Origin of the sequence: Mariniflexile soesokkakense, assembly GCF_039650365.1 — a bacterium.
GTDB lineage: Bacteria > Bacteroidota > Bacteroidia > Flavobacteriales > Flavobacteriaceae > Mariniflexile > Mariniflexile soesokkakense.
The window spans coordinates 115,343-173,013 of the sequence record NZ_JAZHYP010000007.1; the positions used below are offsets into that span (position 1 = coordinate 115,343).

A 57,671-nucleotide genomic window follows, 5' to 3' on the forward strand; every position below is an offset into this window, starting at 1 on the left:
AATGTTATTTGGGAACTGGTCTGTATCCCATCCGTTTTGGTAATCACCTCTATTAGCATCTAAACTTCCTAACATACCTGCTTTTGCAGCCACCTCAATTTCGTGTTGGAACGTGTGTTGCGCCAAAGTGGCGTGATTTACTTCAATGTTTATTTTGAAATCTTTATCTAAACCGTATTCTTTTAAGAAACCGATAGCAGTAGCTGAATCGAAATCGTATTGATGTTTTGATGGTTCCATTGGTTTTGGTTCGATGAAGAAGTTTCCTTTAAAACCTTGAGCACGGGCATAATCTCTACACATGGTTAAAAACTGACCCATGTGATCTAACTCACGACCCATATCGGTGTTTAAAAGCGTCATGTAACCTTCACGACCACCCCAGAACACATAATTTTCTCCGTTTAGAGCCATAGTAGCATCCAACGCCAATTTTATTTGTCCTCCAGCACGTGCTACCACGTTAAAATCTGGATTGGTAGAAGCACCATTCATGTAACGAGGGTTTGAAAAACAGTTGGCTGTTCCCCAAAGCAATTTCACGCCAGAATCGGCTTGTTTTTGTTTTAAATAATCGGTGATGGTTGCTAATCTATTTTCAGATTCTGCAAATGTTGCGCCTTCTTGAATTAAATCGTAATCGTGAAAACAGTAGTAACCAAATCCCATTTTTGTTGTGAATTCGAAAGCGGCATCGGCTTTATCTTTTGCTGCTTGAACAGCATCTGAAGACTTATCCCACTCGAAACTTTGTGTTCCAGGACCAAATGGATCAGACCCTTGCCCGCAGAATGTGTGCCAGTAAGCTACCGAAAATTTAAACCATTCACGCATGGTTTTACCTGCAACCATCTGGTCTGGGTTATAGTATTTAAATGCTAATGGGTTGTCTGATTCTTTTCCTTCAAATTTGATTTCTCCAATACCTTTGTAGTATTCTTTGTTTCCTATTAATGCCATTGTTTTGTGTTTTTGTGTTTATGTGTTTATGTGGTGTTACTGTTTGCGTTAGGGATTGTAGTGAAAATCCTTTTGCTTTTTTTAGCAAAAGATTGCAACGTAAAGCCCGACCCTTGTGGTAACGCCCAAATGTTTATTTTTTATTTATTATGATTTCTAATTCGGTTTTCCAGTTTTGATATGCTTCTTGATACGACGTTTTATCCTTAAAAGGCATGAAGGTCATCACGTGGTCGTTATCGATGATGGCTTTTCCAAAACTTTCGAAATCGCCTTTATGCAAATTAGCCGCACGTGCTGCACCAATGGCTCCTGTGGTATTGTAAATTTCTATTTCTTGCTCGATAAGTGTTGCCACGGTGTTCGCGAAAATTTCTGAACGAAACAAATTATCATTTCCTGCACGGATAACAGTTGGTTTGATACCATCGGATTTTAGAATTTCCATACCGTAAACGAACGAAAAGGCGATGCCTTCTAAAGCTGCACGACACATATGCCCTTTGTGGTGGTTATTTAAATTTAAATTAACAATTCTAGTCCCAATTTCCTTATTGTTCAACATGCGTTCGGCACCATTACCAAATGGGATTAAGCACACGCCATCAGACCCAACAGGAATTTCGGAAGCTAAGTTGTTCATCTCTTCATAAGAACTAACATCTAAATTATTTAACAACCAACGGTATTGGATACCGGCACCGTTGATACATAATAGTTTCCCTATTCTGGCATCGGCTCCTTTATTATAATTTACATGAGCAAAATTGTTTACTCTTGAACTTTCTTTGGCAGATAAACTATTGGTTACCGCATAAAAAACACCCGACGTACCACCTGTTGCTGCTACTTCGCCTGGGTTAAACACATTTAATGACAATGCGTTGTTTGGTTGGTCGCCTGCTCTGTAATAAATAGGTGTTCCTGCTGCAATACCGCTTTCGGCTTCGCCTTTAGCATCAACTACAGATTGTACGCCGAAAGTCTCGACAATATCTGGTATTAACGCTTTATCAATACCATAATGTTCTAAAAGGAAATCTGCTATGTTATCTTTGTTAAAATCCCAAAAAACACCTTCAGACAATCCTGAAATAGTCGTATTTATTATGTTTGAAAATTTATAAGCAATATAATCACCCGGAAGCATGAACTTATAAATGTTTTTATAAATTTCTGGCTCGTTTTCTTTCACCCACTTTAATTTCGATGCTGTAAAATTAGAGGGCGAGTTTAGCAGGTTTGCTGAACATGTTTCTTCACCAATAGCTTCAAAAGCTTTATTTCCTATTTCTACTGCTCTACTATCGCACCAAATAATGCTTTTGCGAAGTGGGTTTCCATCTTTATCAACCACCACCAAGCCATGCATTTGATATGAAATACCAATCCCTTTTATTTGAGTTCTGGTTACATTATGTTGCTTTTTTAATTTAGCAATGGCTTTACATGCATGTTGCCACCAATCGTTTGGTTTTTGTTCTGCCCATCCATTTTTTTGGGCAAACATGCTCATTTCTTGTTCTGGCTCTTGAACTACCCCTAAACTTTTCCCCGAAGCAACCTCAACAAGAGCTGCTTTTATAGATGAGCTCCCAATGTCTAATCCTAAATAGTACATAATTTTATAATGAATCTCTTAATATTAATTTAGTTGGTATGTATGTTTGAATTGAAGCTTCCTGATTAATAAATTCTGCAGCTTTAGCCCCAAGGGCATTAAAATCGGTTGAAACTACTGAAATGCCTTTATATATAAATTTTTTCGTTGGGGTTTCATTGTAAGATAAAAACCCCACATCGGTACCCGGTTCAAAATTATTGACTCTACACTGTTCCAAAAAAGTTCCAAGAATTCTATCACTTACACTTATATAGGCCTCTCCTTTTACAACAATAAAGTCGGACGGATCAGTAACTATTTTAAATTTAAATTTATTGCTTTCACAAAACTGTTTAAAAAAAGTCACCGATTCTGTAGGGTGTTTGGTAAATGTTGGATACACAAAAACCAATTTCTTATACTTTTTAAAAGGAACAACAGCCTCTGCCAAGGCCTCTAAAAATGCGTTTCCAAAATCTTGAAACACATAATTATTTGATGCTTTTGAGTACACATTCCAATCGATTAGCAACAACTTGTCGTTATCAAAATCAGACAATACATGTGGCACTTCTTTGTGATCGAAAGTCATTACCACATATTTAAAATATTTGCCTTTACTATTATTTAAAATAGTTTTAAAATTATTGATGTTATAATGATGAAATTGCACATCTACAATTACTTTTTTAGGTAAATTATTTATAAAAGCGTGGTACAATACTTCTTTATAAGCTTTAAACGTATCTAAAACCAGAAGCACTTTTCTTGTATCGTTTGCTACATAATACCCTTTATTCGGCACAGATTCTACAACCCCATTATCTTTCAAAATAGTGTAAGCTTTAAAAACGGTATCTCGAGATAGTTTATAGTCGTTACAAATAGCGTTTACAGAAGGTAAAGCATCACCACTAGACAGCGTATTATTAGCAAGTGCATCGTTAATGGCATTTACTAATTGCTGATACTTAGGTATGTCGCTATTAAAATTTATATCGAAAGTCATTAACCGTTCTGTTCTGTTCTGGTTTGCAAATATAGAAATTATTTTAATACCGCAAACATCTATTATTTGAAAAACAATAAATTAATATAAAACGAAGACATAAGACTTACTGCTTGCTCCATGAACTTAAACCTGTAATCTATAAACCTCATTTATATTAGAGATTTTTAAATTATTCCCTATTTTTTTTTGCAACTCCAATACTATTAAACTTTAACTATACATCACAAATAAAAATACTTTCGTTTATTTACGGTTTACTTCGTTTGTTTTCTTTTTTTTGTATATTTGAAACATATATGAATAATATTTTATTACCCAAAGCCTTATTCTAATTAAAAATTAAATAAATTTTATCATGATATATTATTTAAAAAAGGCAATCGATTATTTTGCATTGTTGCTTTTTTGTACATTTTTAACTCAATGTGGCATTGCTCAGCAAAAAAATGAAAAACCCAGGATATTAATAAGTAGCGACATAGGTGGAACTGACCCTGATGACTTTCAATCGATGATACATCTATTAATGTATGCTGATCAATTTCAAATTGAAGGATTAGTTTCATCTCCTTTTGGAAATGGAACTAAAGAAAATTTTTTAGACATGATTAATCTTTATGAAAAAGATCTTCCTCAATTATCAAAACATTCAAAAGAGTTCCCCTCTCCAAATTCATTAAGAAGCATCACAAAACAAGGCGCTAAATATGAAGCCCCTTATAAAGGTTTCAACACTACTACAGAAGGTTCAGATTGGATTGTTAAATGCGCTAAAAAGAAGAGTGACAAACCCTTATGGGTTTTAGTATGGGGCGGCATTGAAGATGTGGCCCAAGCTTTACACGATGCGCCTGAAATTAAAGAAAATATTAAAGTATACTGGATTGGTGGCCCTAATAAAAAATGGAGTATTAATGCATATACTTACATTGCTGAAAATCATCCAGATCTTTGGATGATAGAAGCCAATGCTACCTATAGAGGATGGTTTATAGATAATGATTCTCCAAAAAACATTACAGGAGAAGCTTATTATGGTAACTATATAAATGGTCGTGGTTCTATGGGCAAAGATTTTATTAAATACTATGACGGTCATATAAAAATGGGAGACACGCCTTCTTTAGTATATGTAATGAATGGAGACCCAAACGATCCTACTGGAGAAAGTTGGGGAGGTAAATTTACACCAATTAAAAGAAGTTCGAGAACTGTTTTTCAGCATAATTCCACACGAACCGACACTGTTCCTGCTTATGGCATTTTGGAATGGAAATTTAAAGGACCTGAACTAGCTATTCCTAAAGACTCTGTCTGTTTTAAATTAGAAATAGCAAAACAAATTTGGCCTGGTTATTATTTAGGTGATGGCATTTATGCCGTACGCTACTCTTCAAAAAAACCAGAAACAGGCTCTTATGTTACTATAAGCAATATTCCTGAACTAAATGGGCAAACGGGTCAATATACAAGTATTGTGCCCTGGCCTGGTAAACCAGGTCCAAATGATTATTTACTTGGCGATAATTGGTATAGTGATGTTACTGATAATGATTTATTTATAGATGACCAACAAGGAGCTAAAACTATTTCTAAGTACCGCAAAGCCTTTTTACTTGATTGGGCGAAAAGGTGGGAATGGCTTAAAAAATAATTATAATAAAAAACCAGCCTAAAATAAGCCTAAACAATTAATACTAAAAATCATGAAAAAACATTTCTTTACAGTTATTCTAACTGTTTTTGCTGGAATAGTTCTAAATGCTCAAAATATAGCATTCCCAGAGGCTGAAGGTTACGGAAAATATACGGTTGGAGGTCGTGGCGGCACCGTTTATGAAGTCACTAATTTAAATGATTCAGGTACTGGCAGTCTACGTGCAGCAGTTGAAGCAGAAGGGCCAAGAACCGTAGTATTTAGAGTGTCTGGTACAATAATCTTAGAAAGTGCACTAACAATTAAAAATCCATTTATCACTATTGCAGGACAAACAGCTCCTGGTGATGGGATTTGTTTAAGAAAATGGCCTTTAGTTATTGGTGCTGATGAAGTCATTATTCGATACATAAGAGTCCGATTTGGAAATGAGTCAGGTTCTGATGCCGATGCAGTTTCAAGCAGATATACTAAAAATATCATTCTTGACCATGTTTCAGCAAGTTGGAGTGTAGATGAAACCATGTCTATTTATCATTGTGAAAATGTAACGGTGCAATGGTGTATCATTTCAGAAAGTTTGTTTAATTCTAATCATATTAAAGGAATTCATGGATTTGGTGGTATTTGGGGATCTAACTATAGTAGTTACCATCATAACTTAATTGCAAATCATTCAAGTCGAAATGTTCGTTTTGCTTCAGGATCTGGAAATACTGACTATAGAAATAATGTTATATACAATTGGGGATATCAAAGTACTTATGGTGGAGAAAACCAACAAAAGGGTAATGACAAATTTAATTTATCAAACATTAACATGGTCGCTAATTATTATAAACCAGGGCCAGCAACACAATCTGGAAATGTTTCATACCGAATTGTAAATCCCTCTTATCGCGATGTAAAAACAGATTACGGGAAATGGTATGTAGCAGACAATTTTATGGAAGGAAATCCAGATGTGTCTGCAAATAATTGGAATGGTGGTGTGCAACCTCAAGGTGGCGATTCAGACCTCGAAATATTAAAAGCAAATGAACCTTGGCCTGCCATGAAAATCAAACAACATACGCCGCAAGAAGCTTATAAATTAGTACTTCAAAATGCGGGAGCTACGCTACCAAAACGTGATGCCGTTGATATTCGAATAATAAGTGATGCTCAAAGCGGTACAGCGTCTTTTGAAGGAGCTACTTATAAAGAAACTAAAAAAATGAAGGATACATCTAAAAAAAGCGGCATCATTGATACACCTAACGATGTTGGAGGATGGCCAGAATTAAAAAGCACTCCCGCCCCAATAGATACAGATCATGATGGCATACCAGATGCTTGGGAACTTAAAAACAAACTAAATCCAAAAAATGCTGCTGATGGCAACCAAGTTGGTAAAGACGGATATACTATGCTAGAAATTTACTTGAATAGTATTAATTAACAAGATTAATTTTGAACTATGAAAAAAATATACTGTAATATACTGGTCATAACTTGTTTGCTATTTTTAAATAATCTAACATATTCCCAAAAGAAAAGCGAAAGTAAACTTTCACAAATCAGAGTAAAACCAACCGTTAAACTGACCGAAGTACAATGGAACGGTGTAGGTTGTTACAAAATCGAAATGCCAATGGGAACGGTGTATTTCGAAAAAGACAAAGGGGTTTCAGGATTCAAAAGTTTTATAGACCCTGAAGGGAAAGACTGGATAGCTTCCTATATGGAACCGGGTCCTCATGGTGATTACCGCGGTTTTCCAAATAGTATTGGCAACTTTGGACATGCAGGTCGCGACAGTGGCTCAACAACTAAAATTGTTGACGGAATAACCGAAGGAGACCAAGTCATATTAGAATCAACCAATGGAAAATTTACTTTTCAATATTGGTTTTTTGTTGACAGAGTGGCTATCAAAGTACTCAAATCAGAAGGAGAATATAATTTTCTATTGGAATGTGTTTCAGGTGGTTCTGCTAATTCTGATGATTATTTTGTTTCTGCTGACGGAAAAAAACACATTCCAACTGCCGAAGGTGAGTTTTACGACTTTACACCCGAATGGTTTTATATAGGTGATCCAAAAGCTAAAAGCGTTTTATTTCTTGCAAAAACTCCAAACGATGATGCTCCAAATGAAAATCACCGTCAAATTCTTTCAACAGGAGAACACAATATGGATCTTTATAGTTTTGGACGCACAGGAAAAGAAGAAAAATACCAAGTTCGAGGTATGAGTGGTAACGAACACATATGTATCATTGGATTTATTCCTTCAGACAAGGCACATAATGAAATTACAGCAATGGTGGAAAGTTTTCTAGCAGAACCTTTTACTAGTGGTGTAAAACCTGTAAAATTTTGGAGTAGTGATATACTAAACCGCGATAAAAAATGGTATGGTTCAGAAGAGGCTTTAGAAATAGCAAAAAATGTAATTCAGTACCAATCACCACATGGAGGTTTTCCTAAAAGCACCGACCTAACCAGAGCACCACTAACTCCTGGAGATATTCCACCAGAAGGACGAGGACGCGCTAATAGTATTGACAACGATGCTACTTCTGTACCTATGGAGTTTTTAGCCAAAATAATCACAGCAACTAATGACGAAAGTTTGAAAGCATCTTTTGCTCGTGGTCTTGATTATCTATTTGCAGCGCAATATCCAAATGGAGGCTGGCCTCAATTTTGGCCTTTAAGAGGAGATGAATATTACTCTCGAATTACATATAATGATGCTGCAATGATTCAGGTTATGCAACTACTTTCTGGAGTAGCTGGAGGGAAAGCTCCTTATACTTTCGTAGATATTAATCGTAGGTTAAAAGCAATATTAGCAGTAAATAAAGGGCTGGATTGTATTCTAAAAACACAAGTAAAGCAGAAGGAAAAACTTACCGCTTGGTGTGCTCAGTATGATGAGAAAACATTGCTGCCAGCATGGGCTAGAAAATACGAACCACCTTCTTTATCAGGTGGCGAAACTGTTGGGATTATTCAATATTTAATGACTATAGAAAACCCAACACCAGAAATAATTGATGCAGTAAACGGCGGCATTTCTTGGTTACAATCTGTTGCAATCAAAGGAGTACGACTGGATAAAAAACGTAATCCTGACGGAAGAGCAGAACGTATTTTAGTAAAAGATTCGAAAGCACCACTTTTATGGGCTCGTTTTTATGAATTGGAAACAAATAGACCTATTTATTTAGATCGTGATTCGGTGTTTCGCTATAATTTTAACGAAGTGGGTTATGAACGCCGTAGTGGTTACGATTACCACGGTTATTGGGCAGCAGATTTAATTGCCAAAGAATACCCAAGTTGGAGCGCAAAATACAATGCTACTAAAGCCAAAGGAATTGGGCAAGCCAATCAAAATACAAAAAAAAACTGTAATTGTTGAAGCAGAAAACGGTAAATTCTCTGGGATAATAGATCGACACAGTTGTTGGCATAATGTGATGTTGACAGACGCTCCACATTCTACACATTCAGGACGTGGCGTTGTAGATACAGACAATAAAACAGGAAGCTATATTGAAGTAACTTATGATGCAACATGGTCAGGACCACACCTTATTACAGCTAGATATACTCATATAAAAAAGGATCTACGACCAGGAACGATATCGATAAACGGTAATAATGTTGGCACACTTACAATGTTTCAAACAAATGCTTTACCTGCTTGGAAAACAGAATCTATAGTAACCGATTTAAAAAAAGGTAAAAATATAATTCGTTTGAGTGCTATTAATGTTGGAGGATTACCAAATATGGATTATATCAAAGTGGCTGAGGTTCGAAATATTCCAGAAGGAGACCTACCCAACATTCTAATTCTAGAAGCCGAAGATGGAGTTTTTACCGGAAAAGAAGATCACCACAGCTGTTGGAATTTTATTGCACAAATACATGGCAAACATTCTGGTTTTACAGGTGAAGGCTATGTAGATACCGATAACAAAAAAGGCAGTTTTATTGAGGTAGAATACAATGCTTTAAAAGGAGGTGAATACAATTTGGGTGTTCGTTATGTTCACGGAAAAACAGATGTTCGACCTGCCCAAGTGGTAGTTAATAATACCATTGTAAATCCATCTATGGTTTTTGTACCAACTCCTGCTTGGACAGAATGGACAACCATTACAACTCCAATAAAACTAAAATCTGGTAAAAATATTGTGAGATTAAATGCCGTTAGTGAAGAAGGCTTAACCAATATTGATCACTTTAAATTTACTGTTAACTAGTATTAATTAAAACATATCAAATTATCTAATGAAAACAGCATTTATATTTGTAGCAATTATATTTAATTCATTGGGGTATTCCCAAGATCAACTCGCATTCCCAACCGCCGAAGGGTTCGGAGCCTATTCTAAAGGTGGCCGTGGTGGCGAAGTAATTCACGTAACGAATTTAAACGATAATGGAGAAGGCAGTTTACGCTGGGCCATAGAACAAAAAGAGCCTCGAACTATCATTTTCGATGTTTCCGGCACTATCGAACTAGAAAGCAGACTGGATGTAAAAAACCCCTTTATAACAATTGCAGGGCAAACCGCTCCAGGAGATGGTATTTGCTTAAAAGGAGAAACCCTAAAAATATTAACACACGACGTTATAGTTCGATATATACGTGTTCGAGTTGGGGATGCAAAATTTAACGTAGGTGGTACCAACCAAGGTAAAGATGCTATCGACATTTCATTTGGCGAAAATATTATAGTTGACCATTGTTCCGCTAGTTGGAGCTTAGATGAAGCATTATCAACATCATCCTATAAACCAACTCTCACTAAAGTTACCGTCCAATGGTGTTTTATTACAGAAGGCCTAAACCCTGACAATCATGGTTTCGGATCACTAATTCGTGGAACTAAAGGTGCTAAATATAGTTATCTCTACAATCTATATGCCCATAACCGTGGTCGCAATCCGCGTCCAGGAAATTACGATTCTAACCCTTATAATGAAGATCCAGAAGGACTACTACTTGATTTTAGAAACAATGTACTATACAATTGGGGAGGTGGACATGCTGGTTATAACGCAGACAAAAAAAGCGTTACTCGATTAAATTATGTAAATAATTATTTAATTACGGGTTCAGACTCAAAAGAAACAGGAATTGCTTATTCTACTGGTTCTCCTTATAACCGCTCTTATTTTTCAAATAATTATTATAATCACAAACTACCAGAAAACCCTTGGGATTTGGTAAAATATAACGATAGTTGGACGGATGAAAACATTAAAAATCACAAACAAGATAAACCTTTTGAAATTGGACACATAAAAGATATAGATGCTAAATCATCCTATTTACATGTACTAAATAACGGGGGTGCAAGTTTACCAAAAAGAGATAATGCAGATGAACGTATTGTGAACGACGTTAAAAATAGAAGTGGAAAAATCATAAAAAGTCAAGAAGATGTTGGTGGCTGGCCAGAACTAAAAAGCATGGCTACTCCAACTGATACTGACCAAGATGGTATGCCAGATGATTGGGAAATTAAAAACAAACTTAATCCAAAAGATGCTTCTGACAGAAACTTAATTGGAAAAGAAGGATATACGATGCTGGAAATTTACTTAAACAATATAAAGTAATAAAGATTCAACATCTTTTACATTAATAAACAATCTAAAAAAAACTAAATTCATAAAAAATATTAAAGTTTTAAATACTAACCAAAATGAAAAAACCAAATAAAATCTTTGTAAAAACAATAATTCAAGCACTATTTAGTTGCTTGTTTTTTGGTATAACTATTGTTTCTGCTCAAGAAAAACCACGAGTTTTTGTATTAACTGATATTGAAAATGAACCTGATGACGCTATGTCTATGGTTCGATTTTTAGTATATGCTAATAATTATGACATAGAAGGATTGGCAGCCACAACATCTATCCATCAACAAAAAAAGGTAGCTACTTATCGTATCAAGGAAATAGTGGAGGCTTATGGCAAAGTAAGAGACAATCTAGAAAAACATGAAACAGGTTTCCCTACAGGAGATTACTTAAAATCTATAATTACAGAAGGACTTCCAGAATACGGTGTAAAAGCAGTTGGCAAAGGAAAAGATTCCAATGCTTCCGAATTACTGATAAAGTCGGTTGATAAAATCGATTCAAGACCATTATGGGTAACTGTTTGGGGCGGGCCAAATGTTTTAGGGCAAGCGTTATGGAAAGTGAAACAAACACGATCTGCTAAGGAACTTCAAAAATTTGTTTCAAAACTTCGTGTATATACTATTTCAGATCAAGATGATAGTGGCCCATGGATTCGCAAGGAGTTTCCAGAATTATTTTACATTGTAAGCCCAGGCTTTAATCAAGGCGGTGCTTATCATCATGCTACTTGGAGCGGTATTAGTGGTGATTTTTTTCATGCCCGATGTGAAGGAGGCGATTTTAGTACAGTTTCTAATGAATGGCTTGAAAAAAACATAAGAAAAAAAGGCCCTCTAGGTGCTGAATACCCATTATGGGAATACTTAATGGAAGGTGATACCCCTTCGTTTTTATCTCTAATTAATAATGGATTAAACAACGCAGAACATCCTGAATATGGTGGTTGGGGAGGTCGTTACGAATTATATACTCCAAGAATGCAAAAATGGCACCTTTATCCTGAAAGCAGACCGATCTATTCGGATGCTGATGATGAAGTGTTAGGTATTGATGGTCGTTGGCACGATGGGAATCATGAAACAATTTGGAGATGGAGAAATTCGTTTCAAAATGATTTTGCGGCAAGAATGGATTGGACAACTAAAGAATATGATGAAGCTAACCATCCTCCTATTGCTAAACTAGGCCATGATAATAATTTAGTTGCTAAAAAAGGAGACAAAGTTATGCTATCTGCAAAAGGCTCAAGTGACCCTGATGGTGATGCTCTTTCCTATGAGTGGTTTTTATATTCAGAAGCAGGTACATTTCCATTATCAAGTGCTCGTAGTGGTCAACCCTTGGAAATTCAAAATTTTGACCAACAAGAAGCCTTTTTTATAGTGCCTACAAAACGTATTATGGAACCAGGTACTGGAACCATGCATATTATTTTAGCAGTTACCGACCATGGAACGCCACGCTTAACACGTTACCAACGCATCATTGTAACCATTGAATAAAAAAAATGAAAAAAACACTGTTTTTAAGTTTCATAATTCTGTCATCAACATTACAAACTGAGGTAAATAGCCAAAGTAAAAAAACACGGGTCATTGTCACTTCAGATGGGGAAATAGATGATGAATGTTCCATGGTAAGATTCCTATTATATGCCAATGAATGGGATATTGAAGGCATTATTACAAGTAGCTCACAATACCATTGGCAAGGGCATAAATGGGCTGGCGACGATTGGATTGACCCATACCTAAATGCCTATACCAAAGTATATCCTAACTTGATTTTACATGATATGGACTACCCTACTCCTGAACATTTAAAATCTATTAACTTCCTTGGAAATGTAGAAAGCGAAGGTGAAATGGAAAAGGTTACGAATGGCTCTCAACATATTGTAAAAGTTCTTTTGGATGAATCGGATAATCGCCCTATTTGGATTCAAGCATGGGGAGGTACTAATACAATTTCTAGGGCACTAAAAACAATTGAAGAAGAACATCCCGAAAAAATGGAATATGTTGCTAATAAATTGCGCCTTTTCTTTATTTGGGAACAAGATGATACATATCAAAAATATATACGCCCACATTGGGGGAAATATAATATTCAAACCATTATTTGCGACCAATTTTGGGCAATTGCATACCAATGGGATAAAATAATGCCAAAAAACAAAATAAGCTATTTTAGAAAAGAATGGATGAAAGCGAATATTCTGGAAAATCACGGTCCACTTTGCTCATTATACGAAGCCTATAAAGGTGGTGATGACAACGAAGGATTTAGAGCCGAAGAACCTAAAGCAAAAGGAGATTTCAGATCTGAAGGTGACTCACCAGCCTTCATCTATACAATTCCAACAGGGTTACGCTCATTAGAATCCCCAGACTATGGTGGTTGGGGTGGTCGCTACATTAAAGTTCGCGAAAATACTTGGCTCGATCCAGTTCCTGAGTCAGATTACAACTATCCTGAAGGTAGATGGTATACAAGTACTGCTTGGGGTCGAAATTACATGCGCAAAGAATACCCTAAAAATCAAGATTTAATGCATGCCTATTTCAATCCAATTACCCGTTGGGCAGATGTAGTACAGAACGATTTCGCTGCACGAGCCGATTGGTGTGTTAAATCTTATGATGAAGCCAACCACGCTCCCATTGTTAAAATAAAAAATGGCATAGATTTAACAGTAAAACCTGGTGATAAAATAAAACTTAATGCAAAAGGAACTTATGACCCTGATGGCGATACACTTAACTACTCTTGGTGGCACTATGGAGAAGCAGACATTTATGGTGGCAATATTGAGATTTTGAATATAGATGGACAAAAAACCAAGTTAACAGTTCCTAAAGACGCTAAAAAAGGAGATACTATTCACATTATATGTGAAGTATCTGATAATGGCACACCTCAACTTACCAGATACCAACGCATAATCTTTACAATCAAATAATGAATTAACACTATGCACAAAAAATTCAGCATTATAATTATCTTAAGTGGAATATTCCTGCTTTCCTTTAAAGCAAAAGCACAAGCACCTTGGCAAACACATGGTAAACTTGAAGTTTCTTCTAACGGACATTATATTCAACATAAAGACACAACTCCTTTTCTGTGGATTGGAGATACAGGCTGGGGAATGATTCAACAGTTAACTAGAAAAGAAATTGATCAATATTTAGATAGTCGTCTAGCACTTGGATTTACAGTAATTCAAGCTGTAGCACATTGGTCCCCTCATGGTGGAGGCATGGATAGAAGTCCAGACAATGCTGCTAATGCTTATGGCCATCGTCCTTTTACTGGGGATGAAAAATCACCAAACACATCTGACCCTTTAGTAGTTAAAGGTGGTAGCCTTATAACACCAAACGACTATTGGGATCATATGGATTACGCTATTGAAGCAGTAAAAAAACGAGACATGTACTTAGCCCTTTTACCATGTTGGGCTTCACAACTTATTACTGGCACGGCAGAATACACAACAGAAGAAGCCAAAATTTATGGTGCTTTTTTAGGTAATCGTTACAAAAAAGAACCTCATATTATTTGGGTACTTGGTGGTGATACTAAAGCACAATTTGATGGATATGATAAAAATCAAAAACACAGCAAATACGATTATCGTCCCATATACAGAGCTATGGCAGAAGGCATTGTAAAAGGAGTAACAGGCAAAAACCTTTCATGGAACGAGAAAAATCCAGCCTGGGATGCTGTATTTATGACCTATCATCCCAATGGCGATTCGCCTTATGGTTCGTCGCAATGGTTTCATGAAGATGCTTGGCAAGATGTAAATGGTGTAGAAGTTTGGAAGGAAGTAAATGATGTATATAGAACGATGCTGAATGAGTATCAATTAAAAGAACCTGTTAAACCAAGCCTGTTTTTAGAAGGTTCTTATGAATACGGTTCATACCGTCATGAATGTGGCTGGGTTACTCCTGTTAGAGTACGCAGACAATTTTATCAAACATTTTTTGCTGGTGGTGCGGGTCATACATATGGAGCAGGTCCTATTTGGGCTATGCGTGGAAACGATGGCGATTATAACTGTGGTTATACTTGGCAACAAGCTTTAGATTTCCCTGGAGCCATTCAAGTTGCCTCAATTGGCAAGCAATTTTTAACTGAACACAAGTGGAATGAATGGGTGCCAAACGGCGATGTTATTTCTGGTGTTGGTGAAAATGAAAGTTTAAAAACAGCAGTTACTACAAAGTCTGGTGATATGGCATTGGTGTATTTTTCCAATAACTCCCATTGTCGTGTAACCAATATTTTAAATAAAGATGCTGAAGCCTATTGGTTTTATCCTAGAAATGGAGAGAAAGAGAAATTAAATTCTTTTAAAGTTAATGAATCCATAGATATGGTACCTCCATCAAATTGGGAAGATGCTATATTAGTATTGAAAATTCAAAATTAAAACAAACTTAAGTTAAAATGAATAAATTAAAACGCGTACTAATTGTACTTTTAATAGTTCCTCAAGCACTCTTACTAAACGCTCAAGAAAACACTGCTGGTAGAATTCCGCAATATGAAGTTCCATACGAATTTCCTAAAGTTGAAAACATTAAGGAAGTTTTAAACAGAATTCGTGTCTACTATGAATCTACAAGCCCTCAAACCATAGTAGATGGACAAACAGGAAAAGAAATAACTAATTTTAAAACATTCAATCTGAATGCTGAACCATCCAAAGGTTTCTCAAGCGAATATTCATATACGCACGGGGTTGTTCTTTCTGCATTCGATTATATTGATGATGTTACTGGAGATAAATCTTTTTTTACCGACAACATAATATTTTTCGATTATTTAATGAATAATTTACCATATTTTCAGAAGAATTCAGATAAAATAACCAAAGAAAAAATTGGTAGTTGGGGCAGAATTTTAAAATTCCTCGCCTTGGATGATTGTGGTTCTATAGGCGCTTCATTAATTAAAACATATTCGAAAAACAAAAATGAAAAATATCTCGAGTTAATCAATCAAACAGCAGATTTCATTTCCAACAAACAATTCCGCTTAAAAGATGGTACTTTAGCTCGTAATCGTCCGCAGTATGAATCTGTTTGGGCAGACGATTTGTATATGAGTGTGCCATTTCTTGCCAACATGGGCAAACTTACAGGTGATAACAAGTATTACGATGATGCTGTAAAACAGGTTTTACAAATTGCCGATAGACTTTATATTCCGGAAAAAGAATTATTTGACCACGGTTGGAATGTAACTTCTAGTGATTATGACCCACGGTTTTATTGGGGCAGAGCAAATGGTTGGTCATTAATGACTATGGCAGAATTACTAAGTGTTTTGCCAGAAAACCATATCGGTAGAGACAAAATTCTTCACTTATACCGTTCAATGATTAGAAGCTTAGCAAATTTACAAGACGGTGAAGGTTTTTGGCATAATTTGCTTGACAAGTCTGACACCTATCAAGAAACTTCTTGTACAGCCATGTTTACTTTTGCCATTGCCAAAGGCATTAATGAAGGTTGGATTAGTCATGTTTATGGGCCAGTAGCCTTAACAGGTTGGAATGCTACTCAAACACGCGTATTAGAAAATGGTGCTGTAGATGGTACGTGTGAAGGCACAACGTTTGCACACGACAATACTTACTACTATAATAGAGGAAAAAGTATTTATGCAACTCATGGTTATGGCCCTGTACTGTATGCTGGTGCAGAAATGATTAAGCTTTTACAAAACGATAAACTTATAATAGATAGTGTTAAAGACAATTCTATAAACAGCACCTTTCATTTCAAACTAAAAAGTGAATGGCCTAAGAAAGACTAATTTTCAATTTGATTAGTTTAAAAAACCCAACTGAAATTATTAGAAACAAAAAGCACCGAAATTCGGTGCTTTTTGTTTTAATTGGGTTGCAATAATCACTTGGTTTATTCATTTAGCAAAAAAAAAGGGAATACTACAATTTGAAGCATTCCCGATTTTCATTAGACAGAATTGTAATAACATTTCAATCTAATTAACTAAACTAAATTTTAATATCCATTGGTACCAAATTCATCTGCATTAACTATAGCATCAAGGAATGCTTGAGGAATTGGTCTTACTTTATGTTTACTATCATCAAAAGTTGTAATGTCTGGATTTTTTGAACTTAAATAGGCACTGGTAAGTTTTCCAAATCTTTTTAAATCCTCCCAACGTACTTGTTCACCAGTTAACTCACGCGCACGTTCAGCTAAAATAAAATCCAGAGTCACTTCTCCAGCACTAACTGTTAGCTCATTTTCACGACTAGTTATAGCAGCACGTTTACGTAGTGTGTTTATGTAAGCTACAGCTGTTGCTTGGTCGTTGTTTTTGCGAAGAGCAGCTTCTGCAGCAATTAAATAAACATCTCCTAAACGAAGAATAGGAACATCGCCCATCCATCTTTGGTTATTAAAAATCCAATAAATAGATGAAAATTTATTTAATGAAGGATAGCAATTGCTATATTCTGCACCTAGACCTCCAGAAGCAGCCGTTACAGATTTTCCATTTGCTTCAAATTGTTCCTCAGGTGTTACAACAAGAAACGGTAGTGAGCTTTTTTCTATCGCTGTCATTGGGTAATTAGGTGTGAATACAGAAACACCATCTAGGTAACCATCAACATTTGTATCAACCATATTAACAATTCCAGAGGCATTTAAGGTTGGATAATATACGCTTCTACCTGCATGATATGTTTGACCTTTTGTATAAGTGCCAGCGGTATTTTTAATTACACGACCTAATAATGATTGATTTTTACCATATTTAGTTATTATACTTTGATTGATTGTAAAGTCAGACCATCTAGAGTTGTAGTATTCTGTGAAGAATGTGTTATCAAAACGAGTATCTGCTGGGTTTTTTACAGGAGTAAAAATTTCGGTTAACAAATACTTGGTAGGTTTAAAACCTCTATCGTTTGCTCTACCATACCATGCGCAGTTTTTCTCAGTAGTTCCCCATTCGGCGCCTACTGTTTTTAAATCCATTTCGTAATATTGACGGGTACGACCTCTATTTCCTCCATCAGGATTAAAATAGGTATCAGCATCAACAGCTTCAATAAATAGGAATTCTTTATTGACTTTATTATTAATGCCATCCCATAATTGAGCATATCCAGACTTAGTAGCTGTACTTGTGTACAAATCACAGCCATAAGTTAATCTGTTATCAATTAAATCTTTGGCTGTAGCTAATGCTTTTCCAGCATACAAAGCTTCATCACCTAAACGTGTTCTTTGAAGATACGCTTTTGCCAGCATGCCTAAAGCACCTTTTTTAGATATACGCCCACGATCTGTACCTTGGCTAACTGGAAGATTTTGGCTGGCATATTCTAAATCGCTTAGAATTAAATCGTAAATTTTTTCTTCACTACTGCGTACAGGGTAATTATCTTCATCTGTTGATAATGTAGAAGGTCTTGTTGTAAGCACTACATTTCCATATTGTTCTACTATTTGTAAATAGCTCCATCCTCGTAAAAAATGGGCCTCAGCTACTTTTGCTTTTCGTTGTGCATCAGTATAGCCTTCAACTTTATCAGCATAATGAATGGCCAAATTTGCATAATTAATTGCAGCGTAAAACCCTTGCCAAAATACAGTATTCTGACCTTGGTCTGTATTTAAACTACCGTCGTACTGTGTGTACGCTGTGTATTTAGATTCAGACCACCATAAATCTGTTCCCATTTCTTGAGCCCCAATTCCGTCTATTTTTCCGTAGAAATAATATAAGGCGTCATAGCCATAGTTTAATAAACTTTCAAAGCCCTCTGGACTTTTGTAAGCTATTTCAGAATCTGCAGTTGAATAATTAACTTCATCCAGGTTGCAGGAAGCCGTCAGGAATACCAGCAATACTGCTGGTAATGTTGTTTTTAAATTTAGTATTTTTTTCATCTTTTCTTTTTTTAAAATGACATATTTAAACCAAAAACCATTTGTTTGTATAATGGAAATGAATCAGAAGCTCTAGTTTCCGGATCTAATCCATCTAACAAATGACTTTTAGTAATAACTAAAGAATTGTATACAGTACCATAAACTCTAAAGTTTGTTGCTCCAATACTTCTAGCAAAGCTTTCTGGTAATGAGTATCCTAAAGTTATATTTTTAATTTTTATGTAAGAAGCGTCTACATTAGTTAAGCCTAAATTAGGAGCAGATAATGGTGTGCTTCTAGTCGTATAAGGTCTAGGAAAATCGTTAGTTGGGTTTGTAGGTGTCCAATAATCATAATTATCAGGAAGATTTATAACACCTTGTTTAAAATACCCCAGTAATTCACCATCTATCATTTGACCCCAACGTACTGTAGCGTATATACTTAAGTCGAAATTTTTGTATTTAAATGTGTTTTGAAAACCAGCTGTCCATTTTGGTGCTGCTTGACCAATAATTTGTCTGTCATCCGTTGGATTTATTGCATATGGATTGCTTGCTGTGTATTGTTCATCTACAGCATTACCAGAACCGTCAATAATAGTTCTACCCCAAACACCGTCAGATATTTTAGTTAAACTTGTTTCGATTTTTGTATCACCAGGTTGAAGACCAAAAACAGCAGCATCAGCTTCTTCACCTAACTGCCAAATACCAATTTTTTTATAGTTATAAAACACATCTTTGGGAGAGGCTATAAATAATCCTTCAGAAATCAAATCATCAAGCGATACATTATCACCTAAACTAATTGCATTTATTTCTTCCCAGTTTCTGGCAAAAGTTAGTGTTGAATTCCATTGAAAATCTTTTGTTCTAACATTTGTACTCGTTAATGTTAATTCAATACCATGGTTGTTCATTTCTGCTATATTACCATATTGTGCATATTGAGTTTTTGGAGTAACACCACCAATTGTAGAAGGTAGTGCGCGTTCATATATAACATCTTTCGTATCTGTGTTATACCATTCAATAGAACCATCTATTCTATTATGTAATAAACCAAAATCTAAACCTATATTTAAATTATAGGATTTCTCCCAAGATAAATCGCTGTTACCAATAAACTCGGTAGGTATGGTTGTTAATACTTGTCCGCTTCCAAAATTTAAAGCATCTGGACCATTTGTAGTTTCAGACCTTGTAACATAAGGGTCTATATTTGTATTTCCTGAAACACCATAGCCTGCACGTAATTTTAAATTACTTAGCCATTGATTTGTTCCCTGCATGAAATTTTCATCAGAGATTCTCCAAGCTACAGCACCGGCAGGAAACGCGTCCCATCTGTTATTAGCTAATTGTGATACACCATCGTATCTAATAGATCCTGTTAGCAAGTATTTGCCTTTGTAGCTATAGTTTAATCTTCCAGCATAAGACATACGTTTTTTGATATAATAATCAGAAGACACTCTTGGGTTTAAACCAGCATCAATATTATAGAATGAGAAATCATCATATAAAAACCCTTCGCTGTAAGCATAAGATTCTTCATTTTGGTTTTTGGCATATGAGGTTATAAATGTTGCTCCTAAATCATGATCTTCATTAAGTATAACTTTATAATTTAATATATTTTCCCAAGTATATGAATATCCTAAGCTAGTACTATATGCTCCACTTCTAATGGCGTTTTCACTACCAGTTAGCATAAGGTATGTGTGGTCACTTTTAAATTCTCCAGTGCGGCTATTAGATAATGACACTCCCAAAATAGACTTGACAGTTAAGTCTTTTGCAAGCGTAAATTCAGCATAAGGGTTTGCTATTATATTGTAATATTTATTATTGTTCTTGTACGTTCCTGGTATATTATTGGCAAGCACACTAACTAAATCTGTCATACCATCAACAGGAAACTGATTTATGTCTCCATTTTCATTGTAAGCATCACCTAGCGGAATAATTCCAAAAGATTTATTGATACGACTTCTGTTAGATTCTCTATCTCTAAAAATCAAACCTGTTGTAATACCAAATTTAGCCCAATCTGTTGCCTTAATATTCAAATCACCTCGCATGGTATAAACATTGGTGAAGTCATCTTTATAAACACCTTCGGTTTTGTTATATCCCATGGAAAAACTTGCTTGAACTTTATCGGTTCCTCCACGAATAGATAAGGTATTGTTGGTTTGAATACCTGTTTTAAAAGTTTCATCAACCCAATCAATATATTTTGAATTGTTTATATATGGATTAAGAATTGTTGGTGATAAATTCCAAGCAGAAAGTACGGCATCTCTATCATTAGGCGTAGGATTTCCAGATGCGATATATCCTTCTCTTAAATAATTTAACCAAGCATCTCCTGTTAATGGGCTTGGATAAGATGGATTGCCATTTATACTTACGTAAGAATCAAAATCTACTTGTATCTTACCATCCTTAGCCTTTTTAGTAGTAATAATAATTACACCATTTGCACCAGCAGAACCATAGATTGCGGTTGAAGATGCGTCTTTTAAAACATCTATGGATTCAATATCGTTAGGATTTAGGTTATTAATACTCCCTTGTATTCCATCAACAATATAAATAGGTTCGCTACTTGCGGTTAACGAACGGTTACCACGAAGCAATATGTTGAATCCTGAGTTTGAACGACCATCATTTCGGGTAATATCTAAGCCAGCAACTCTACCTTGAATGGCTTCTACCGGACTAATTACTGGTGCCAACTTAATATCATCACTTTTAACTGAAGATACTGCGCCTGTTAAATCGCGTTTTTTTACGGTTCCATAACCAATTACAACAACTTCTTCTAATCCTGAAGCATCTTCATTTAAAACAACCTTTACATTACTTTGCCCATTTACAGCAACTTCAACCGTTGCAAAACCAACATAAGAAACAACAAGTGTTGCATTTTGATTTGAAACTGCAATAGAAAACTTTCCATCAAAATCTGATTGAGCTCCATTGCTAGTTCCCTTTTCAATAATATTGGCACCAGCTAATGGTTGTCCATTAGTATCAGTAACTGTGCCTGCCACAACATGTTTTTGTTTTTTTATATCAATTGATGAATGAATGTTTTCCTGATTTAGAAGTTCATTTTTGTCTTTTAAAACAATTTGAGTGTTTCTTATTTTATAGGAAGTACTTGTGTTGCTGAACAAATCGTATAGAACATTTTCAATTTTAACTTCTTCTGCTTTAATGGAAACTTTGCGTTTTAAATCGACAAATTTTGTGTTGTAAACAAATCTGTACTCCGTTGTAGCCTCAATTTTATCTATGATTTGAGATACGGGTGTGTCCTCAACATCCAATGTTATTGTTTGTGTATAGCCTGTATTGGCTAACATGCTAAAGAATGATACTATTGAAAAAAGAGTGGTTAATTTCATTTTTAAATCAAATTTCAGACAAGGCAGTTTTCTGCCCTTTCTATCATGAATTTTTTTCATATTTTTAATGTGTTTAATTGGTGAATGACTAAATTTTAGTTTTCACTTTATAATTCCCGGGAAATGTTGGCGCATTTTCCGGTTTTTTTATCCAAGTGTTTGGATAACCTAAAGTGGTTTAGTTGTTGGTTTTTGTTTAAGTTTTTTAGTTTTTATTTCATAGGTTGTTTTGGTTTAGATTAGCTAGTTTATATATACAATGTTGTTTTTTATGCTGTATTTAATATTGTAACTATCACTGAAATAGCCCAATATTTTTTCTATAGGCTCTTCATTAAAATTGGCATTGAAAGTTTCGTTTTCTAATAGCTTATTGGTTATAATAACTTTCATGTTATATTGCCGCTCTATTTTTTTAGCAATATTTTTAAATGGCATATTTCTGAAAAACAATCCCCCTTCTCTCCATGAGGTGTAAATTAGGGTGTTAACTTTTGCCGTACCTATGTTTAGATTTACTTTATTAAGCGAGCCTTTTGTGCCTGGCACTAACATTGTGCCTTCTTTCATTGTTTGAGAATCTTTGTACATTCCTACTGAGCCTTCAACCAAAACCACATCTGTGTCAATATCTTCAGGATATGCGGACACGTTAAACTCGGTTCCAAAAACCTCAACATTTAAATTTTCCGCATTAACTATAAAAGGATGTTTAGCATCTTTAGCGACCGAGAAAAATGCTTCTCCATTTAAAAATACTTGACGCTTTTCTCCCTTTAAAAACTTCACGGGATATTTTAAAGAGGTACCTGCATTTAAGTGTACACTGGTACCATCTGATAATTTAATTTCAAAACGCTTTCCGTAGGGCACCGTTAAGGTATTGTAGGACAGGGTTTCTTTTTTAGCCCCATTACTATACACAAGTTGCTTACCGTTTTGTGTACCTAATATTTCGCCTTTTTCATCAACCAGTTGCGTAGAGCCGTCCTCATTAATAATTTGAACAGAGCCATTTTCTAACTGAAGCGTGATGCTTTCAGATGGAATAACTGCATTTTTTGTGCTCGAAAAATATCCTTTTTGATAAGAATACCCGATGGCTAAAAATAAAAATGCAATAGCAGCATATTTGGAAATAGTTGGTATTAATTTTATGTATTTAGATTTTGAAGCCGTTTTTTTGGAAGCTTGGTTTTGAGGAAATGGGTTCTTTAGTTTTGAAATAACATTGTCCCAAGCAATATCTTTATCGAGAATTTCAGCAAACTGAATTCTTCTTACCTTCTTATAAATTTGTAAATGATCAATAAAAAACTGCTTGTTTTTTGAATCTTCATGTATCCACTGCTTTAATTCATGAAATTCCTTTTCAGTTATATTCTTAGAAATATAATTTGAAATAAGCTTTAAAATATGGGGATTAATGTTATCCATTATTGATTATTGATCATGTGTTATTTTAACTTTAATATGTGTTATATTAACTATAATGACAAAAAACCAAAAATGGGTGACAAAAAAACAATGTTTTTTAAACAAAAAACAACAATACAATTATTTCCATAACATTTCGAAGCTGTTTTAGTGCTCGCGAATGATGTGTTTTAACGGTGTTAACGGAAATCCCTAGTTGAGAAGCCACTTCCTTATATTTAAGGTTGTCCAATACAATGGCCTTAAAAACTTCCTTGCATTTTTTAGGTAATGCCTCAATTTCTAAGTATAATTTTTTCTTTTCCTCTTCAATATATTTAACATCTAAATCTTCTTCAAATATTAATTTATTGACTTGTTTTTCTATTTCAACAAATTGGTATCTGGCCTTTCGCTTGGCAGCTTGTAGCGTGTTGTTTTTTACAGACTTAAATAAATAGGGGCCAATTGTTTCATCAAAATTCAAGTATAATTTTTCGTCCCAAATTTTAATGAACAAATCCTGAACAACATCTTCAGCCAAAGAAAAAGAGTCGCAATATTTTAGTGAATATGTACATAACGGGATATAATACAAATCGAATAATTCCTTAAAAGCCTCAGGACTGCCTTGTCTGAGTTTACCAAGAATTTCTAAATCATTCGACTTCATAAGATATAAATATTCATTTATAAATTTCTATTCTGTACTGTTCCCTTTTAACTGCTATAAACATTCAATGTTATATAAAATATTTATTCTATTTTATTAGAAACAATAGTTTGCCAGCCTAAATACGCTTTATCTGCAATATCATTATTATTTGGTGTGTAGCGTTTAATCATTTCACTTGGCAACTTTGGTAGCTCTTCAAAATTTCTCCAAAGTTTCACTCCCAATCCAGCTATTAAAGTTGCCCCCCACGCAGAAACATCGGTAATTCCCATATTGGTAATGGGCGTTTTTAATAAATCTGCTATGAATTGCATCAAAAACTCATTGTCGGTAATACCACCGTTTACTTTTAATTCTTTTAATGAGGATTTGGTTTCCTTTTCAATAGAATGAATCACATCTTTTATTTGAAACGCAATTGACTCTAAACTTGCTCTCACTAAATGTTCTTTGGTTGTTCCGAAAGTTAATCCATGAATGGAGGCTTTCCAATCTTTTTGCCAATATGGCGCTCCCATCCCGCTAAAAGCTGGAATCAAATAAACACCTTCATTTGTTTTCAATGACGTCGCCATCGGCTCAATGTCCTGATAAGAATTAAAAACACTTAATTGATTTTTTAACCATTCAATGGTAGAACCACAACTTACGATGACACCTTCTAAAGCATAATTTACTTGCCCTTCAACACTCCAGCCTATAGTTGTTAACATGCCATTTTCAGTTTGCTTTGAAAGTGTTTCAGCATTCCATAAAATAGATGAACCTGTTCCCAAAGTGGCTTTTGCCATTCCGTTAGTAAAACATTCCTCACCAAAAAAAGCAGCTTGAGAATCGCCTATAATTCCAGTGATTGGAAGTGGCTTTTGAAAAGCATCTTCAAAAGTTGAATCTCCAAAATGGGCTGATGAAAACATTACTTCTGGAAGATTTATATTGTCTATACCAAATGCATTTAAAAGCGTTTTATCCCAATCTAAATTATAGATATTAAAAAATAAAGTTCTTGATGCATTTGTATATTCAGTTTTAAAACTTCTACCCCCAGTAAGTTTGTAAAGTAACCAAGTATCAACCGTTCCAAAAAAAGCATTTCCGTTACTGATTGCGGTTTTAACTTTATCATTATTTTCATTAAGCCACATGACTTTAGTTGCTGAAAAATAAGGATCGATAGTTAAACCAGTACTGGAATTTACAGTGCTTTCTAAACCACCTTCTTTTAAACGCCCACAAACTTCAACAGAACGTTTACACTGCCAAACCACCGCATTATGTAACGGATTTCCATTTTTATCCCACAACACAAACGTTTCTCTTTGATTAGAAATACCACAAGAAACAATGTTCTTTTCTTCATTTGGAAATTGTTTGTTAAATTGATTAATACAATTTTTAACTGCATTTACCACCGATTGATAAATTTCACTAGGATCTTGTTCTACAAAACCAGATTGGGGATAATACGATTTTAAAGGTTCGGTAGTTTTAACAACAACGTTTCCGAATTCATCAAAAATAATGGCTTTAGTACCACTCGTTCCTTGATCGATGGCTAAAATATATGATTTTGACATGTTAATTTTCTCTTTAGTCTTAGTCTTCATTCGGATGATTTAATCTATCCATTATCACAGCTACTAAAATCACCAAACCTTTGATAATTTGTTGCCAAAAAGGCGATACGTTTAGCAGCACCAAACCGCTATTCAACACCCCAATAATAAGTGCTCCTTGAACCGTTCCCATAATCGAACCTCTACCTCCAGATAATGATGTACCACCAATAACTACAGCAGCAATAGAATCCAACTCATAGCTCATACCTGCATTTGGTTGTGCCGAATCTAAACGAGAGGTTAGTATAATACCCCCTACCGCTGCTAAAATACCAGCTATGGCATATACCCAAATTTTCACTTTATTTATATTGATGCCCGATAATCGTGCAGCACTTTCATTACCCCCAATAGCATAAATATGTCTACCAAATTGGGTTTTCTTAGTAACAATTACCGCAACAGCCACCACAACAGCAGTAATCCAAACGGGCATTGGGATACCTAAAAACCAACCAGTTCCTATAAAATCGAAACTATCACCTAAGCCTGTTATAGGAAACCCACCAGTCCATAACATAGTAGCACCTCTTGCAATGGTTAACATAGCCAACGTTGCCACAAATGGAGGTACTTTAAAGCGGGTTATCATCCAACCATTAAAAACTCCTAAAGTGCCACCAATAATTAAACCTGATAATATAGCACCAAATACCGTAAAACCAATATAGGTGTTAAACGCAGGAACTTCTAACCCAAATTTTAAGAGTCCAGCGGCAACAGCGCCACTAAATGCTAAAATAGAGCCAACCGATAAATCGATGCCCTTTGTTAATATAACCAAAGTCATACCAACCGAAATACATACATTTATAGATATTTGTCTGGCAATATTCCACCCATTTTCCATGGTGAAAAATTTATCGGACATGATAGTTAAGACAATACACAGCACCAATAGGGCTATGATAGATTGAAATTTCACTAAAGTATTTTTTACATCAGCCATTTTACAGTCTTATTTGTTTTTATGTGGTTTTAGTTGGTTGGTTTTTATTAAATAATAGCCGCTTTCATAATAGCTTCTTCATTAAAATTTTCTTGGTTGAATTCTCCAGTAATTCTTGAATCACTTAAAACTAAAATTCTATCGGAAATAGCCATAATTTCTGGAAGTTCAGAGGAAACAACAACAATTCCCAATCCGTCTTTAGCTAAATTATTTATTAAATGGTAAATCTCATTTTTGGCATTTACATCAATCCCTCTAGTGGGCTCATCTAAGAACAACACTTTTGGCGCGGTAGCAAGCCATTTAGACAACACCACTTTTTGTTGGTTTCCTCCACTTAAATTTCTAGACAATTGCTTCTCTGAAGGCGTTTTAATTTTTAAAGCTTCGATATACTTTTTAGATAAAAGCACTTCTAGTTTTGAGTTTAAAAATCCGTTTTTTACGACGCCATTTATACTCGCCATACTAATGTTTTTTGATATTTCCATTTGCAATACCAAACCATCTTGTTTTCGGTCTTCGGGCACTAAACCCATACCATTTTTAATGGCGTCCATGATCGATTTTATTTTGACTTCTTTGTTCTCAATAAAAACAGATCCGGACATGATATTGGCATGCAATCCAAAAAGCGTCTCCAGTAATTCTGTTCTTCCTGCTCCCATTAAACCAAACACACCAAGAACTTCTCCTTTTTTAACACTGAAATTGACATCCTTTATTAAATAGGAAGATTTACTGGTGATTTTTGGAAGCGAAATATTTTCTACCCTAAGAACCTCTTCGCCAAACGGAACAGTTTCTTTTTTGTACATGTTTTTAATATCTCTACCAACCATCAATCGAATAAGGTCATCCTTTTTTGCGTCTTGGGCATTTTCTATACTTCCAACAATTTTTCCGTCGCGTAAACCAATAAATCGGTCTGCAATCAAAAAAAGTTCATCTAATTTATGGGAGATATATAAAATGGAAACATGATCTTTTTTAAGCGATGCAATAATTTTAAAAAGTGATTCAACTTCAGTATCTGAAATTGCCGAAGTAGGCTCATCCATAATAACCAATTTAGCTTCTTCCAATAGAGCTTTTGCTATTTCAATAAGTTGCTGTTCACCAACTCTAAGCTCAGAAACCAGTGTTTTAGGATTTAAATTACAATCTAAACGCGTTAGTAGCTCTTTAGTTTTTTTATTCATTTGTTTAGAATCTAAAATTCCAAACGCATTGTGTAGTTCTCTTCCTAAAAATATATTTTCGGTAATACTTAAATAAGGAATTAAATTTAATTCTTGATGAATAATGGCAATCCCTTTTTGCATAGCATCTTTAGGGGTGCTAAAATTCACTTCTTCATTATTTAAAAGAAGCTGACCTTCATAGTCTGGATAAACACCGGATAAAATCTTCATTAAAGTCGATTTTCCCGCGCCATTTTCTCCAACTATCACATTCACTTTTCCTGTATGGACATCAAGGTTTACATCGCTTAATGCAATAACACCACCAAATCGTTTAGTTATATTTTTAGCTTGAAATAGTATATTTTGCTGGTTTTCCACGTTTTTAATTATTGAATTTAATAATAAGTGGAATTACTTTTAAATATTGCAAATCAGGGTACTTGGTATTTACTTTAACAGCCCCTTTAAAGTATAACTTATCGCCTTCTTTTACTTCTTTTTTGAAAGATGGAATAATGGTTTCTCTCACTATATTATTAAGTTCTACTGAAATTGTATTGAAGTCCATGGTGTTTTGAAAATTACCAATATCTGCAACGGCACTAGCATCGCGTATGGCATTTCCAAAAATAAAATCGGTGGCTATTCGTATTTGTTGTTCGCTATTACTTAGAGCTATTAAAACATTTTCATCTTCAATAGCAACAACTTTTGCATTGCTTTCAATAATAAAATTATAATTGTCGCTAATGCCTAATTTTTTACCATTGCTTTTAGCGTAATTATTGACATCTTTAATGATGTTAATTAAAAATTCTGAAGCATCAATAGCAGGAAGTGTTTCTACTTTAGAAGCCATAAAATGAGCAGCTAAAGTTTTAGCATCAAAAACACCCGCATTTTGTTGTTTTTTATGTTCATCTAAAGATTCAAAATATACAGCGTTATAAAGTGAAAGACCTATGACAAGTGCAAAAACAACATATTTAATTATTTTATTCATAGATAATTATTTTTTTGAACCGAATTCGCCAAATTCCTTAATAGTTTCTTGAGTTACAAGGCCTACAGCGAGCGACGTTTTTTTGCTAAAATCACGTTTACCTTTAATATACTCATCCGCTAATTCTGCTGCTGTTTGTGCCATTTTTTTAGGAGATTGCATTACGGTAGCCTTAATTTTCCCATCAGCAATAGCATCCATCACATCATCAGCACCATCAAAGCCAAAAATCATCACGTCTTTTTCTTTTCCAGCAGCTATTAATGCTTGGTATGCTCCCATAGCCATAGAATCATTTCCACAAAAAACAGCATTAATATCTGGGTTTGATTGCATTATAGATTCTAAAACCTCCATAGCTTTACTTCTGTCAAAATCGGCACTTTGCTGTGACACCATTTTTAATTCTGGAAAAAGATCGACAACACTGTGAAATCCTTTAGAACGATTCCAGGTATTATTATCCCCAACTAAACCTAGTAGTTCAACGTATTTCCCTTTTTTATTTAATTGGCGAACAAAGTATTCTCCTAATTCTACACAGCCAGAAAAACTATCTGATATAATTTGTGACGTTGCTGCATCTAATGAATTTACTTCTCTATCCATACAAAAAACAGGGACATCAGCTTGTTTAGCACGTTTAACATTAGACACAGAACCTTCTGAATCGGTTGGATTGAATAATACGGCACTGTAACCAGCGGCTATTAAATTTTCAAAATGCTCAGCTTCTTTTGAAGTGTTATTTTGCGAATCGAAAATAGTAACATGATACCCTAACTCTCTGGCGCGTTCTGCGGCCGATTCACCTAAAACAACAAACCAAGGATTGTTTAATGTTGAAATAACAACAGCTATTTTTTTTGGTCCATCTTCTTTTTTTGAGTTACAGCTAAATAAGCTGAATATGGCTAGTAGTGAAAGTATTAAATATTGTGGTTTGAATGGTTTAGTTGGTATGGTCATGAAATCTGATTTTAAATATCTAACAGTTCTTTACACGCTTTAAACAAACCTTCTTTCGAAATACCGTAATGGTTGAAAATTTCTACCTGAGAACCAGTAACCGTATATTCATCAGGAATTCCAATAATTTTGAATTTGTTTCTTATCCCTTTTTGAAATAAATAGGATGCACATGCCTCACCTAAACCGCCATTAACCATGTGCTCTTCAACAGTTACTATGGGGCTGCCGTTTGCTGCCAATTCTTCTAATAATTTAACATCCAAAGGTTTTATGGTGTGCATACTTACTACGGTTGCTTTAATGCCAAGTTCATCTTCCAATTTTTTTGCAGCTAACCATGCAGGATAAACAGTTTCACCAGTTGCTATTATAGCAATATCGCCACCCTCTTTAACAACACGTCCTTTACCAAATTCAAATGTTCTGTTTTCTTCACTTAAAAAAGGCATCGCTTTTTTACCATAGCGCATGTAAACAGGCTTATTTATTTTAGCAGCTAAACGAACCGCTTGTTCTGTTTCAAAATTATCTGCAGGTGCTACTATGATGAGATTGTTAATAGCGCGAAGCACCGCATAATCGTGTAAACTGTGGTGTGTGGTTCCAAGAGCTCCATAACTAATGCCAGCACTAATACCAACTAAAGTCACAGGGTTATCTGAATAACACACATCATTTTTAATTTGCTCCAAAGCACGAGCACTTAAAAAACATGCAGGCGATACCGCAAATGTTTTTTTACCGGCAGAAGCTAATCCTGCAGCTACACCTACTAAATTTTGCTCTGCAATACCAACTTCAACAATTTGATTTGGGTATTTTTCTCCAAAAGGCACTAATTTTCCTGAACCACGTGAATCACTGGTTACTGCAACAATATCTCTATCGGTTTCAGCTAATGCTTGTAATGTTTCAGAAAAAACATCTTGATTAGCTTTACCCATTTTTAAATCCTTTTCCTCTATTTTATCTAATTCCATGATCTCTAGATTAATGCTTCTGCTTCCGTTAATTCTGAAAGCGCTAATTCATATTGCTCTGGCGATGGCACTCCATGATGCCATTTTGTAACGCCTTCCATATAACTAATTCCTTTTCCTTTAATAGTATGTGCAATTATAAAATTTGGTTTTCCTGCTTCAAAAGAACCATTATTTAAGGCTTCTTCTAATTCTTCAAGATTATGCCCATCGACTTCTTTAACTGCCCAACCAAATGCTTCTAGTTTTTGCCGAACAGAATCTGTATTCATAACATCTTTATTGTAACCCGTAATTTGTTGTTTGTTATTATCTAAAATAGCATACAAATTATCTAATTTATAATGTGACGCAGATAAGAACGCTTCCCAATTAGAACCTTCCGGTAATTCACCATCACCTAAAAGCGTAAAGACTCTATGTGTTTTATTATCTAATTTTGCTGCAATGGCTTCACCTACACAAATGGGTAGGCCATGCCCCAAAGCACCTGTATTTTGTTCAACACCATTTACTTTTTTTGTTGGATGACCTATGTAATGTGATTGGTATTGACAAAGAGTTTCTAAGTCTGATTCCGGGAAAAAGCCACGATCTGCCAAGGTTACAAAAAGCGCTTCAACACAATGCCCTTTACTTTGTATATATCTATCGCGATTTGGATTTTTAAAATTGTTTGGATCTATATTTAAAACCCTATTATAAAGCACATTTAAAGTATCAACACACGATAAACTTCCGCCAGTATGCCCCGCTTTTGCTTTATAAATGTATTTGAGAAGATTTTTTCTTAGAAATACAGATTTTAATTTTAATTCTTTATTCGTCATTTTCTTTAATTTATGAGAAAATTAATCGATTACCCTTTATGATTATAAATATCCCACCCCATGTAGTTTCCTAAAGCTTCTTCAAGAATAGCACCTGTTTTTGAAGCGTTCATAACCACATGATGCTCAAAACCATTTCTACACACATGGTTCATTAAACCTTGCAAGTTTCCAATTTTAGCTACGGCTCTGTTACCAAAGGTTTTTAACGGATCGTCTGTTAATTCCCCTTCACCTATATATGCTTTAATAATACCTTTAGGGTCGTCGGTACTAATTCTTCCGTAGGTAAGCGGCATTGCTGGAGTTCTGCCATCTAGAGCGCCATAGGTGTTTTCAACACCTACACTAGTTCCTAAAATAGGGGCGTTGCTTATTTCGATATCTGGCAAGAATGATTTTGCCCAGTTTCCGCAATGGAACAATACACATTTTTCTGGATCATCAGCATAATTATTATTCCAATCTACCAAGGCACTTGGAGATCCTGAAGCTAATTGCATGGCGTACATGCTTAAAGTTCCAGTAACATCCACCTCACAAGCTGACGGCAGCATGTTTTCAGACATAATACTCATAGTTGTACACACATTACACCCGAAATTTTGTTGTAAAGATGTCCAACATTGAATGGCGGTAGCATCTAAAGCATATTCATCTACATAATCATTTAAAACCACATCTAATTTTGCTATTTGAATCATCGCATCATTAGGTGTTTTTCCTTTTGGAGCATATGCATTTATTTTCTCTAAATGCTGTTTAACTGAAGCGTCATCTTTAGTAAGTTTGTTTGCTTTCCCAAGAATTTCAGATAAATCGGCAGTTACAACGGTAATACCGTTTCTTTGTAATATTTTCTCTGAATAACGAACTGTATTAAATGCCCCTGGTCTTGCTCCAATGGCTCCAATTCTAATATTTCTTAAACCTTTTACCACACGACAAACTGCTAAGAAATCTTTTAAATCTTTTTGAAAAATTGGGTCTGATGGATGCGAAACATGCTGACTGGTTAACGAATATTTAATACCATATTGATATAAATTATTACAAACCGATATTTTACCACACCAAGAATCACGGCGGTTAACCACATTCATTTTAGACAATTCATCTGGGTACGCTTGTACTAAAACCGGAACGTTCAAATTAGCTAGTTTTAAAGTATCAGCAACACCTCTTTCATCTCCAAAATTTGGCAAAAGCACCAAGATTCCGGCTAGCTCATCTCTATGTTTTTTGAAAAGATCTGCACATTTCTGAGAATCTTTATAGGTTTCAACGCCTCCAAGTTTCGTCTCGGCAGTTTCTAATAGAATAGGTTTTAAATTAAGTTTCGCAAAAACATCAATAATTTCTGTTCTTGCTTTTTCAACTAAACTATCTGGAAAAAAATCTCTGTTTCCTATTATTATTCCAATGCTTAATGATTTTTTTGACATTTTATTCTTGTGGATTTTTAATTTATTATTTAGTAAACCAATATTGATATTTTATAAATAAAATAATGCTATTATTAAACGATGGTCAATTTTATAAGATTTCATGGTTTTAATTCTCTGCTAAAATCACTTCAATTTCATGATTTTTAAAAACTTTTTTATCGGTTTCTTTGATTCCTGAATCTGTAATGATAAAATCTATTAAGGACAAAGCTCCCAAACTAGCCAAGGCGCTTTTACCAATTTTGGTACTATCTGCAACCAAATAGGTGATATCAGCAGCTTCTATCATCGCTTTTTTAACAACCAAATCGCTAATACTTGGATATGTTAAACCAGATTTTAATGAAATACCAGCGGTAGCTAAAAATAGTTTTTGCACATTCAAACCTTTAAAAAAATCGGCTGCCTTTTGCCCTGTTAAAGACAGTGTTGGTGGTTTAAATTCTCCTCCAGTCATAATAACTTCAATACCTGGCTCGGTCCCTAACATCAATGCTATATTCAAAGCATTCGTTATAACAGTTAAATTTTTATACCCAATTAACTTTTTTGCTATTTCAGTAGTAGTACTACCAGAATCTAAAATAATGGTATCACCAACTTCAATATACTCAAGACATTTGAGTGCAATAGCCTCCTTTTGTCCTAAATTTTCTTGATGAAATAATACGAAATTTTTAACATGGTCTTCTATGTTTTTCAGAAAAGCCCCACCGTGCTCTCTAATTATTAAACCTTGTTTTTCTAGTTTTTCTAAGTCTTGCCTAATAGTTACTTCCGTAACTTTGAACAACCTTGCTAAGTCAACCACTTTTGCAGAACCATCTTCTTGAAGAAGTTCTACTATTTTTTCTCGTCTTTTGTTTGGTAATAACGCCATGGTACAAATAAACGAAAATAAACGAAAATAAACGAAAATTTTAACTGATTTGTTTACTAACCCTTATAATGGTGATTTTAAAATTAAAGACAGAATTTAAAAATGTTCTAACTATGCTGTAACTGCACAAAAAAAAAGCCTTATCAAAAAATTTGACAAGGCTTTTTTACTGAAGGTTAACTTTTTACCGAACCAAATATTAATATGGATTTATAAACGCCTCTATTTCAGATTGTGATATTTTAGGATTTGCACCTTCACTTTGAGCAACTAAAGCCCCAACAGCACAAGCGAAATCGACAGCTTGTTGCGGATTCACTTTATTAAGTAATTGACTTATCAAAGAACCTAAAAACGAATCGCCAGCACCAACGGTGTCAATCACTTTTATTAAATAACCACTATTATAATAAAACTTGTCATCATACAACAAAACTGCACCATGATGCCCCTTAGTTACACAGATATGCTTAGTGTTTGTTTTTTGAGAAATAAAACGAATATTTTGTTCCATGGAACGGTATTTAGAATCTAAATACGCACTAACTTCATATAACTCATCATCATTAAACTTAATAAAATCTGCTTTATTCATAAGTTGAATTAAGAGTTCTTTTGTATAATATGGAGGTCTTAGGTTTAAATCGAAAATTTTGTATTTAGCAAGTTCTATTAGTTTAAATAAAGTATTTCTGGAACTCTCATCTCTTGCAGCAAGACTTCCAAAAACAAAAGCATCTGAATTTTTAACAGCGCTTTTATTTATTTCTGTTAATCTAATTTTATCCCAAGCCCTTGGGTATTTAATATCGTAGGAAGCAGAACCCTTTTCATTCAACATCACTTTTACTTTCCCGGTTTTATATTCATTATGCACTTGAATGCAACTGGGGTTAATACCAACTTCCTTAATGTATTCAAGCAGTTTAGCCCCGTTTTCACCTTGACCAATAGCACTAACCATAGTCACATCATTACCTAACGCCTGCAATCTGTTTGCAACGTTTAAAGGTGCTCCACCAATTTTTTTATGAGTTGGGAACACATCCCACAATACTTCTCCGAAACATGTGATTTTAGCCATATAATCTTCTTTTAATATTCAACAAGTTATTGAAAAATATCTCAATTCACTTCTTCAATCAATAATATTACACTTGTCCTTTTAGTATCCACTTCAGGATTTACACCTACTGTCATTAAAAAATCCCCAGAATAAACAATCAATTCATTTAATGTGGATTTTACCCCTGGATATAGATTTATTTCTTTAACACTGTATTTTTTATTGGCATCTAACCCTTTCAATTTAATAGGTCGCTTGGTCATTCTTTCCATAAACCTATTAGAGCTGAGATAATTAAACATAATAGCCAGGGATTGATTATTATGGACATACATTAAAGACGCAAACGGGTTTTTATACGGGCTAGACAAACGATATTGTTCGCCATGAAGCACCATATTTTTAAAACGATTGTAATTTTTAATAGCTGTTTTCGTGAACTCCAAATCTTTCTCATTCATATGGCTTACATCCACATCAAATCCTAATTTTCCCATACTAGCTACATCGACCTTCAATTTAATAGGTTGATTTCCCCAATTGGTTACATGGCAATCCATTGTTATTGCAGGAAAAAAATAGGAATAATTCCATTGAATAAAAATACGTTCGATAGGATCGGTATCATCACTTGGCCAGAATTCAGTAAAATATTTTAAAAACTCATAATCCGCTCTACCACCACCACCAGAGCACAGCATCATGGGTACTTTAGGATATTTTTCTCTAATTCTTTCTAGCACTTTATACAGTCCTAATACGTAATCCACGTAAAGATGTGTTTGTGGGATTCCTTTTTGCTGTTGGTAGGCAGAATAAGCATTGTAAATTACCGCGTTACAATCCCACTTTATAAAAGCTATTTCAGGGTTTTGAGTAAACAGGTTATCGACCACATCATATATAAAATCTTGTACTTCCGGATTAGTTACATCCAACACCATTTGGTTGCGATATAACTTTTCAGGACGCTCTGGTTGTTTAATAATCCAATCCGGATGATTTTTAAACAATTCACTTTCCGGATTCGCCATTTCTGGCTCAATCCATATTCCAAATTTCACCTTACTTTTTTTGGCTTCTTTAACTAAATAACCCAATCCATTTGGCAACTTTTTTCGGTTTTCTTCCCAATCCCCCAATCCTGCATCATCATTATTTCTAGGATATTTATTTCCGAACCAACCATCATCAAGTAAAAATAAATCCAACCCTAAATCTTTTGTGTCTTTAATTAATTTTGAAAGTTTAGTTTCATTAAAATCAAAATAAGTAGCTTCCCAATTATTCAAAAGAGTTAATCTATCTCCTTCGCCATTTAAAACTCTGTATTTTTTTGCCCAAGACTGTAATTGTCTGGATGCTAGACCTGTCCCTTTATTAGATATTGAATAAATAAGCGAAGGTGTTTTAAAAGTCTCATCCTTTTTTAAGTAATAATTAGACTCATAAGGATTAATACCTGCAATTAATCTTAAGTTTTTATATGAATCTATTTCAAAATCTATTTTATAATTTCCACTCCAAGCTAATTGACCAAGTAAAACCAAACCTTCATCTTCACTTTGATGGTTTTCAAATGAAACAATGAAATTAGGAGTTCCCAATAACATGGCACGCGTGCCTAATTTAGACTCGATTGTTTTTAAGCCTTGAGTGAGTTTTTCTTCTACAGGCTGCATTTCTTTTAAATACTCACCTTGAAAATGTGTTAAATAAAAATCTTTATTAGTAAAATACAAATTTGCTGAGGCGTACTTATTTAGCTCAATGGCACCATCCTCATTATTGGTGATATCTGTCCATTGCTCAACCACATTCAAGTTTGACCAAACTTTATAATTTAAAACCACTTTTAATTTATAAACTGGATCTGTTAATGTGATTTTTGTAATGGTTTCTTCATTATTTACCTCAGTATTTACATTTACAAAATGTAGTTCGGTAGATAAATTTCCATCAAAATGTTTTACTTGTAAGGCTGGTTCAGATAAATTCCAAGTACCCGATGGGGTATATGCAGCATTATACATACCTGCATTTGAACTAGGAAAATAATACTGTCCATCAATGTCTTTATAATCTGAAATATCACTTAATTTTTTTCCGAAGTAAATATTCCATAACCGATTTTGGTTATCTGTTTTAAAAACCATCGCAAAATCTTTGGTTTCTATAGGAATTATAGTTTGTGCGCTACAATAAGAAATGACAAAAAATAAAATAATCGTTTTATTAAATTTGATTTTCATAATATATGCTTAATTAAATGATTATGTAGGCAGTAACATTTAGGGAGGCAATAAATTTATAAGTTAAGTTTAATAAATATTCTTGAAAATTTCACTTATAACATAAGATTGCAAACCTGTTTATTTTAAATATTCCAGAAGTCTTTAAGTTATAAAGACCTCTGGAATTAAAAAAACTAAACAAATGAATAACACTTTACTTTTAATATCCTGAATTTTGGTCATACAACCCACCAGTAAAATCAATTTCCCTTTGTGGTATTGGATAATATTCATCACGTCCTGCAGTAAACTGTGCATTAGCAAGAAAGTCCTTTCTGGTTTTTTCAACCGCTAAATACGCATTAAGTACTGGCTCAGCCATTCCCCATCTTACTAAATCAAAGAACCTTGGCCCTTCCATACCAAACTCTAATCGTCTTTCAAACATTAACGCTTTTAATGCATTTGCTTTAGACATCCCCATTGGATAGGTTCCTATATTGTAAACGTTTGAAGCACCCGCATCCAGTTGTCTTTGTGTACTTGCTGCTGCACGTGTTCTAATTTGGTTTATGATGGTTACACCCGCATCCACTTGATTTAATTGAATTAAGGCTTCAGCTTTAAATAATAGCACATCGGCATATCGTATAAAATCAATATTTTTAGAAGTTCCAACAAATGGTCCTTCCTTTACGTAGCATGAACAATCTGGAGCTTGTTGCTCTTTCATATTACCAAAATAACCATAAACGCCAGGATCTCTTGCCCAACTAAAGTTGTACAACATATCCCCAGTAGCATTAACTGTATTACGATATTTAAACGGACGACCAGGAATACCAACCGTATGATCTATTCTTGGATCTAAAGTGACACCCGGAGCTAGTGGTGTTTTACCACTACCATCTACTACATTAAAAATATTAGTATTATTAAACGTATCTAATAAAGGCAATCCCGTAACAACATCAGTTTTAAAGGCATTCACCATGTTTTGGCTTGCCAAATGGAAACCACAACAACCGTATAATCCTGTGCCATGCGGTGAGTTTAACCCCGTAACAAAACTTACTCTACTAACAGTTGTACCGTCATTTATTGAAAACTGAGCAGCCCAAATAGATTCTGCACCGTTATCAAATCCATCTAAATAATTATTACCATAATCTGCTTCTAAAGCACCAGTAACATCATCAGCATAATCAATAACTTCTTGTAATCTTGCAGCATTAATATTAGTTACTTGATGTGTGTCATTTTGCTCATAGGCTTGATACAAACGTAGTTTTGCTAAGTATGCAGCCGCTGCATTTTTATCGGCTCTACCAACTTGATCTTGAGCTTGTGGCAAATTATTGTATGCAAACAAGAAATCATCGGCAATAGTATTCCACAAGGCATCGTTATCAGCATCATTCGAAATTTGCAAAAGTTCTTCTTGTGATAAACCTTCGGTGATATATGGAATTTTCTTAAACAATAATTTAAGCATGAAGTGAGAATGAGCTCTTAAAAAACGCAACTCAGCTTGTCTTAAAGTTTTATTTGCATAATCAGCATCTGGAATATCATTAATTACAGATAAAGCAAAATTTGCTCTTGATATGGCTTTGTAATAATTTGTCCATGTTCTTGGTCCCATCCAATCTGAAGGGTCATCGGCAATTGTTAAATTGTATTGTTCATAGCGGTCAATAATATCAACATCACTACGACCACCGCCACCTTTATAAGCATCATCAGAACGGACACTACCAAATACCCACATACTTGTTAAAGGCCCTATCATTTCATCATTTGCAATACCTGCATAGGCAGCAACTACTAAAGCTTCTGCATTTTCTGCTGTAGCAACATTTTCATTAGACAAAACACCTTCGGGTTCGTATTCTAAAAAATCTTTGGAACAGGCTACTATCAAAGATGCAGCTACAATTCCTATTAATAATTTCTTTATATTTTTCATGTTTACCAATTTTTAAAAGTTTATATTAAGACCTACTGAAAGTATTGTAGGGACAGGAATATTTTCTACGGTTGTACGTTCTGGATCTGAACCAATGTAATCGCTAGGTGTTACCCAAAATAAGTTTTCGCCTTGAAAGTAAATTCTTAAACCTGTCATTCCAGCCCATTTACTTATCATTTCTTCTGGCAATGAATAACCAAATTGAAGGTTTCTTAATTTGAAATAGGAATTTTTTCTGAATAAATAATCTGAAATTCTCTGATCATTAAATGCTAATGACAGAGAAGGTATTGAAGCACCTGTATTAGTAGGTGTCCATGCATCTAACACACCTAAACCAGCGTTCTCTCTCCCTTGCACAAAGTTGTTCCAGAAAATATATGGGTCTTGACCAATTCTTCCCGTAACGCCAGATCCGAAGACTGATAGGTCGAAATTTTTATAGTTTAAATCAATTCGCACACCATATTCTAAATCTGGCAATGTGGTACCTAAAAAGTCTCTATCTTCACCGCCAATACTTCCGTTACCATCTAAATCTTGAAATTTTAAACCTCCCGGTCTAGCTCCTACTTGGGTAGGACTAGAGTCTATATCTGCTTGACTTTGAAATAATCCAGCTGTTTTATATCCAAAAATTGAAAATTGTGAGTGCCCTATTATAGAATTCTCTGTAGTTCCAGGATAAGACGACACTACTTCATCTGGTAAATCTGTTATTTCATCTTTAAATGATCCGAAATTTGTTGATACCCCTATAGTCAAACCATTATTTAATTTTTTTGAATATGCAAGCGCTAATTCCCAACCATTTGTTTTGGTAGTTGCTCCATTTAACACGCGCAGTTGCCCTTCACCAATAACCGAAGCGATTGGTGGGGTTGTTAAGATATCACTTGTTTTTCTTGTAAAGTAATCAAACGATCCTGTTATGTTATTACTAAACAAAGTGAAATCGACACCTAAATTTATTTCTTTAGTTGTTTCCCATTTTAAGGCTGGGTTTGATGCTTGTATAGACACAAAACCTGATGGCAACGTACCACCATTACTTCCATTCAAATCGTATGCAGTACCTACGTTATAATAAATATTGAAAAAATCTGGCACAAATTGATTTTGATTTGCCCCATATCTAGATTCAAACAAACCAAAACGAGCCACATCTCCAATAGTCTGGTTACCAACTTCACCATAACCTGCTCTTAATTTTAAAGTATTAACAATATCATTATCCTTCCAAAAATCTTCATTACTTATTCTCCAACCTAAAGTACCTGCTGGAAAAATACCGTATCTATTTTCAACACCAAATCTTGACGACCCATCTCTACGCAATGTAAAAGACGCCAAATATCTGTCTTGAAACGCATAATTTACTTTACCAAATTGCGATAATAATCTGCTTCCTGTTGATGAACCTGTATTGGTACGAGCTCCTGTTGCTGCATTTAGCTGAAAGAATGACTCTGTTTCTACTGCAAACGTATTTGCCGAAGCGCTAACACTGGCAAAATCATCTTTTATTGATTCTGTACCTAACAAAACGCCTATTTTATGATCTTCACCAATTTCCAATTGATAATTCAATGTATTAGTAAATACAACACTTGTGAATTTATTTGTAGATTCTATAAGTCTGTTATCACTTCGAGTTACAAAGCCATTGAAAACTCTTCGTTCAATATCTCTTCTTTTATAATCACCGTAATCAAGACCTAAACTTGTTCTAAATGTTAAATTTTCCATGATATCGAACTCTGCATAAACATTTCCGAACATGGTGGTTCTATCTGTATTATCCCATTTATTCAAATCCTGCATTAAAAGCGGATTATTTCTATCAGAATACCCAGCTCCTAAAGGCCCTGCGTAATCTCCATTAGCATCATATACAGGTAACGTAGGCGCCAAACTAATACCAAGAGTTGGTGTTGGTGCGCTACCAACATCATTGGATGCCAATGTTTCATCTGATGTTGAAAATTGGGTATTAATACCAATACGTAACTTATTGTCGAACAAATTAAAATTAGAATTTAATTTTGCTGAAATTCTTTCATAACCTGTGAATTTTAAAATCCCCGTATTTCTTAAATGTCCAATATTTAATAAATGAAACGAATTATCAGTACCTCCAGAAACTGAGATTTCATTATTATAAACATAACCTGTTTGATAAAGTTCATCTTGCCAATCGGTATCTCCTGCGGGTACAGATGTATCGCCACCTACAAACGGTTGTACCGTAACACTATTCAGCACTGGGTTATTAAAATCGCCGTTCCAATCAAAATTATATAATTCACCGTAGCCTCCATTAGGATCTGCACCATCATTAACAGATGCTTGCCATAATGCTTCACCTCTTTGCTGTGCATTTAACATATCATAACGTTGCTTTTTTTCAGACAACATCGATATATTAGAGTTTATACTTACACTAAATTTTTCTCCTCCTGCTGCCTTAGCACTGTTTTTTGTTGTAACAATAATAACCCCGTTACCTGCTCGTGCTCCATACAAAGAAGATGCAGAAGCATCTTTTAATACTTGAACAGATTCTATTGTACTAGGGTTTAAACTGGCAAAAACTTCTTGCCTTACAGTTGGCACACCGTCTATAACATAAAGTGGATCGTTATTTCCTAATGTTGTTGCGCCACGAATTAAAACATTATTACTAGTTCCTGTTGGATCGCCATTTTTTTCTATAAACAGACCAGGCACTTGCCCCTGCAATCCTTGTATGGCACTACCAGAACTTAAACTTGTTCCTTTTGTTGGTCCAAGATCGACCACAGTAATTGCACCTGTAACATCCACTTTACGCTCTCTAGAGTATCCTGTCACTACTATTTCATCCAGTAGGGCAGCATCAGCAGCTAAAGCAACATTTACTACAGTACGATTATTTACTAGTACTTGTTGGGTTTTATAACCAATATAGCTAATAACCAATGTGGCATCACTAGCTACATTGTCTAGTGTATAATTTCCATCAAAATCCGTAGCTGCCCCTTTCGTGGTACCAGCTACAACTATAGATACACCGGGAAGCGGCATACCATCCGCTTGATCTGTAATCGTTCCGCTAATTTGACCTTGAACAACTATGCTCAAAAGTGCAAAAAGCGTTAATAAAAAGAGTTTTTTACATTTCATAATAAATTAGTTTTAGTTAAAATTTAGTTTGTTAATTTCAATTTTGCCAAGAATAAATTCTTGGTCTTTAGGTTCAATACTTAGTTTATCGAGTGGTGAGTTCGGAAAAAATATTTCTGTCATTACAGTTTCGCCGTTATCAAAAAACAGCTCTATAGATGTTTTATCGAGAATAATTGTGCCCGAAAGGTTTTTATTGGTTGATGTTCTTGAAGCCGTTGAAATTTTATTTGCAAATTTTTCAGAAAAACTTGTTTTGCCAGAATTCTTACGGTTTATAAAAAACTTCTTTTTTATATTATCATAGCCAAATAACAATTCGTCCCCTAGCTTGTTTGATAATTTAAATGTGTATATAGTTTCTTTTAAGTTTGGAATATTAAATTGAATTTCTGCACTAGCCAAATCAATAGCACCAGAATCTATAATTTTTGTATCTTCTTTTATCACTATATTTTCTTTTTTATATTTTGTGCTTCTGTAGTTAGTAAGTTCTTCCACAGGATTAATCAATAATCTATAGCCATTATTGTTTTTTTGAAGCTGTACTTTTCTAGCAATTGTCATGGCACTTCTCCAGGTTTCGGTAGGAACTACTTGAGCATAATCCCAATTAGACATCCAACCTAGCATGAGCTTGCTACCGTCTCTTCTTGTAGCATTAGACCATGAAACGCCAGCATAATTATCTCTACCAAAATCTATCCAGTAATTATGTTCTTTATTTAATGCCGTTTCAAAATCTTTATCCATTGTAAATGTAGTACCATCAAAATCTCCAATAAAATATTGGGTAGCACTTCCTCCATTAGGGCCGCCAGGGTTTATACTTACAAAAAGCACCCATTTAGACTCTTCAGTTCCTAAAACTGGTAGTTTAAACAAATCAGGACATTCCCAAACGCCACCATGTCCGCCAATACCTTGTCCGAAATCTGAAAGTAAATTCCATTTTTTTAAGTCTTTAGAATCATAAAACATAATTCTATCACCAGCAGCAAGTACCATGACCCATTTTTCCCGCTCTTCATCCCAAGTTACTTTAGGGTCTCTAAAATCTTTTATTTCATTGTTATCAATTGCTGGATTATTCTCGTATTTTGTAAACGTTCTACCTTCATCATTGCTATAGGCAATACTTTGTGTTTGTTTCCAGTTATCAGTACCCTCTAGTTGTTTTGAACTTGTATACATCGCCACAATTGGAATAGCATTGCTTACCTCGCCAAAACCAGAACTGTTACTAATATCAACTACTGCACTTCCTGAAAAAATAGTGCCTAATTCATCTGGATAAATGGCTATAGGTAGCTCAGTCCAAGTAATCATATCTGTGCTAATAGCATGGCCCCAATGCATAGGCCCCCAAACATTACTTTCTGGATGGTACTGGAAGTATAGGTGATAATATCCGTTGTAAAAAAACATACCATTAGGATCGTTCATCCATGCTTTTTTAGGAGTAAAATGAAAATTAGGACGATATAACTCTTCTTCCGAATAAGACAGAGCTATCTCTACATCACTTTGTTTCGCTTCAGTTGTTTTTTTACAGCTGATAAATGCCACCAAAAGAAGCATTATAAAAATCAGTTTTTTTAATTTCATATGTTTCATTTTAATTAGTTCGACTTCTGTCTTTTATTAATTTTTTACTTAATTCTTCTAAGGATATGCCTTTGGTTTCTGGCATCATAAATATTACAAACAGCAATTGGAAGCCCATCATGATAGTAAAGAACAAGAAAACCATACCTGCGCCTATTGTAGAAAATAAAACGGGAACCAAAGAAGGTACCACAGCGGCTAGCACCCAATGCACCGAGCTGCCAAACGATTGCCCCGAGCCTCTTAAATGATTAGGGAAAATTTCTGAAATAAACACCCATATAACTGTACCTTGTCCAATGGCGTGTGCGGCAATAAACATGAACAAAAAGATGGGCATAGAACTGCCTTCCCAATGAAAGAAAAATGCTGCCGACACTAATGATAAGGATACAATATAACCAAAAGAGCAGATATACATGAGTTGCTTTCTTCCTAACCTATCAATTAGAAAAATACCTAATAATGTAAATAGCAAGTTTGTAACACCTACACCTATACTACTTAAAAGTGCTGAGCTTTCTGCTAATCCTGCTTCAGTTAAAATTCTAGGCGCATAATAAAGCAAGGCATTAATTCCTGATAATTGATTGAAAAAAGCGATCAAAAATGCCAGAATTAACGGAAACCTATACTTCTTTAAAAATATGTTTTCATTAGGTACAGTATTATCCATCTCGTCCTGAATCTCCATCATGAGTTTTTCTGGATCTTGATCTGGATTAATAATTTTTAGAACACCTATGGCTTCACTATTTCTAAATTTAGTAAGCAGCCATCTCGGGCTTTTGGGTATTGTTAAAGCAAACACCGTGTAAATTGCAGCAGGAAATGCTTCAACACCTACCATCCAACGCCATGCGCTTTCACCTATATCATTTAACAAGTAATTAGATAGAAAAGCAACAAGAATACCAAATACAATATTGAACTGATACAGCCCCACCAACTTGCCTCTATCTTTAGCTGGCGCAATTTCCGATATATAAGCCGGTGCTGCCACAGTGGATGCGCCTACCCCTAAGCCTCCTATAAATCTAAAAAATGCAAATGTATAAGGATCGTTTGCAAAACCAGAACCAATGGCAGATATGGTATATAAAACCCCTATCCATATTAAAGTATTTTTACGTCCTAACTTATTAGTAGGTATACCACCAAAAAAGGCACCTACAACGGTACCCCATAATGCCATACCTATAACAACTACGCCATGAAACATATCGGAAGAACCCCATAATAATTGTAACTTTTTCTCTGCGCCCGATATTACTACCGTGTCAAAGCCAAATAAGAAACCTGCTAGAGCTGCGGTAATGGACCAGATTAGTATCTTTCTGTTCATGTGGTGGTGTATTTAGTTTAGTGTTCACAAAGTACATTGAAAGACTGTTTCCGTATTTTAGAATTGTATCATATAAATTCGAAATTGTTCAAAAGATAAAAATAAACACATAATCAATTGATTATTAGCATTTTAAATTAAAAACATTTTTAACATTTAATTAAGAGATTCAAAAATGTTACATGTTTTGTTTAAAATTGTTACCTACATGGACATGAATCAGATATCAATTTCTCAAAAAAAACTCATAAAATTTAACAATGATCCCGTTTTTCAATCATTATAATAAAAAAATCACAAATAAACACCTGTATTATTACAATAATAACAACACAAAAGAAAGATAAAAGTCTACTAATAATTATTATGCCCTAAAGGATTTTGGGGATTTATCATATTTGTTTTTGAAGCTTGTAGAAAAATAATTAGGAGAAGAAAATCCGGTAGCATAAGCTATTTCAGATATTGTTAATGGCGTATTCAATAGCATGTTTTTTGCTTTTTCCAATCGTATATTTTGAATATAATCACTAACATTTACGCCCATAATGGCCTTCATTTTTCTATAAAGCTGAATTCGAGATATATTTAAATCGTTTGCTAAATTTTCAACAGAAAATTTAGAATTGTCCATATTATTATCTATTATTTTATTCAACATAGAAATAAATTCTTGCTCCATAGACCCAAAATTGCCAGAGGCATCGATATTATGGACATTATTAACAAAATAGTATCTAAGCTTTTCGCGATTATAAATAAGTGTTTTTATAGATTGCGCTAAAATGGAAAAACTAAATGGTTTAGTGAGAAACAAATCTGCACCAGACTCCAATCCTTTAATATAAGATTCTTTATTATTTAATGCTGTTAAAATTATAATAGGAATATGAGACGTTCTTAAATCTTTCTTCAATATTTCACAAATGTCGAAACCACTTTTTTCAGGTAAACTAACATCACACAAAATAATATCTGGTATAAGCTCTAGAGCTTTTTCTACTGCATCGGTACCATCAGATACGTGTACACTATATTCTAAAGATAATTTACCTCTCAAATATTTTACCAAATCGAGGTTATCTTCAATTATTAAAACGGAATAATGATCTTCATCATTCAAAACCAATGATTCGGTGACACTATCGTCTTCGTAATCTAAATGCGAACTTAAAAGCGAACTATCAACAACATCAGCTTCATAAATAATTTCATCGGAATCTAAATGCACATTATCTTTATATAAGGTAATTACAAATTCTGTTCCATGTTTAGAAATAACTTCAATAGAACCTTTATGTAATTCAATAAATTCTTTAGACAAATGCAAGCCAATACCAGAGCTTGTTTTATTGTTATTTGATCCCTGAAAAAAGGCTTGAAAAACCTTATCTATTTCTTTCTTTGGGATTCCTATGCCAGAATCCTTAAAATGTATTTTCACAAAATTACTATCAAAGTCATCTTGAATATCAATAGAAATAACACCGTTATTAGGCGTGAATTTAAAGGCGTTAGACAGTAAGTTAAAATACACCTTGTCCATTAAGTTTCTATCTATAAAAACCGATAAATCTTCATTATTGGTACTAATTGTGAAGTTAATGCTCCGCTTTTGTGCTTCACGTTTAAAATCATTAAAAATTAAATAAGAAAATTGATACAAATTTGTTTTTGAAGCTTTTAAGATAAACTTACGGTCTTCAATCTTTCTAAAATCAAGCAATTGATTTATTAATCGCAATAATCGTTTCGAGTTATTGTATATTAAACCTACTTCGCTTAATAGTTTGTTATCCCTTATTACTTTATTATCTGTTAATGATTCTGTTGAAGATAAAATAAGGGTAATAGGTGTTTTAAATTCATGGGACAATCCTGTGAAAAAATTAACTTTAGCTTCGTTACTAATTTTAACTTCTTCAGCTATCTTTTTAATTTGATTTCGTTGAATGGTGATTTTAGAATTTCGTAATTCTAGTTCTCTTTTTTTCTTTCTAATATTATATCCAGAATATATACTATATGCCCCTAAAATGATACTGATAATTAACAGTGCCAAAAGCAACTGTAATGTTTGTTTTTGTGTTGTATATCTCTTTTCCTGCTTGCCTATTTTAATTCGCTGATAATCTATATCCTGTTGTTGTTGGTATATCTTATCAAATTGTTTGTTCATTATATCGGCATTACGCGAATCTATTACTGTGGTGCTTAAAATATTATTTTTTGCAACACGTTCACCATTTAATATTTTTAAAGCCAACTGAATCGCCTCATCTCCTCCTGTTGGATATAATATGGTAGCTAATAATTTACCTTCTTTCACCAATTGTATACCTCCATTTGGCCCATTTAAACCATCAACTCCTATTATTCTTATATGGTCTTGAAGTTTTTTCTCTCTTACAACTTCCCAAGCACCCAAAGCCATCCGGTCGTTATGTACAAATATGTAATCAATATCTTTTATACTTTCCAATACATCTCGTAAACTATCCTTTATAGAATAACTTTCCCAGTTTCCCTCAATAGCTTTAACAACTTCTAAATTTTTGGTTGCGTTAATAATATCATTAAAACCTAAGCTACGCTCTAGGGCTGGTGAAGAACCTGCAAGCCCTTTAATTTCAATTACTCTTTTATTTTCGTTTGTTAGTGACGCTAAATAGTTGGCAGCATTTGTTCCTACCTCATAATTATCACCTCCTAAAAAAGCGGTATAATTATCTCCTTCGGTTTTCCTATCTACAACTAAAACCGGAATACCACTTTTAAAAGCTTTTTCAACAATTGGGGTTATTGGTTTAGATTTAATTGGCGATACAATTAAGATATCAATCTTTTCAGAAATTAGTTGCTCTATATCTTTTAGTTGATTATCTATATCATCTTCACTATCAAGAATTTTAAGTTCCAATTCCGGATAAAATCCTGCTTGAATTTCCATAGCCTGATTCATGGATTTACGCCATTCATCGCTAATACCTGTTTGTGAAAAGCCAATAGTGTATTTTTCGGTTTCAGAAGTATTTGAACACCCAAAAACAAAAATCAAACTCATTAGAACAATAGACTTTAAGGAAAAGAACATGCAAGTCTTCATCATATCTTATATTATTGGACAGTTTTCTAAATTAGAAATTTTTAATAGATTAATGATTCTTTTCATAGGATATTTATTTAAAAGTCGCTCTTAATACATTTTAAAAAATAATTGAGAAACTGCTTTAATGGGTTACGTTTATTTGATGAAGGTAAATAAAACGGGGTATTTTGATATTCCTTGAAAGATTACAATTTAAAAAACCAAAGTTCGATTTAACTGTAGATATTAACAGATTATCACTATGAAAAGAGAGAATATAATAAATAAAAAAAGCCTTATCAAAATTTTGATAAGGCTTTAGTACTGAGGACGGGACTTGAACCCGTACAGCCTAATGGCCATTGGATTTTAAGTCCAACGTGTCTACCAATTCCACCACCTCAGCGTCTTGGTATATTTTAAAGAAAGTTTCAGAGCGAAAGACGGGATTTGAACCCGCGACCCTCACCTTGGCAAGGTGATGCTCTACCCCTGAGCTACTTTCGCAATTTTTAAGAACGTGCAATATCGCTATTGCGGATGCAAATTTAAAATATTTCTTCTAAAACCAAAGCCTTTTATTAAAATAAATAAAATTATTTTTAAGCACGTTTTTTCTTAACCAACATACGCTTAATCTCATTCAGTTTCATTAAGGCTTCAACAGGCGTAAGTGTATCAATATCAATATGTAATATTTCTTCTTTTATATTTTCCAAAAGCGGATCATCTAAATTAAAAAAACTAAGTTGCATATCGTCTGCCAATGTTTTTACCTTATCGGTAAGTTCTTCACTGGAATGCGACTTTTCTAATTTCTTCAAAATAGCGTTAGCACGATGTAAAACTTGCTGTGGCATACCCGCCATTTTTGCTACATGTATTCCAAAACTATGCGCACTACCACCTTCAACCAGTTTTCTTATAAAAAGCACAGTGTCTTTCAACTCTTTTACCGAAACATTGTAGTTTTTAATGCGACCAAAGGTTTCTGTCATTTCATTAAGCTCGTGATAATGGGTAGCAAATAAGGTTTTTGGTTTTGCAGGATGCTCGTGTAAATACTCACTAATCGCCCAAGCTATGGAAATACCATCATAAGTGCTGGTACCACGACCAATTTCATCTAGTAATACCAAACTTCTATCGGAAATATTATTCAAAATGGAAGCGGTTTCATTCATCTCCACCATAAAAGTCGATTCGCCCATTGAGATATTATCACTCGCGCCTACCCTGGTGAAAATTTTATCAACCAAACCAATTCTAGCCTCTTTTGCTGGCACAAAACTTCCTATTTGAGCCAGTAACACAACTAAAGCCGTTTGACGCAAAATAGCCGATTTACCAGACATATTAGGCCCCGTAATCATGATAATTTGCTGGTTGGTTCTATCTAAAAACACATCGTTTGCTATATAGGCCTCACCTATAGGCAATTGCTTTTCTATAACAGGGTGGCGACCATCCTTTATTTCTAAATCGTACGACTCATCAATAACGGGGTACACATAATTATTATCGGTTGCCAACTGTGCAAAACCACACAAACAATCTAATTGCCCAATTAAAAAAGCATTTTGTTGCACTGGTTTAATATATTGGTTCATCCAACCCACTAACTCTGCAAACAACTGCTGCTCGATGGCTAATATTTTATCTTCAGCGCCTAAAATTTTAGTTTCGTATTCTTTGAGTTCTTCGGTAATATAACGTTCCGCACTTACCAAAGTTTGCTTACGTATCCATTCTTGTGGCACCTTATCTTTATGCGTGTTACGCACTTCAATATAGTATCCAAACACATTATTCGAATCTATTTTTAAAGATGTGATGCCAGTGCGTTCACTTTCACGTTGCAACATCTTATCTAAATAATCTTTCCCAGATTTTGACAAACCACGCAATTCATCTAATTCAGATGAAAAACCTGGAGCGATTGTATGTCCTTTTAACACATTAACAGGCGCATCTTCATTAAGCATTTCTTTTATTTTTGCTCGTAACATGTCGCAACCCTGAAGTGTATCGCCAATAATTTTCAACGATTCGTTATCACAATTACTTGCCAAAGACTTAATAGGAACAATGGCTTCTAACGAATTTTTAAGCTGAATAACCTCGCGTGGGTTAACCTTTGCCGTTGCTACTTTTGAAATTAAGCGTTCCAAATCGCCAATATGTTTAATGTGGTTTTGTACTTTTTGAAGCGTGCCATTTTCATTTTTTAAATAATGAACCACTTCATGGCGCTGTTTTATTTTTTCAATACTTTTTAAAGGCAATGCCAACCAACGTTTCAACAAACGCCCACCCATGGGCGAAATGGTTCTATCAATAATATTCAAAAGCGTTACCGCATTGTTATTGGTAGAATTGTAAAGTTCCAAATTCCTGATAGTGAATTTATCCATCCACACATAAGCGTCTTCAGAAATTCTAGAAATAGCAGTAATATGTTGCAGTTTGTTATGCTGTGTTTCACCCAAATAATGAAGAATGGAACCCGATGCGATGATACCTTCGTACAAATCTTCAACGCCAAAACCTTTAAGTGTTTTTGTGTTGAAATGTTTTATAAGCGTTTCGTAGGCATAATCGGTTTGATATACCCAATCTTCCATATAAAAGGTATGGAAATCTTTCCCAAAAGTTTCATTAAAAAGCGTGCGTTTCTGCTTGGAAACCAACACTTCACTTGGGTTAAAATTTTGCAGTAATTTATCAATGTACTCCGCATTTCCTTGCGATGTTAAAAACTCGCCCGTAGAAATATCTAAAAATGAAATCCCTATATACTTTTTATCAAAATACACCGAACATAAAAAGTTGTTTGATTTCGATACCAACACCTCATCATTAAACGCCACCCCAGGCGTAACCAATTCGGTAACCCCACGTTTTACAATAGTTTTTGTTTGTTTTGGGTCTTCCAACTGATCACAAATGGCGACGCGCTGTCCTGCCTTTACCAATTTGGGCAAATATGTATTTATAGAATGGTGCGGAAAACCTGCCAACTCAATTTCACTCTCGCTACCTGCACCCCGTTTTGTGAGCGTAATACCCAAAATACCCGCAGCTTTAACAGCATCTTCACCAAAGGTTTCATAAAAATCGCCCACACGAAACAACAATAAAGCATCGGGATACTTCGCTTTAATAGCGTTGTACTGTTTCATTAACGGGGTTTCTTTTTTGCTTTTAGATGCCAAAGGATTTTGTTTTTTAGTAAGTTTGCTAATGTAACTATTTTTCTATTTTCTTTGAAGTGGTTGCTTTAGAAGTTATTGATAATTATTCACAACCCATAATCGTCATTACGAAGGAAGCATGACTGAAGTAATCTTTTAATTTGAACCAAAAATAAAGAAATTGCTTCGTACCTCGCAATAACGAAAACTAAAAACAACCCATGCGCAAATTAAAAAACAATGAGTTAGACCGATTAAGCGTTAAAGATTTTAAAGAAGTTAAAAAAACACCCATCATTATTGTATTAGACAATATTAGAAGTCTGAATAACATTGGTTCGGTATTTAGAACCAGTGATGCTTTTTTAATTCAAAAAATTTACCTCTGTGGCATTACGGCAAAACCGCCACACAAAGACATACACAAAACAGCTTTGGGAAGCACCGAAACTGTAGATTGGGAGTATGTAGAAAACACACTTGAACTCGTTGAAAAGTTGAAAGCAAAAAAGGCAAAAGTCTGTGCTATCGAGCAAGCCGAAAACGCCACTATGCTAGACCATTTCAATCCCGAAGCAAATACCACATACGCTTTAATTTTTGGTAATGAAGTAAAAGGCGTTGCTCAAAGCGTGGTTAACGCCAGTGATGTCATATTGGAAATTCCACAATATGGCACCAAACACTCTTTAAACATTTCGGTAAGTTGCGGGGTAGTTGTTTGGGATTTGTTTTGCAAGTTGAAGAACCTCAACTAGTAAAATTGTTTGCATGCTATTTACTAAATAGACCACCGAACAAAACAGCATTTGTAATACCATCTAAAAACATACTTTCGTATTTTAACAGCTATACTAAACTTTCAAAATGAGAACTTTTTTTGCCTTAATTTCTATATCTTTATTTTTTAATTGCAAACAACCAAGCGTTGGCCCAGATTATAGCAAACTAGAAACTATCCCGACCAAAGAACAAGTAGGGCATCTCGTTTTACCAGACACGATTGCTTCTGTTGTTGCTCCTTTTTCGATGCCAACATTTGAAAAACCAACGTTTCCAAATAGAAGCACCAATATCAAAGATAGGCATGCTAAAGAAACCGATTTAATTACAGACATTATACAAAATGCTATTGATGAGTTAAGTGCATTAGGTGGTGGTACTGTAATTATTCCAAAGGGCACATGGAAAACGGGGCGTATTTCATTAAAAAGCAACATAAATCTTCATTTTGAAGATGGTGCCATTATAAAGTTCAGTACCGATGTTAAAGATTACCAACCTGCTGTTTTTACGCGTGTTGAAAGCTTAGAAGTCATGTCGCTCGCTGCATGCATTTACGCCAATAATCAAGAAAATATTGCCATAACAGGAAAAGGCAGACTTATTGGTCCTTATGGAGGCGAAATAAAAGAACGCTCGTACATGACCCCTATAGAAAGTTTAGTGGATTTAACAAAACCCGCCGAAGAACGCATTCATGATGGCACAAAAGAAGATTGGATATTTCCTCCTAAATTCATTTCGCCTATTAATTGCAAAAAGGTCTATATTGAAGGTGTTTCATTAGAAAACACCTCGTTTTGGAACATTGTTCCTGTATATTGTGATCATGTTATTATTCGCGGGGTTTCAGTAAATTCGGTAGGCATTCCTCGTGGCGATGGCATCGATATAGAATCTTCTAAAAATGTACTTATTGAATATTGCACCTTAAGCACAGGCGATGATGCCTTTACTATGAAATCTGGACGCGGTGAAGACGGACTTAATGTAAACAGAGCAACCGAAAATGTAGTGGTGCGCCATTGCTTAGCATTAAAAGGGCATGGTGGTATTACTTGCGGAAGTGAAACTGCTGGTATTATTAGAAACTTATATGTGCACGATTGTGTATTTGATGGTACAGGTGTTGGCATCAGGTTTAAAACCCGTCGCCCAAGAGGTGGCGGTGGCGAAAATTTGCATTACAATCGAATTCGGATGAACCTGGAAGCGACCTGCATAAAATGGGATATGTTAGGAACACCCGCGTATGTGGGCGAATTGGCAAACAGACTTCCTATTAGAGAGGTAAACAGCCTCACGCCTTTTTACCGAAACATCATCATTTCCAATATTATTATTGAAAACGGGACTCATTTCTTAAAAGTTTATGGTATTCCAGAATCGCCACTAACTAATTTAACCATCGATAATGTTGATGCCAATTGCAGCAATCTTATTTTTATTAATGATGCTAAAAACGTTAGCATTAAAAATACAAGCATTAAAACACAAGATACTATAATTGATGTTCTTGGTGGTGAAAACATACGTTTAGACCATGTTCTTTTAAACACAAAACCCAGTGCCTTAACCACACCAAATGAAACTATTGAAACAACAGGCATTCATTTTAGAGATGGCGATTTGTAATAGCTCAAGAAATAAATAACAAGACTCGAACAACCCTTATAGAGACTAAAACAAATATAAATGAATTGGATTTTATTAATAATAGCAGGACTATTTGAAGTAGCATTTGCATCGTGTCTTGGGAAAGCTAAAGAAACAACAGGAATTGCAGCCACCTATTGGTATGTTGGATTTTTGATTTGTTTAGCAATAAGCATGCTTCTTCTGGTAAAAGCCACCCAAAAACTGCCTATAGGAACTGCTTATGCTGTATGGACAGGAATTGGAGCTGTTGGAACCGTACTTGTTGGAATACTGCTATTTAAGGAACCCACCACTTTCTGGAGATTGTTTTTTATATCTACTTTAATTATTTCCATAGTTGGACTAAAAGTAGTTTCGCATTGATTTGAACTTTCAAATGCAAATACATCGCCAATAGTTATCATTACACAGAATTCGCATGAATCTTGAAGCAATTTGCATATTAAAAATACGAATTCAAATAAAATATTTAGAAGGCACTTTAAATAACCTACTACTCATAAATTCTGTTTCATTTTCAGTTTAAAAAATTTAACTTCGCCTTTAAATTATCTTAAAGTGACGCTAAATGTCTCAACATAAAGAATTAATAGAAATAGCAAAACTGTTTTTAAAACTGGGCAGCATTGCATTTGGTGGTCCAGCAGCTCATATTGCCATGATGGAAGATGAAGTTGTAAAAAAAAGAAAGTGGATGACACAAGATCACTTTTTAGATCTTGTTGGAGCTACAAACTTAATTCCAGGACCAAATTCAACCGAAATGACCATGCATTGCGGACACGAGCGTGCTGGCTGGAAAGGCTTAATTGTTGCGGGTTTGTGCTTTATTATTCCTGCGGTACTTATTACCTCTGTTTTTGCATACATGTATCAACAATATGGTGCATTACCAAATGTAAAGCCATTTATCTACGGTATTAAACCTGCTGTTATTGCCATTATTATAGTCGCTTCCGTTCGATTAGGTAAAAAAGCGGTTAAAACCGTAGAACTTGCCATTTTAGGCATACTAACCCTGGCGGCTTGTTTACTAGGTGTTAATGAAATTATAGCACTTTTTGGATGTGGACTGCTAGGTCTTCTTCTTTATATTATAAAAAAAAGACTATCGAATTTAAATAGTTTTATCCCCTTTTTATTTCTTCAAATAGCAAATCCAACAAACGTTGGAAGTCTAAAAATATTTCTTACTTTTTTAAAAGTAGGCGCCATTTTATATGGCAGCGGATACGTTTTGTTTGCATTTCTGGATTCCGAATTGGTTGCCAACGGTTGGTTAACCAGACAAGTGTTAATTGATGCGGTTGCAGTTGGACAAATGACACCAGGTCCAGTTTTATCAACCGCCACATTTATTGGGTGGCAAATGCACGGCGTTTCAGGTGCATTGGTTGCCACTATTGGTATTTTCCTGCCCTCGTTTATATTTGTTTTGGTTTTAAACCCTTTAATACCTAAAATGCGAAAATCTAAAATAATAAGAGCCACGTTAGATGCTGTAAACATAGCTGCTGTAGCTTTAATTGTTGCGGTTTGTTTTGAAATGGGAAAAGACAGCATTACAGATTGGCGCACCATTATCATTGCCATTACCAGTTTAATTCTGGTTTTTGCATTTAAAAAACTAAATAGTGCTTTTATAGTCCTTGGAAGCGCTATTTTTGGATACTTTTTAAATTTAATATAACAACAACTTAACGCTTAGCATAAAAACTATAAATTAGCTAACTATCTAAGTATAATTCTTAAAATACTACATTATGAAAAATTCATTCTTATTTCTGTTTACATCTTTAACTATTTGCTTCTCTTTATCGGCACAAGACAAACCAGAAACAACGCCAACTGAAAAAAAATACAGCATTGAAAATTGTGTTTCCGAACTCACCATGGACAAAACCATACCTACCGAAGTTGGTTACCAATTTTGGTTTGCCGACAAAGATTTTATTGACGGAAGAACACTAAAAATGAGCGTTGTTGCACCAGGTTTATCTACCCACCCACCACATAAACACGTTGAAGATGAATTCTTTTTTGTTGTTGAAGGCACTGCCGAATTTTATTTAGATGGCAAAACCACAGTTGCAGGCGCATATACCAGTTTTTATTGCCCTTCTTGGATGGAACATGGCATTAAAAACGTTGGCGATACCCAGTTAAAATATTTAGTAATTAAGAAATACCAAAAATAGGTTTTACTTAACAACTTAGCTCAAAAACGTGGCAAAAAAAACAAAGACCCCTTGGCCAACCCAAGATGCCATGAACCAGATTTACAACATGCATCTTTGGGGCGGAAAGGAATTTGATTTTTATTCTGGAACAGGTTCTTACGACCCCAAAATTATAAACCCTTATTTAAAAGCCGTAATTGCCTTTTTAGAATCCCACAACAATTCCTTAGTAGTTTGCGATTTGGGTTGTGGCGATTTTAATATTGGAAAACACCTTACCAAATACACAAAAAAGTATATTGCTATCGATATTGTTGAAAACCTAATTGACAGAAACAAAAACACCTACAAAGAAGACAACCTAGAGTTTCACTGTTTGGATATTGCAAAAGATGAACTTCCGAAAGCTGATTGCGTTATATTACGTCAAGTTTTACAGCATGTATCCAACACAGAAATACAGAACGTTGTTCGAAAACTAGAAGCTTATAAATACATTATTTTAACCGAACACCTACCATTAGGCAACTTTATTCCAAACAAAAATATTATTTCTGGGCAAGGTATTCGAATCAAACAAAATAGTGGTGTAAATTTACTTGAAGCTCCTTTTAATTTAAAAATTGAAGACCAAAAACAACTTGGCGAGCATATTTTAGATAATGGAAAAGGACGTATTGTTACAACTTTATATGTTTTAAACCTTTTTAACTCCTTTTATTAAAAAAGCAATATTGTAAAGACTGTTTTTTTGAAAGTTTTTGTACACAATTTAGCTTGATTCTTAACTTAAAAAAATATAACTTCGCTTATCAACCGATATAGTTCATTGAAACGGAACTATATCTTAACGATAAGCGCAACACCCAATTAATCCTCACAAATCTCTCCCAAAAGCCACAAGTAATCATTTCTATTTTCAATAAAATCCCTACTGGAAATATCAATAATCTTTACATTAAAATCGGTTTGGGTTTTTAAAAACTCTAAATAACCCGTGTTAATTTTTTCCAGATAATCGTTTTCGATATTTTGTTCGTAATCACGCCCACGCTTTTTAATGTTTTCTTGTAATTGTGAGGTGTTTTGGTATAGATAAACATATAAATCAGGCTTACGCAACTCTTTATACATGAGGTAAAAAAGTTTTCTGTACAACTTGAAT

The 57,671-nt window shown here is 34.5% G+C and carries 39 protein-coding genes, 2 tRNA genes and 1 pseudogene (2 of these 42 running past the window's edge); 15 read left to right on the forward strand and 27 right to left on the reverse strand.

Annotation, left to right across the window (positions count from 1 at the left end):
• From xylA to VP395_RS13375, 3 genes are all read right to left on the reverse strand, one after another.
• Nucleotides 1–960 carry the 5' portion of a xylose isomerase gene (gene xylA / locus VP395_RS13365; protein ID WP_346242523.1) on the reverse strand. The gene continues 366 nt to the left of window position 1, outside the view, so only the first 960 of its 1,326 coding nucleotides appear in the window; the start codon lies at nt 958–960; its stop codon lies beyond the left edge, outside the window.
• Between the two features lie 133 nt (nt 961–1,093).
• Nucleotides 1,094–2,581, reverse strand: a complete 1,488-nt coding sequence (locus VP395_RS13370) for a xylulokinase (RefSeq protein ID WP_346242524.1) — start codon at nt 2,579–2,581, stop codon at nt 1,094–1,096.
• Between the two features lie 4 nt (nt 2,582–2,585).
• Nucleotides 2,586–3,572: a GntR family transcriptional regulator gene (locus tag VP395_RS13375; protein ID WP_346242525.1), complete on the reverse strand. Its 987-nt coding sequence runs from the start codon at nt 3,570–3,572 to the stop codon at nt 2,586–2,588.
• A 358-nt stretch (nt 3,573–3,930) separates the two neighbouring features.
• On the opposite strand from VP395_RS13375, the gene VP395_RS13380 reads away from it, so the two are divergent.
• From VP395_RS13380 to VP395_RS13420, 9 genes are all read left to right on the forward strand, one after another.
• Nucleotides 3,931–5,229: a nucleoside hydrolase-like domain-containing protein gene (locus VP395_RS13380; protein WP_346242526.1), complete on the forward strand. Its 1,299-nt coding sequence runs from the start codon at nt 3,931–3,933 to the stop codon at nt 5,227–5,229.
• Between the two features lie 52 nt (nt 5,230–5,281).
• On the forward strand, nt 5,282–6,673 hold the full coding sequence (locus tag VP395_RS13385) for a pectate lyase family protein (RefSeq protein ID WP_346242527.1): 1,392 nt from the start codon (nt 5,282–5,284) through the stop codon (nt 6,671–6,673).
• A gap of 18 nt (nt 6,674–6,691) precedes the next feature.
• Nucleotides 6,692–8,644: a pectate lyase gene (pelA, locus tag VP395_RS13390; protein WP_346242528.1), complete on the forward strand. Its 1,953-nt coding sequence runs from the start codon at nt 6,692–6,694 to the stop codon at nt 8,642–8,644.
• Complete coding sequence (locus VP395_RS13395) at nt 8,580–9,494, forward strand: carbohydrate-binding protein (RefSeq protein WP_346242529.1); 915 nt, start codon at nt 8,580–8,582, stop codon at nt 9,492–9,494. Before pelA ends, VP395_RS13395 begins: the two co-directional genes overlap by 65 nt.
• A 28-nt stretch (nt 9,495–9,522) precedes the next feature.
• Entirely contained in the window at nt 9,523–10,860 is a 1,338-nt protein-coding gene (locus VP395_RS13400; protein WP_346242530.1) for a pectate lyase family protein, read from the forward strand.
• Between the two features lie 86 nt (nt 10,861–10,946).
• Entirely contained in the window at nt 10,947–12,392 is a 1,446-nt protein-coding gene (locus tag VP395_RS13405) for a nucleoside hydrolase-like domain-containing protein (protein ID WP_346242531.1), read from the forward strand.
• Between the two features lie 5 nt (nt 12,393–12,397).
• On the forward strand, nt 12,398–13,852 hold the full coding sequence (locus tag VP395_RS13410; RefSeq protein WP_346242532.1) for a DUF1593 domain-containing protein: 1,455 nt from the start codon (nt 12,398–12,400) through the stop codon (nt 13,850–13,852).
• Between the two features lie 12 nt (nt 13,853–13,864).
• A complete protein-coding gene (locus tag VP395_RS13415; protein ID WP_346242533.1) occupies nt 13,865–15,337 on the forward strand; it encodes a glycoside hydrolase family 140 protein in 1,473 nt (490 codons plus the stop codon).
• Nucleotides 15,338–15,354: 17 nt separating this feature from the next.
• Nucleotides 15,355–16,728 carry a glycoside hydrolase family 88/105 protein gene (locus VP395_RS13420; protein WP_346242534.1) on the forward strand — a complete coding sequence of 458 codons (1,374 nt, stop codon included), beginning with the start codon at nt 15,355–15,357 and terminating at the stop codon, nt 16,726–16,728.
• A gap of 209 nt (nt 16,729–16,937) precedes the next feature.
• Here the strand turns inward: VP395_RS13420 and VP395_RS13425 are convergent, their stop codons facing one another.
• The 23 genes and pseudogenes from VP395_RS13425 to mutS form a co-directional block, all read right to left on the reverse strand.
• Nucleotides 16,938–18,845: a RagB/SusD family nutrient uptake outer membrane protein gene (locus tag VP395_RS13425; RefSeq protein ID WP_346242535.1), complete on the reverse strand. Its 1,908-nt coding sequence runs from the start codon at nt 18,843–18,845 to the stop codon at nt 16,938–16,940.
• Nucleotides 18,846–18,856: 11 nt separating this feature from the next.
• A complete protein-coding gene (locus VP395_RS13430) occupies nt 18,857–22,309 on the reverse strand; it encodes a TonB-dependent receptor (protein ID WP_346242536.1) in 3,453 nt (1,150 codons plus the stop codon).
• A gap of 183 nt (nt 22,310–22,492) precedes the next feature.
• The gene (locus VP395_RS13435) at nt 22,493–23,686 is read right to left on the reverse strand and encodes a FecR family protein (protein ID WP_346242537.1); all 1,194 of its coding nucleotides are present in this window, start codon (nt 23,684–23,686) and stop codon (nt 22,493–22,495) included.
• 97 nt (nt 23,687–23,783) lie between these two features.
• On the reverse strand, nt 23,784–24,338 hold the full coding sequence (locus tag VP395_RS13440; protein WP_346242538.1) for an RNA polymerase sigma factor: 555 nt from the start codon (nt 24,336–24,338) through the stop codon (nt 23,784–23,786).
• Between the two features lie 83 nt (nt 24,339–24,421).
• Nucleotides 24,422–25,948 (reverse strand): FGGY family carbohydrate kinase, encoded by a 1,527-nt coding sequence (locus VP395_RS13445; protein ID WP_346242539.1) that lies wholly within the window; start codon nt 25,946–25,948, stop codon nt 24,422–24,424.
• A complete protein-coding gene (locus tag VP395_RS13450; protein ID WP_346242540.1) occupies nt 25,938–26,909 on the reverse strand; it encodes an ABC transporter permease in 972 nt (323 codons plus the stop codon). Before VP395_RS13450 ends, VP395_RS13445 begins: the two co-directional genes overlap by 11 nt.
• Nucleotides 26,910–26,956: 47 nt before the next feature.
• Nucleotides 26,957–28,477, reverse strand: a complete 1,521-nt coding sequence (locus VP395_RS13455) for a sugar ABC transporter ATP-binding protein (RefSeq protein ID WP_346242541.1) — start codon at nt 28,475–28,477, stop codon at nt 26,957–26,959.
• A 4-nt stretch (nt 28,478–28,481) separates the two neighbouring features.
• Entirely contained in the window at nt 28,482–29,102 is a 621-nt protein-coding gene (locus VP395_RS13460; RefSeq protein WP_346242542.1) for a DUF2291 family protein, read from the reverse strand.
• A 6-nt stretch (nt 29,103–29,108) separates the two neighbouring features.
• Nucleotides 29,109–30,071, reverse strand: a complete 963-nt coding sequence (locus VP395_RS13465) for a D-ribose ABC transporter substrate-binding protein (RefSeq protein WP_346242543.1) — start codon at nt 30,069–30,071, stop codon at nt 29,109–29,111.
• 11 nt (nt 30,072–30,082) lie between these two features.
• Nucleotides 30,083–31,054, reverse strand: coding sequence for a transketolase family protein (locus VP395_RS13470; protein WP_346242544.1), 972 nt, complete (start codon nt 31,052–31,054; stop codon nt 30,083–30,085).
• Nucleotides 31,055–31,059: 5 nt separating this feature from the next.
• Nucleotides 31,060–31,887: pseudogene (locus VP395_RS13475) on the reverse strand (transketolase); the annotation flags it as partial.
• A gap of 26 nt (nt 31,888–31,913) precedes the next feature.
• A complete protein-coding gene (locus VP395_RS13480; RefSeq protein WP_346242545.1) occupies nt 31,914–33,329 on the reverse strand; it encodes an L-fucose/L-arabinose isomerase family protein in 1,416 nt (471 codons plus the stop codon).
• 109 nt (nt 33,330–33,438) lie between these two features.
• The gene (locus VP395_RS13485; protein ID WP_346242546.1) at nt 33,439–34,212 is read right to left on the reverse strand and encodes a DeoR/GlpR family DNA-binding transcription regulator; all 774 of its coding nucleotides are present in this window, start codon (nt 34,210–34,212) and stop codon (nt 33,439–33,441) included.
• 199 nt (nt 34,213–34,411) lie between these two features.
• Nucleotides 34,412–35,296 carry a carbohydrate kinase family protein gene (locus VP395_RS13490; RefSeq protein WP_346242547.1) on the reverse strand — a complete coding sequence of 295 codons (885 nt, stop codon included), beginning with the start codon at nt 35,294–35,296 and terminating at the stop codon, nt 34,412–34,414.
• A 41-nt stretch (nt 35,297–35,337) separates the two neighbouring features.
• Complete coding sequence (locus VP395_RS13495) at nt 35,338–37,530, reverse strand: alpha-galactosidase (RefSeq protein ID WP_346242548.1); 2,193 nt, start codon at nt 37,528–37,530, stop codon at nt 35,338–35,340.
• Nucleotides 37,531–37,732: 202 nt separating this feature from the next.
• Entirely contained in the window at nt 37,733–39,481 is a 1,749-nt protein-coding gene (locus VP395_RS13500) for a RagB/SusD family nutrient uptake outer membrane protein (protein WP_346242549.1), read from the reverse strand.
• 12 nt (nt 39,482–39,493) lie between these two features.
• A complete protein-coding gene (locus tag VP395_RS13505; RefSeq protein ID WP_346242550.1) occupies nt 39,494–42,649 on the reverse strand; it encodes a SusC/RagA family TonB-linked outer membrane protein in 3,156 nt (1,051 codons plus the stop codon).
• 12 nt (nt 42,650–42,661) lie between these two features.
• Complete coding sequence (locus VP395_RS13510) at nt 42,662–44,257, reverse strand: glycoside hydrolase family 32 protein (protein WP_346242551.1); 1,596 nt, start codon at nt 44,255–44,257, stop codon at nt 42,662–42,664.
• 10 nt (nt 44,258–44,267) lie between these two features.
• Nucleotides 44,268–45,602 carry a sugar porter family MFS transporter gene (locus tag VP395_RS13515; RefSeq protein ID WP_346242552.1) on the reverse strand — a complete coding sequence of 445 codons (1,335 nt, stop codon included), beginning with the start codon at nt 45,600–45,602 and terminating at the stop codon, nt 44,268–44,270.
• Nucleotides 45,603–45,966: 364 nt separating this feature from the next.
• A complete protein-coding gene (locus tag VP395_RS13520; RefSeq protein WP_346242553.1) occupies nt 45,967–48,666 on the reverse strand; it encodes a hybrid sensor histidine kinase/response regulator transcription factor in 2,700 nt (899 codons plus the stop codon).
• A 346-nt stretch (nt 48,667–49,012) separates the two neighbouring features.
• A tRNA-Leu gene (locus VP395_RS13525) sits at nt 49,013–49,096 on the reverse strand.
• A 29-nt stretch (nt 49,097–49,125) separates the two neighbouring features.
• Nucleotides 49,126–49,197: transfer RNA gene (locus VP395_RS13530), tRNA-Gly, on the reverse strand.
• A gap of 95 nt (nt 49,198–49,292) precedes the next feature.
• Nucleotides 49,293–51,905 (reverse strand): DNA mismatch repair protein MutS, encoded by a 2,613-nt coding sequence (gene mutS / locus VP395_RS13535; RefSeq protein WP_346242554.1) that lies wholly within the window; start codon nt 51,903–51,905, stop codon nt 49,293–49,295.
• Between the two features lie 200 nt (nt 51,906–52,105).
• On the opposite strand from mutS, the gene VP395_RS13540 reads away from it, so the two are divergent.
• From VP395_RS13540 to VP395_RS13565, 6 genes are all read left to right on the forward strand, one after another.
• The gene (locus tag VP395_RS13540) at nt 52,106–52,642 is read left to right on the forward strand and encodes an RNA methyltransferase (RefSeq protein WP_346242555.1); all 537 of its coding nucleotides are present in this window, start codon (nt 52,106–52,108) and stop codon (nt 52,640–52,642) included.
• A gap of 109 nt (nt 52,643–52,751) precedes the next feature.
• The gene (locus VP395_RS13545) at nt 52,752–54,302 is read left to right on the forward strand and encodes a glycoside hydrolase family 28 protein (RefSeq protein WP_346242556.1); all 1,551 of its coding nucleotides are present in this window, start codon (nt 52,752–52,754) and stop codon (nt 54,300–54,302) included.
• 60 nt (nt 54,303–54,362) lie between these two features.
• Nucleotides 54,363–54,689 (forward strand): DMT family transporter, encoded by a 327-nt coding sequence (locus tag VP395_RS13550; RefSeq protein WP_346242557.1) that lies wholly within the window; start codon nt 54,363–54,365, stop codon nt 54,687–54,689.
• A gap of 205 nt (nt 54,690–54,894) precedes the next feature.
• Nucleotides 54,895–56,016 (forward strand): chromate efflux transporter, encoded by a 1,122-nt coding sequence (gene chrA / locus VP395_RS13555; protein WP_346242558.1) that lies wholly within the window; start codon nt 54,895–54,897, stop codon nt 56,014–56,016.
• Nucleotides 56,017–56,089: 73 nt separating this feature from the next.
• The gene (locus tag VP395_RS13560) at nt 56,090–56,524 is read left to right on the forward strand and encodes a cupin domain-containing protein (RefSeq protein WP_346242559.1); all 435 of its coding nucleotides are present in this window, start codon (nt 56,090–56,092) and stop codon (nt 56,522–56,524) included.
• Between the two features lie 28 nt (nt 56,525–56,552).
• On the forward strand, nt 56,553–57,230 hold the full coding sequence (locus VP395_RS13565) for a class I SAM-dependent methyltransferase (protein ID WP_346242560.1): 678 nt from the start codon (nt 56,553–56,555) through the stop codon (nt 57,228–57,230).
• Between the two features lie 146 nt (nt 57,231–57,376).
• Here VP395_RS13565 and folK read toward each other — a convergent pair whose 3' ends face one another.
• Nucleotides 57,377–57,671: the end of a 2-amino-4-hydroxy-6-hydroxymethyldihydropteridine diphosphokinase gene (gene folK, locus VP395_RS13570; protein WP_346242561.1), read on the reverse strand. It continues 836 nt past the right edge of the window; only the last 295 of its 1,131 coding nucleotides appear in the window; its start codon lies beyond the right edge, outside the window; its stop codon occupies nt 57,377–57,379.

What these genes read in the sequence shown, in the direction of transcription:
- VP395_RS13370 (WP_346242524.1), bottom strand. Translation starts at nt 2,581, where the DNA reads ATGTACTATTTAGGATTAGACATTGGGAGCTCATCTATAAAAGCAGCT.
- VP395_RS13375 (WP_346242525.1), bottom strand. Translation starts at nt 3,572, where the DNA reads ATGACTTTCGATATAAATTTTAATAGCGACATACCTAAGTATCAGCAA.
- VP395_RS13380 (WP_346242526.1), top strand. Translation starts at nt 3,931, where the DNA reads ATGATATATTATTTAAAAAAGGCAATCGATTATTTTGCATTGTTGCTT.
- VP395_RS13385 (WP_346242527.1), top strand. Translation starts at nt 5,282, where the DNA reads ATGAAAAAACATTTCTTTACAGTTATTCTAACTGTTTTTGCTGGAATA.
- pelA (WP_346242528.1), top strand. Translation starts at nt 6,692, where the DNA reads ATGAAAAAAATATACTGTAATATACTGGTCATAACTTGTTTGCTATTT.
- VP395_RS13395 (WP_346242529.1), top strand. Translation starts at nt 8,580, where the DNA reads ATGCTACTAAAGCCAAAGGAATTGGGCAAGCCAATCAAAATACAAAAA.
- VP395_RS13400 (WP_346242530.1), top strand. Translation starts at nt 9,523, where the DNA reads ATGAAAACAGCATTTATATTTGTAGCAATTATATTTAATTCATTGGGG.
- VP395_RS13405 (WP_346242531.1), top strand. Translation starts at nt 10,947, where the DNA reads ATGAAAAAACCAAATAAAATCTTTGTAAAAACAATAATTCAAGCACTA.
- VP395_RS13410 (WP_346242532.1), top strand. Translation starts at nt 12,398, where the DNA reads ATGAAAAAAACACTGTTTTTAAGTTTCATAATTCTGTCATCAACATTA.
- VP395_RS13415 (WP_346242533.1), top strand. Translation starts at nt 13,865, where the DNA reads ATGCACAAAAAATTCAGCATTATAATTATCTTAAGTGGAATATTCCTG.
- VP395_RS13420 (WP_346242534.1), top strand. Translation starts at nt 15,355, where the DNA reads ATGAATAAATTAAAACGCGTACTAATTGTACTTTTAATAGTTCCTCAA.
- VP395_RS13425 (WP_346242535.1), bottom strand. Translation starts at nt 18,845, where the DNA reads ATGAAAAAAATACTAAATTTAAAAACAACATTACCAGCAGTATTGCTG.
- VP395_RS13430 (WP_346242536.1), bottom strand. Translation starts at nt 22,309, where the DNA reads ATGAAAAAAATTCATGATAGAAAGGGCAGAAAACTGCCTTGTCTGAAA.
- VP395_RS13435 (WP_346242537.1), bottom strand. Translation starts at nt 23,686, where the DNA reads ATGGATAACATTAATCCCCATATTTTAAAGCTTATTTCAAATTATATT.
- VP395_RS13440 (WP_346242538.1), bottom strand. Translation starts at nt 24,338, where the DNA reads ATGAAGTCGAATGATTTAGAAATTCTTGGTAAACTCAGACAAGGCAGT.
- VP395_RS13445 (WP_346242539.1), bottom strand. Translation starts at nt 25,948, where the DNA reads ATGAAGACTAAGACTAAAGAGAAAATTAACATGTCAAAATCATATATT.
- VP395_RS13450 (WP_346242540.1), bottom strand. Translation starts at nt 26,909, where the DNA reads ATGGCTGATGTAAAAAATACTTTAGTGAAATTTCAATCTATCATAGCC.
- VP395_RS13460 (WP_346242542.1), bottom strand. Translation starts at nt 29,102, where the DNA reads ATGAATAAAATAATTAAATATGTTGTTTTTGCACTTGTCATAGGTCTT.
- VP395_RS13465 (WP_346242543.1), bottom strand. Translation starts at nt 30,071, where the DNA reads ATGACCATACCAACTAAACCATTCAAACCACAATATTTAATACTTTCA.
- VP395_RS13470 (WP_346242544.1), bottom strand. Translation starts at nt 31,054, where the DNA reads ATGGAATTAGATAAAATAGAGGAAAAGGATTTAAAAATGGGTAAAGCT.
- VP395_RS13480 (WP_346242545.1), bottom strand. Translation starts at nt 33,329, where the DNA reads ATGTCAAAAAAATCATTAAGCATTGGAATAATAATAGGAAACAGAGAT.
- VP395_RS13485 (WP_346242546.1), bottom strand. Translation starts at nt 34,212, where the DNA reads ATGGCGTTATTACCAAACAAAAGACGAGAAAAAATAGTAGAACTTCTT.
- VP395_RS13490 (WP_346242547.1), bottom strand. Translation starts at nt 35,296, where the DNA reads ATGGCTAAAATCACATGTTTCGGAGAAGTATTGTGGGATGTGTTCCCA.
- VP395_RS13495 (WP_346242548.1), bottom strand. Translation starts at nt 37,530, where the DNA reads ATGAAAATCAAATTTAATAAAACGATTATTTTATTTTTTGTCATTTCT.
- VP395_RS13500 (WP_346242549.1), bottom strand. Translation starts at nt 39,481, where the DNA reads ATGAAAAATATAAAGAAATTATTAATAGGAATTGTAGCTGCATCTTTG.
- VP395_RS13505 (WP_346242550.1), bottom strand. Translation starts at nt 42,649, where the DNA reads ATGAAATGTAAAAAACTCTTTTTATTAACGCTTTTTGCACTTTTGAGC.
- VP395_RS13510 (WP_346242551.1), bottom strand. Translation starts at nt 44,257, where the DNA reads ATGAAATTAAAAAAACTGATTTTTATAATGCTTCTTTTGGTGGCATTT.
- VP395_RS13515 (WP_346242552.1), bottom strand. Translation starts at nt 45,602, where the DNA reads ATGAACAGAAAGATACTAATCTGGTCCATTACCGCAGCTCTAGCAGGT.
- VP395_RS13520 (WP_346242553.1), bottom strand. Translation starts at nt 48,666, where the DNA reads ATGAGTTTGATTTTTGTTTTTGGGTGTTCAAATACTTCTGAAACCGAA.
- VP395_RS13540 (WP_346242555.1), top strand. Translation starts at nt 52,106, where the DNA reads ATGCGCAAATTAAAAAACAATGAGTTAGACCGATTAAGCGTTAAAGAT.
- VP395_RS13545 (WP_346242556.1), top strand. Translation starts at nt 52,752, where the DNA reads ATGAGAACTTTTTTTGCCTTAATTTCTATATCTTTATTTTTTAATTGC.
- VP395_RS13550 (WP_346242557.1), top strand. Translation starts at nt 54,363, where the DNA reads ATGAATTGGATTTTATTAATAATAGCAGGACTATTTGAAGTAGCATTT.
- chrA (WP_346242558.1), top strand. Translation starts at nt 54,895, where the DNA reads ATGTCTCAACATAAAGAATTAATAGAAATAGCAAAACTGTTTTTAAAA.
- VP395_RS13560 (WP_346242559.1), top strand. Translation starts at nt 56,090, where the DNA reads ATGAAAAATTCATTCTTATTTCTGTTTACATCTTTAACTATTTGCTTC.